Origin of the sequence: Acinetobacter sp. TUM15064 (assembly GCF_008980265.1) — a bacterium.
Taxonomy (GTDB): domain Bacteria; phylum Pseudomonadota; class Gammaproteobacteria; order Pseudomonadales; family Moraxellaceae; genus Acinetobacter.
Map to the genome: position 1 here is coordinate 1 of NZ_BKFU01000015.1, position 57,671 is coordinate 57,671.

Genomic DNA, 57,671 nt, shown 5'->3' on the forward strand with positions numbered 1-57,671 from the left:
CAGTAAAGCTATCAAAAACCACATCATAAAAAAATCCCCATTAAACCCAAAAGTTTAATGAGGATATTATGAATTGAGCAATTAATCTACTAAACACCCCGCCAATTCAGTTTCCCTAATACCGGCATCAGCTCAACATCTAGCTCTAAAGAACTCTCTAATTTTTCTAAAGATTTAGAAAATAGCTCCAATTCTTGAATAATAGTTTTACAGTCTTTCTTTACAACATCCAAGTGCGCTCTACGAATTAACGTGTACTGATCTGCCCGACGCACCACCAAAGTTCCGTCCTTTTGATTTTCTACAAAGTAACGCCCTTCTGTTTTTGGTAGGTACAAATCATTTCCAGTTGGAGCATAGGGTTTAACTTCATTTTTCACTGGTACTTTTTGTTCTTGGTTAAAGTAACAATCTTCCAAACGCTCAAACACATCCCAAGCATGGTCTGTATCCAGCATTTTGGCATGACGAGCAGCACCACGTGCTGTCCATAAAATGATCCTTGCTGCATTCTTTGAAACATTCCCGAAATTTTCGGGGATGTTCTTAAACTCCTTTAACGCCTCGCCTTCAAGTTTAAAAAAGTGTTTCCCTTCTACAAATCGGTCAGCGTTATAACGAAAGTTATCTAAAATATTTTTTTGAGAAACACCATAAAACCCTGCAAGCTGTGCAGTAGTTACAACGGGAACATTTTTAAAACGGATAACTTGATTATTAGATGCAGAAATTTGTGTACTCATAGTGAATACTCCTTGTGTTATCGGAATGTTCACCACCAAACTCAGGCTAATAAATTGGGTGGCGGATTAAGTAGGATTAGCCTTACCAGTCACAAGGGCCTGGCGCGCCGAAGCGCTCCCACCTAACCCGCCATAGCAGGCGCTATCTACAGAGTGCAGAAAGCTATAGACAATAAAAAACCGCGAAAGCGGTCAATATTGACCTTGTGAAATTGACTGGAGGCTAATCCAAGCACTAGATTTTGCTAGTGCCTTTTTAAAGTAGCTTGGATTGAGCATCTTGTCAATTTCATTCGAGGTTTTCGCTAATATACAACAAAAATCTAAGTTTAGTTAATTTTTTGCGTAAAATTTAAGTTTACTTAATTTTATTCTTTTATATGCAGCTTTGGCTTATTTGCAGTATCTGCATAGTGATTGGCTTCGCGCACAGCATCTAACAGGTCACTCTGGGCTTGATTCAAAGCTGTAGACAACTCAATCAGCTTGGCTGTTTCTACAATACGAATCGTATTAGTCGCTGAATAATTTTGCTTGGTTTGAATTAAAATGTTATCCATTTGGGTAACAAGCTGGCTTTGCTTAAGCAATAAAGCAGTGACAGTTTCTTCTGCCGCTACATATCGACCTAAAGCTTCATAATTAATAGTCATACTGCGCTCCAAAATATTTATATAAAGAATGAAAACCCGCCTAAGCGGATTTCTTTCTAATTGCTTTCAAACGCTCTTCTTCAAAAGTTGTCACTGGAGCGTCTTCATGTGGCATGTATGTGAGAGCAGAAACTGATTCAGGATCTTTCACTTTAAACATGGTGTGATGGGCCATTAAATTACCAAAACCTTGCTCAATTCTGCGTCCAAAAAATAAAGAGCCCCTCTTTTTACGAAAGGCTCTCCATATTTGTAGCTCAGCATTATCTAAGTTTCGTTTTGCTTCTCGGATGGTGCTTCCACCGATTCCGCAACTGACAAGCTCGCACCAGAACTCATTTTCTTCAAGTGCTTGATCTGCTGCTTTCCCGAAAAATCATTAACGTCCTCAGAAGCTTTATACATAGCATCAACAATTGCCGACACTGGCCGACCTACAGCAACAATATCGACAAAAAGTGGCTCTTTGGTGTCTGCATTATAAATAGTTTTTAAAATGCGAATTTTATGCAGATCTGCCATAAGCATACTTGTAAGATCTTGACCTCGCGTTAAATCAACCGATTCATCAAAACTTAAACGTTTTACAGCAATATTCACCGTATAGTCCTTACCATCAATGGTAAAAGCTATTTCTTTTGGCACCAATTCCAAAACCGCATTGTCCAATAATCCTAACAGAGCAGCTGAGCTTAATTTTTCCATTATGGTGTCACCTTAAACTGATCAATTACTTCTGATTGGCGTTTCATTGGAATGGTGTGATTCACCATGGCATCTACAGCAAAGACTGGAGAGCCTTTACGTAGAATAGCTTCAAAACTTGACCAAGTACGAGTTTCAGGAAGTTCAACATCACCGCCTGTTAATGTTGGCTCCGCAATACCATCTGACCACCCCACATAGACTTCAACTTTTTCCTTAGCTGCTGCCAATTCAAGTAATTTCATATGTGAGCCATTTTTGGGATCGGTATCAATTTGAATAGAACCTTCACCCGGTGTCACCAAACCATATTCAGAAGTTTTGGTACTAGTTTCCTCCAAACAAGTGGTATCAACTTCTGATGCGCTGTCATCACCAAGCACTAAGGCCTTAATACAGCCCATTTTGGTTAAGGTAGGTACACTTCCGTGGACAATCCATACAGCAGTACCATTCGCTAAAACACCTTTTTTCTGTTGTGCCATGAGTAGCTACTCCTCAAATTTTTGGCATTAAAAAACCACCTTTCGGTGGTATACAAAACAAATTAGTTAATGACTTATACGCCCGACCAGTAACTCATATCCCAGCCACGGCCAAACAGTTTTGTTTCAAAATCTTCATTATCTGGATGCTTGCCTAGATAAAAAAAACCTATTTTTTCCAGAACTTTAACTGCACGCGATCTTATTGCCTCAGCATCTTCGATATCGTCATGCCAAACCACTAGCTGAAATGAGTTATTTTCATTCACAGCTCCACAATCCACAGTATGCTCTGGATTAGAACCAATTCCCTGAAAAACAATATATGGAACAGGTGTACCAAAATCTGCTGTATTCGGAAATATTCTCTCCCCTAGTTTTGGCCCCAAAATATCATCTGCCTTAAGCGCTCGTGAAATTTCAACTGTCATAAAGCCAATTCCTTATCAATTTCAGCACTAAAAACTTCTGAAAACTTATTCGTTATAGCATCAATATTATTACTTAACGCAGGTCTTAAAAATGGAGTAGCAGGCTGTCTAGATGTACCAAACTCTAAGAATCTCCAATAAAAAACCTTACCTTCAACTTGATAAGTCTTACCCACTCTACCTGTACGTCGATTTTCACTGCTATTTACATAAGGCATTTTTGCCCCACCTCTAACACCTACTTTTATTACAATTGAATTGGAGTCACGGCTTTTACCACCGCGAACAACAATTTCTTTATAAATTTTTTCAGATGTTATTGGATCATCTAGGTTTCTAGCGGCACTTCTTGCAACATCTCTTGCAATATTCATCGCCTGACGTGCAGCTTTTCGCGCAATAGATTTTGCTTTTTTAGGATTGGCCAACAGATCAAGCTTAGATTGCACTTGATCTAAACCCTCAAGCTTAAAATTGACAGCCATATCACCCACCTTAAGAGCGCTGAATGCCCTCTGAAAGTAAAAATGTAATGTACTCATTACCGCTGCCCACATCCTCAAGCGCTTGACTATCAATAGCGTAACGCTTGCCTTTGTAGATCACTGACATTTCTGTATTTATGTCTTCGCGATAACGAATTTTTAAACGCGCAACAACTTTGGACTGATTCGCCTGAGCAGCAATCAAATCCTTACCCGATAAATGCGTAACCTTGGCCCACAATTCTTTATAATCTAGCCATGTCCCAGGTACTGGATAGCCATCCGCATTACGTTCAGTCCCTTTCACTTGGACTACCACACGATGTCGCAATTCACTTGCTAAACCCATAATTTAACCATCCAAATATTCGGACGATGAAGACCCATCGTCTTCATCATTTTCTGAAATAAATTCAGCAATCAAATCATTATTTTGATCAATAATTTTCGCCAAAAGAACATTTTGCTCAGCGTGGCTGTTGATCAGTGCTGTCATTTGCAGGCTTTGATTGCTGATTGTCTCCAGCAGTTGAGAAACTAAGCTGCTGCAACAATTTTCGCATTCGCAGCTCTGCCCGCTTGGTTTGTTTTCGAATCCACTCACGTCTTTCCTCACAACTTGAACAAGTCATCTAAATCACCAATGGAACGTAATATCGAGAAAGTAAGTCTTTGACTGGCTGTGGTAAAAAACCTTCATTTGAAACGGTATCTTTACCAACTCCACGGTTATCATCAAAGTAACCACACATCATCAAAATTGCTCGCTGATGAATCTTATTTTCAGCATCGAATTTATTCAAAATATGGTCTTTCACGGCCTGTTCTGCACTATCTAAAATTGACTGCAAGTCTTGGGCAACAATGTCATCTTCGTCATAGCGAAGATGACGTGCCACGTCAGCTGTTGTCAGTGCCATCATCATCTCCTTTAGACTTTGCCGAACTTGTATCAAACGGATTTTCTTTCGCATCCCGCTTTGAGATAGCTTCAAGTGAATAATTTTGTTGCTGCATATATGGTGTATCACCACCAATTACAGGTTCATAGTTAAATACAGCACGTGCCTCATTAGGCGCAAAAATTCCACGCTGTACGCCCAATGAATAGAAATTCATTTGAGAAATGCTATCCATGCGAAGAAGTATCGAGAGATCTAGGAAAACCTCATAACCTTGAGACTTCAGATCAAATGCTTCATCAAAACAATTTTCAATGGCCTCAATTGGGCTTTGTAAACAACTGTTCAGATAGATTCGCTCCATATCCTCAACTTTTTGGCCTTGAGGGATACTCCCAATACCTACTTTCCATGGCGGAACATTGAATACAGAACAACAGACTTCAGCCGCCCATTTGTGTTGCTCAATCATTTGTGCATCCGCTGCGGGCATGGCCATTGCGATATATTTCACATCGCCACCAAGGACTGCAGTCTTACCAATATTTTCACCTGAATAGTTACTTTCCCATGCGTCTTTAATCTTTTTGGCATCCTCCTCAAGAATCTTGCCAGGCATGGTTAAAATTCCGCTAGGACGACCATTATTATTGAAAAACTTGGCACCATATTTTTGAATTGCCACACCTTGAGCTGAACTCAAGCCGCAAGCAACAAGCGGGCTAATTCCGACAAGTGCGTGATATAAGCAGTTCCAACGGTCATGAATGATTTCAGAAGCAGGCAAAATGATAGATTCTTGCTGTTTTGCAAGCTTATCTATTCCAATTCGATAAAAAACATCACCCGCATCACTGACTAAAGGTGTTACGTTGTCAGGATTCAGAACAATAATCTGTTCAACATCACCATAAGCATTTCGCAGTTTTAAAACGTATACATTGCCACGTGTATGCTTTGAGATAATGTAAAACTCAAGAAACTGCTGCATGGTTTGAAAATGATTAGGTTTTTCAAGAAACTTAAGCTTTTTATCTTTAGCTTTAACCCAAACACCATTTTCTTGCTTGCGAAGCTGCAAAGGTAATTTGCCTATGTCTTTCGAAATAATTGAAATACAGGCAAAAACTGCATGAAATGAAAGTTGATCTTCTCGACTTAGCTCAATATTTCGCTGCCATGCTCCCATGAATGGTTCCAAGATTCGCCATCCGCCACCACCATTGACAGGTGACAAGGATTTTTTGCGAAATACATTGCTAAAAAAACCCATTGATTTCACCCCTTATTTAGATGCTTTAGAGCCCTTTTTCCCAGGTTCCTCGACTACAGATAGCGTTTCAGGCTGTTGAATCATATCGCCATAGTCACCAACGACAGGTCTGCCATTCAAATTCAATAAAATGTTTGGCGGTATATCCTCATAAGCCTTTTCTGCTGCTTTACGCTCAGCTTCAGCTTCTTCTACTGCAATTCGTGCAGCTTCAGCCTTTTTAGTGGCTTCCTTTTCATCAAAAATTTCTGCTGCACCCAATTGAATGAGTACATTAGCTTCATAATCCTGAAGGTCTTGCACAGATCCAGCTCGACCAGAGCAAATATCTTTCAAAAATTTAACTTTTGGCATTTTCTCTACTCAACAAAAAGCCCCTAAAAATTAGGGGCTTCAACACCAATTGGATTATTTCAAATTATGGCAATTGCGAGTAATCAATCCATGCGGCCGCAATCGGGCGACGTTTAGCCCACGTAATAAATTTTTCTACACGCACTGCAAATTTATTTTCTTGCCACAAATTAATAATCGTGCCATCCGTATTTTCAAGCGTTGCCTGATCTGAATATGACACATCCACACCGCCATCTTGAGCCAATAGAATTTCAGAAGTTTTAATAAGCTGAATCACATCGCCAACAGTCTGAGATGTCACAACAGGTCGGCCGTTTAGCTCTTTATTGACGCCTTGCATACCTTCAAAGTAATAATTACCCAAAGCATCACGTAAACGGCCCATACGCGATGCGCGTGTTTCGGACATCAAATAATACGATCCATCCAGCGACAAATTCGCTTCCAGAAACTTATCTTCTAATAATTGAAGGTCATTGTCATAAGCTGCTGCAGTAATACCAGTAGCATCAATAGGAGCAACACCATTGAGCATTCCTGCTGGAACTTCATCTGTTTGAGCTTGAGAACCCACAAAAGTCTCATCAATTAGAATTTGAGAAGCTTCAATCAAGTCATCACGGACCAAAACATCTACAGCTGGATCAGAGCGTCGAATTAATTCAACGTTATATGCAGTGATTGCAGCCAATTTATGCTGTGCAATTTTGACATCAGCAAACTCTGGGTTGGTCATCGGTTTTTTCTTGCCTTGCCCCACCCATGCAGCCTTACCACGCTTAGTTTTGGATGGGATTGTGGTATTAAAAGGCACACTTCGCATACCCTTTAACTTGTCAAAAATAGTTGCTGCTTGCAACATGTTTACAAACTCGCCAACCAGACGATTTTCTTGCACTAATGCTGCAGCAAAATTTGGGTCGCTTGTAGAACCAACTGTGGCCTTTTCTACAAGATCTTGGACTTCCTGATTAAAACCCAACTGCTTTGCCATGTCCAAAGGAGAAACATAATTGCCCTTTTTAGCTTCAACCTGTGCAGCAAACTTAGCGCGAGCAAATTGAGCAAAACCGATACCCGCAGGCAAATTACTTTTAACTTCAATAGTTTTTTTACCCTGAGTCGAATCCAAACCTTTTTCAGCTGTGCCGCCATCAACAGGCGTTGTATTTTCATTCCAATCTGCTTGTGATTTTTGCAGATTTTCAAGGCGTTTGAGGTTCAATTTAAGATTTTCAATTTCAGCCTCATGACCCTTGATAGTTTCTTCATCTTCACCTTCAGGGGTCTTGCCCTCTTTCAGCGCCTTTTCCATAATCACAGATACTTTTTTCTCAGTATCTTTGATGGTTTCTTTAATCTTATTAATATGCTCTTGCAAAGTCATACGAGTTTCACTCCAGTAGATTTAAATTTTGGTGCTTCAAACAGCTTTACTCCGCCCACTTTTGGTACTGGAGCTGTTGAATTGGTTGATTGAGGCGGTTTGCACGGCAAAGACTTTTCTTGCTGCTCAATGTTGTGTTTATTTGACTGATCGGGATGGCAGAGTGTCTTAATGCCAGTGATTGTTGCTTCCTGATTCGCAGGAATCGTGACAGCGGATAATTCATACCAATCCCATTTGATGAACTTATATCCCCAAGTACCCTGAATATCAGCTACTTCAAGACCACGAAAACCAATTGAAAGACCACGAACTAGGCCAGTTTTAATACTGTCCCAAGCTTCTTGCAGACGCTTTTTCAGTTCGTCTGATTCAACTTCTTCAGGTTTTACTAACTGGATGACAACCTTAATACCTTCGTCAGTAACTTGAGCTTCAGTGACTTTTCCAATTGGTTGTCGCTTATCGTGCTGCCATAAAAATGGAACTGGCAATGTGAACTGCGCTCCTTTTGGCTCAACAACATCATCAACACGGTCAGGCGTTGGGGTTGTCGCAATACCCTCAAGCTTCCACTCTTCATCATTGACCGACTTAACTTCGAGTAAGCTATAAGCAAGCTTCATCGCTTTTTTACTCCTTGGTTTTACTTAGCTTTAAGCCTGATTGAAGTGCTTCCAACTTTTCACAAGCCAAAAAAAATCGCTCATCAATTTGAGCGATTTCTTTATCTGTTTTGCCTGCTGTTGTGCAGGCCCCATAATGGTTTTGCAGGCTCCATTGTCGCCCAATTTCTTGCTTTATATTTTCATTTCGCGTCATACAAAATACACCCCATAGCTTTCTGTTGGCGTTTCAGGATTTTGAGACATAATTGCACACGCATTCATTGATGCCATCAATGGGTCAATCTTGCCACGTCCAGATTCTTGTTTAGTAATCATCAAAGCATTTCCCTTCAGTACGCCTTTTGCATTACCCACGCACCAGTTCATCATGCGCTGGCCAGCATGTAACAATTCACCTTCTGCAAGTTTCCACTCTAATGTTTGTGCATATCCTGAAAGCATATAACCTTGTGGCACCGCAACCATTTTCTCAAAATCAACACCTTCAGCAATTAAGCCGTCTTGCATTGAAGGCATACCCAATTTATCCATGCCGATGGCATGTTTTTCTGGAAGTTTCCCACTATTATCTAAACGTTTAATAATTTTTCCAGCTTGCGAAATTGCTTCGCCCAAATTTTTGACAATGGTTAAATCACCATCATCCTTAAAATCAAGTAATGCAGGTGCAATTTCCTTACGTCTTTCCAAAACAATTTCATGAGCCCAGGCTTTAGTCCAAAGATACCAACGACCTCGATCATCCATATCCCTCCCCATGACTGCCATACCAAATAAGTCGTCCAAACCACCACCATCAAGGCCTACAACAATGACATCACTCAAAGCAATGATTGTTTCAATAACCAATCTTTCCTTGTAAGCACATGTCATCCAAAAGTCTGCACCTGCCCAACGATCCGCACGCTTATTCAGGCCAATTTCGACATTCAAATACTTTGCTAAAAAGATTTGAATCGAATCAGCACCGTTTTCTTTTGCCTGCTCATACTTGTTCAGCAAAAAGCGGATATGAGTAGAACGACCAAGATTTGGATTTGTCACATAAAAATAATCTGGGTTCAAATAGCTTTCATCATCAATCAAGCTTTGCGGAAATTCATACAGTAGGGGTAAAAAAGATGGATTATTAATTTCACCATCACGCACTTTGCGAGCATAGTCTAATTTCTTTTTGAATATTCCAGCTGGCGGTTCATCTGACTGAGTAGACAACCAAATTAAAAAACCTTCAGGGAAAGAAGCCATACCACCCGTTGCTTCCTCAAGCATCGGCTCGGCATTAGCACGTTTACCAAAAATCCAAAGCTCATCAACAAGAATATATGCACCTTTTTTACCACCCACCGAACCCGTATCCGCTGCCACAACAGATAAAGTTGCCTTTGTTTTTCTATGCGTTACAGTGCGAGTATGCTCAGACACGCTAAACAGCGCCTTCAATTTGAGATCTTCGCGAATCATGTCCCGAATTGGTTTAAATGAATTATCAGCAACCTCTTTCGTTGGTGCCAAAATAATAAATTCAGCCGAATGTCGGTCATTTAAAATAATCGCTGTCAGCATGATGCCTGCAGCAAGTGTAGACTTCGTATTTTTCTTACTGATCAGCAGAAAAAATTCGTTAATTAAGCGCTCATTTTTTTCGTAGTCATAAGCGCCAAAAATCACACCAACAAAATCTAAAACCCACTGCCCTGTTACTTCACCAACTTTCGGCTTGCCAGCAACATCAACTAACGTAAGTTTTTTAAATACGTTTAGAGCCATTTCGGCTTCATCTGGATATAACGGCTTGCAAGCAATCAGTGATTCTTTTGCCAGAATCTTCTTTTCCCAATCTGGGCAAGCTGTAGTCCAAATTGGGGACATTGAAGACATATCAACTCACTCTTTGCTGGCCTCGCGCTGCTCGCTGATTTCCAGCTGTCGCAAAGTCATCATCATTTTCAGAAACATCATCTGCTGCAGCGTCACGGCCTTGCTTGATACCCATTTCTCCAACTTTGCCAAACTCATAAGGCAAAGCAGCTTTAGCCGCTTCAATACGAACTTTCCGTTCTAATCGGGGGTTTTTATAAACTGATCGCAAATACTCAAGCGAATTTGTTACACTCTCCATCTCTTTGATGTCGGCTTGTATTGCAGCTTCACCAAGAGGCATAGATTCAAATACAAAGCCCGCCCCCTGCCCCCCTGATTTTAAAAGCCCGTCCAGATAAGTTAATACCTCGGGATCTTTTGCTAATTGACTGCCTTTTGACCCTGCTGACTTTTCTGAATAGCCCGCTTCAATAGCTGCCTGCTTATTGGACAATTGGCGACCATCTTCACCAGTTTTCAACTTAGCATGTGCGAATTTTTTCATCTGTTCAGTCAAAGCCATTTTTTCACCTTAAAATCTGAATTTTTTGAAAAATTAATCTAAATTTATGATTTTCAATAAATAGTTTATTTACTTTTCCGAAAATCGACGTTTTTTTTACAAATGAGAATAGGGGGCGGTGTCCGCTTGGACCCAAATTTTTAAAATTTCATACCCCCCACGGGTTTTAAGCTGCACCAATATGATGCAAGTTATTCATTTTATTAAGATGTTCCACGAAAACCTTAAGAGAATGAATATCTTTGTATGTTCCACGAATTAAAAATCCCTGCCGTTGCCGACAGGGATTTCATTCATTCGAGTCACATCAAATCTTCGTGCTTAACGTTTCATCACCCAACGGCTTCATCAAGCAGAAGCTAGGCTTATTGATTGGCAAGATGCGAACCTTGCACAGTGTTAGTCGGTCTTAGTGTTCACCCAAAGCTATTCACGAGTACCGAGACACCACCCTACTAGCTCTCCACTTTCAGATTTATGTATCGCCTACAGATTCAATCAATGGCCGTCTATTCCGAGCTGCCAACATAGAACCACGCTAGCGTGTGCAGGTTCTGTATGTTCAATTAATCCTTGATGCGTTGCAGTCCGATCTGCTTCAATTGCTCATCACTCAGGTCATGGATGTTGCCGATATCAATAGAGCGTAGTTCAACATGCAATGGAATCTGGTCTAGAAATTTAGGAGTAACTTTTAAATCTAAAGACCATAGCTGCTAATCCACACCTGCCTTCAATGTAATTTCTTGAATGCCACGGATACGAGAACCATCCTCAAGAACTACATGTGACCCCATGCATGCAGCGCCATCTGGTATTTCAAATCTTACTATCTGCCCCATTATCGACCCTGCCCTTGTTTACTTTCCTGCAATGTTTTCTTGTCATGGCATGGCTTGCATAGTGACTGTAAGTTGTCCATATCATCCGTACCACCTTGAGCCTTGTTGACAATGTGGTCACACTCAAGATTCATAGTTACTCGTTGGCACTTGCAACAAGTCCAGCCATCACGCACATGAACCGCACGCTTTAATCGCTGCCAAGGTCTACCGCCACGGCCTTGTCCATAATTCTTCTGGGTGGTCAATGTTGGTTGATTACTCTTCAACGTTGGCAATGAACCACCAAGCTTTGCTAATCGTGTCATCACTTCACCGTATATAATTTCGCGTCTGTGGGAATAGGTTCATGCACTGTCAGCGTTTTGCCCTCATTGATTCGCTGAAAGCATGGTTCACACAAAGCTTGCCAGTTTTGAATATTCCAAAATTTAACTTGGCTTGTCGGATCTACAAGGTGGGCAACCTGCTCTGCTGGGCTTGTATAACCACGCTTTGCACAATCATGGCAGTAATTATTTGCCAATAAGAAATCAGCACATGCTTTACGCCATGCTTTGGACTTATCATCCATCAATGACTTAGCTTTTGCCTTTTCTGCTTTGGCCACAGCACGTTCATGCTCTTTCCAGTGCTCATCCCGTTCACGCTTACCCATACAATCACCAACGAACTCGGCCATAAAAAAACCCACAAGACTGTCACCGTGGCAATCTTGTGGGCATAAAAAAACTGCATGAACCTCTGAGAGAACATGCAGTCGTTAAATTGAGTCTCACGACTCACTGGAGAACTACAGCGTTTTAATTACAGTTTTCCATTGTGGTAAAAATTAACTTATCTTTGCTTTTGTGTCAATTATAAAGTTTACTTAATTTTACTTACCTGAGTAAAAATTTTATCTTCGCCATTTGACAGCTCCATATTTAGATCTTGAATAACTCGATCAACCCATATCTTCATATGTTTCCGTACAGTGGTATCACTCCAGCCACAAAGTGCAGCCCTAGCTCGTTCAGTTGGTTTATAGCTGGCTGGCACTAAACAAAACTCTGTCACAGCAATCAGCAATATCGATTGATGATAATCATGGCTTACACCTGATTCAGTAAATTTAGACTCATACTTAGCCACCAAAATTTCACTAAAGATTTTTACATTCGATTTAGTGTTCGCTCCAAAGTATTTAAGGCGAAGTAGATTGTCTTCAAATTGAGTTAATTTTGCATAACTCATTGCAAGCACTACATCTTGCGCTGTCAATGGAGGTGAACCACCATCAATGCGGTCTGCCCCGTAGTTGATTGATTTAGGATTGAGCAAACGTAGGAATTTTTCCATTATAAAAGCCCCGCTGCAAAGGTACACAAAAATAAAATACTAAAATCAACATCTTGGAAAGCAATGTTTAGGTTTGTCAATTTTTTGTGTATGTTCACAAAAAAAGGTAAACACAGCAAAGCCTTTACTGAGAAGGCTTTTAATAAAATGTTTACCATGTGTACCATATATACAAATATTCTTACGTGAGAATACTTTTTTAACGGATTGATATTAATCAAGGTGGTGTTGAAAGTGGTTGTTTGAAAATACGCGCGTATGCGCACACGCGCGCAATGGTACACATAGTACACATTGATAATATAAGGCTTATGTAGTGCGGTCTGTGCGTGTGTACCATTGCTTAACAATGGTAACCACGACGGTACACATGGTACACATTTCAGTTGATTTTTAATAGTTTTTTGGAAATGGCGGTTCATTATCATCCCCATGCAATGCATTGTCAAATTTTTCAATTGAAGCACCAAGCCAATCTATTTTAGATGTTTTGACTAAGTCGCCATTTCTGTCTGGAGTATATTCTGGCATCTCACCAACAATAATCACTTTGGTCTGTTTAGCTTGAATTATTGCGGACGGTTTTCGCCAATGCTCCTGTTTTTCAGTGGAGACAACTCCATATTTCTTAGCTTCACCCATGAAGCGTTTTAAACTAACAACGTGCTCATTAGTGATTTTGCACCATTTTTGATAAGCCTCATACAGCTGCATTGTCGTGCAAGTACAGTACGGATAGTCCGTTTCCCCTGCTTTCCAGTGAGTGATGAACGTGTCATAGCCAGGCAAGGTATACGCAATAATCTCTTGCTTTGCTTTGGTCATTGGAGGTTTTGTATGTGCATTAAAACCTGTCAAATCTATCTGTAGAAGCAATGTATAAAATGCATCAATTACGCTTTGATCATCCAGATCCATGACTACCTGATCTAATAAATCTTGCGGAACAATCGATTTCGGATACAAAACCAAGAATCGACGATCATTTTCTTCAATCGGCAAAGGCTGAGTATGGTTTGATAAAAACACTGTATTCATATGGTTCGCCTGCTGCATCGACGACAAGAATTTTTGATGTATTGACAGTTTAGAGCCAGTGATCAAATGCTTAATAAAACCCATCATGCCATGCTTGGTTTTATTATTCGCAATTTCTTCAAACAGCAAAAAAAGCACTTCATCAGCCCAATCGTTATATTGGCTTTCCAAATCTCGCTGATCTAGCGTCTTATGATATTTGGAATAGACCTTTTCCATAACACCGCCAAAAAATAGCGACTTCCCTGCGCCATGTATATTGCCATGCATAAGAATCGAAGAAGCCATTTTGGCGCCTTTGTTCTGCAACGGATAAGCCAGCCATCGAATTAGCCAGCCGTATGCCTTCGGCTCCCCATCGCATAAATGACGCAACAATTGATCAAAACTTCTACATTTTTCATATGCAGACTTCTTACTCATCAATAAATCAGAGTTATCAGGATCGCTTAGTGCAACAACCTCCAAACCTGTAAATCTGTTGATTTGATGAGATTTATGTGAATTAGTCGGATCAAAAATAAGATCCGTATTATGAATCATGCTTCTATGTGGGGATTTAAACCACATATCATACTGGTTTGGAAATGCTTCTTTAATCGCTATGTTTTTAACGCGCTCACGATGCAATCTATCCCAACTTTCTAGCGTACCTTCAAGATGCACATAACGGCCTAATAAATCATTAATTTCTAATGCTTCTAGCTTATCAACCTCGACTTTGAGCGTATCAGCATCAATCATTTTACGCTTTCGGTGTGACTGCCACTTTTCTGCGACTGATTTGCCAACCATTTTAGTAAATGCTGTTGACTTAATAATTTTCTTTCGAAAGGAATCCCAAACATCTGTTTTACCTTCCACCAACTCAAAACGACTCAAACATTTTTCAACAGTAAAATCAGGCCGTTCGTATTCCTGAGATTCCCCTTGCCCCTCAGAATCAGGCCCACCAGATTGATTTTCACGCTCAATCAAGTCCGCTTCCGTATAAGTATCTAGCCCAAATTCATGAGAAACACCCTCATGATAGATTTCTTCAGCCAAAAGCGCCTGATCCGCAGCCGAAAATTGCCCTAAACCTTGGCCTGCAAAATTAAGGGGGTTCGGGGGAACGGCAAAAGCAGAAGATTGAGAAAAAATACCGCTTTCGATCTGCTTGCGCACTTCTGCTAACCCTGACATCACATGCAGGTCATTGAAATCAGATAGGTGAGAATTTGATTGTGGCTGCTCTAAAATTTCCTCTTCACTCATACGTTCACCACTTGACTAAATTCGGGAAGAATCACAATACCGCCTGTTGCAGCCACAGCTTTATTAGCGGCTTTCAAACCTGCATCTGGTGGTTCTGAATGACTGTCATCGTCTGCACAATATACAAGACGTGCGTATGGATGGAGTGATCGGATTTCTTTACCCACTTTGTCTATATTTCCTGAATTGAATGCGACGACAGTGACGTGTCCTGTAGCTTCATGAATGCTTGCAGCTGTGGCATAACCTTCTGCAATACAAATGAGTTGATCTTGCTCAGTGACATGTCCAATCATGAAAAAACATGAACTCACACGACCACCAAACAAAAATGGTTTATGCCCATCAGCATGAATTTCCTGAATATTCCAAATTTTTCCATGTATATCGAATAGCGGAACAATGAGATTTCCCTTTGCATTAATTTTGCATCCGAAATTTTTAATCTGTTTTCGTTCGATATATGGGCAGTCACGGTCATGTGATTTTTCAGCCCATCGACGTTTTGCATTTTTTGCTGCAGCTTCTTTGGCTTTCAATTCATCTGCTTCAGCCTGTTTACGACGCGCTTCAGCTTCATTACGCCACCTAGTACGATCCGCAGCATTGGTTTTACCTTCAGTACTTAGTCCAAGCTCAGTGCCGATTTCATTTAAAACCTCTTTTCGAGTCCATCCACGTGCCTGAGCTACCAAAGAAAAACCATCACCTGCACCACAAACATTGCAGATCCATGATCCATTTCCCTGCTGATCGTCACAACGAAAGCGATCCACATTACTTGCTTTTCCAAGCGTCTTGCCTGAGACGCTAGAAGTTGACGGACTTCTTGCACAAATCGGACATGGCCCGTGTTGATTTTTAGATGCAGGAACTTGAATACCAAAAGACGGGAAAATTTTGGATTTCCATAAACCATTTGCAGCATCCCGAACTTGATCAAACGAAAGTGCCATTATTCAAACTCCGCATCACGTTCAGCTTTAGCACGAGCCAATTTTTTTAACTGTGCAACCGCTGCGATCAGGCACATTGCATCTTTTTCGATAGTTGCCATTTCAACTTCTGCAATTCGCCCATCTTTTAGCGAGTTGCTCACGGTGCTAAAAAGCTCCCCGACCCGATTTGATACTTTGCCAATATTTTCCAGAAAACCAATTTCATGAATATCTAGATTTCCTGAAAGTTCATAAACCACGGCATTACCATGGGTAGCTGACAAACTTTCCAAAATTCGGATGTCTTTTGTATATTTTAAAACTGCTTCAATATGCTCTGGATGTAAGTGGTACTGATCGTTATTAATATCCACGCATTTACTAAAAACCATTGGGTTAAACCCATTAATTTCAGCAATTGCCGCTTTACTACCATGTCGGTCTTTACATGCTCGATAAACTGCAACGTCCAAAGGTAAAACGGAATTTTCAGCAGCAAAATTTGACAAAAATTCTGACATATCCAATTCGCTCCCAAGATTAGACATTACTTTCAGCAAAGTTCTGATTTACAGTTTGTTTATGTACTAAACCAAGCAGTAATTCTTTTTCCAAAACCTCATATTCACGACGCTTTGGAATACATTCAGGGTTCCACTGGCTTACAGCCTCTGGGGAAATTTCCAACAATGCAGCAAGATCTTTGGATTTCTTACAATTCAATTTCTTCTTTGCTTCATCAAGAGTCATCTTTAATCTCGTAAAATTAAGTAAAGTTAATTAATTAAACACAACTAAACTTTACGAGTCAAGAATTAAGATAAGTTAAATTTTTAAGGTTTTAAATGATGGATACAATTGGAGCGCGAATAAGAGACTTAAGAAAAGCTCAAAAACTCACATTGAAAGATCTTTCAGCAAAAATTGGTCCTTCAAGTGTTGCCATTTCTCAATGGGAAAATGATGTAAATGTCCCTAAACATGAACATCTAAGTACTCTAGCAGAAGTTTTAAATACAACTACTGACTACATAATGTATGGAAAATCAGAAACTTCTGATAATGTAAAAGATTACAGACCAGTAACACGGATGCTCCCTGTCTTGACTTATATCCAATGCGGAAACATGACTAATGTAAGATCAATCCAACCTCACGAGATTGATAAATGGCTTCCAGGACCTCCAGAAGCAGGAAAAAATAGTTTTTATTTAATTTGCCAAGGAATCAGCAACGCTCCTGAATTTAATGATGGTGATTTTATTTGTATCGATCCAGATTGGGATCTCGAAAGTGTACAAACTGGCGAAATGATTGTTGTTTTTCAAGATGATGAAGCAACTTTTAAAGCTTTAGTAAGAGAATTTAACAAAATATATTTAAAAGCTTTAAATGAAAATTTCCAACCAAACATCATCCCGCTTAAAGAAAATGCTTTATATCGCGGCAAATATGTTGGTAAGTTCACACCTAGTAAAAAATTTATTTAATCTCATCTAAAAAGCCGACTTGTGTCGGTTTTTTTTCGTCCAATCAAAAATAATTAAGAAAAGTTAATTTAACAGTTGACACTCTTTTTAAGTAAAGTTAATTTAATTAGACAAATTAACTTTACTTATTTAATTGGGTGTCGATATGTTAAAGAAACTTAATAAATCTGATCCGTTCGATCAAATTATTCTTTCCCGCATTACATCTGATGACTTTGGTTTGCCAGAGCCAGAGTCCATCAAAGACAATACCTGGTTCAAAAACCGTGCTGTAAGCCAAATTAGCGGTGCAATTTCCGCTATGCGCAATGCTACCAATCAGCATGATTTCACTACTGCTATAGCCCAAGCTGATGCATTTATCACTGCTGCTTTAGATTATGAATTTATCGATCTTTCTGAAAAAGCAGTTTGGTTGGAAGAAATGGCTGCCGTCGTTCGCATTCAAACGATTGGAGAGTCTGCATGAATTTAATCCAAACCCAAGAAAGCATTGTGCCTGAACAATCAGTGATTGATTCATGGCCAAAGAGGCAAAGCAAAAAAATTAAAGAAATTAATTCTTTAAAAGATCAGGTAAATCAAAAATTACAGGCTTTATTTGCAGATTCATTACGTCTGAATATCGAAAAACACTTTAATGTGCACATTGAGTTTTCTGGTCATACCAATGGCGTTTGGCTTTCATACTGGCTAAAAGAGGAATTTGATCATCCCCACCAAATTCTTTGGCCTCTCTATATGACGCCATTTAGTTCCAATACAGACCACGCGAAAAAATATAAAGAAATCCTTCAAGCACTTGATACAGCTTCAAATGAGCTTCATCAGGCACATGCTGAATTTATGAAGGACTTTCTTAATACAGGGGATGTTGAAGAATGATCATGATCCTTATTCAGACACTGCCCTTTGCTTTAGTTTTTTTACTCGCAACAGCTTTCATTGCTGGATTGGTTTGGTGCTTATGCACTGCTGTTATCCACGCCAAGTACTTAAAACTTGAAGCTAATCACCTTCAAAAAATTATTGAAGATCAGGAGAACGAGCATGCTCAAATTCACTGATAACCAAAAAATTGAACATGTTTTTAATTTAGAAAATTTGGTGCACGTGCATGTGCGCAAGTCTGACGAAAAAAATGTCACGCTCACTATGCACACGCTTGGTCCACATACCATCCCATTAACTGTTGATTCTGAAACAGCTGAGTTTGTTTTGAGCGAATTAGGGGAACATTATGCAATCGAACATTGATCATAGTGCAATCATTAATAAGGGCAAATCCATTGCCCTTGCCATCCAAGTCGACGACTTTTTAAAGGCTCAGGGCAAATCTGAACCGACTCAAATTCCCTTTGGCCAAACTCGAATGAGTATGAAACCAAAGGACACTGAATATAAAACTGGCCAGCAATCTATGCGCGAATCTATGGCTGATTCTGTCAGTAAAAAAAGACCAGTTTTAAGCTCAACTGACCGTCCCTTGACGAAAGAACAAGAACGTCACAAGTTTAATTTTGAAGCTAAAACGAAAGCCCTTGCTAATGGTGAAAGCACCTTTGAAGGCAAATGTGACTTACATGGACTTACTGAGTTCAAAGCCTATCAATCTGGCAAGCATCACTGTGTCAAATGCCGTCAACGTACTAGCCAATTAAGAAAGGAACTTTCAGCATGAAAAATAAATTAATGGTTGATTGTGAAACTTTAGATATTGGCGAACGCCCTGTTTTACTCAGTATTGGTGCCGTGGTTTTTAATGATCAGCAAATTCAAGATTATTTTGAATACTTCATCAATAAAGAGACTGCTATCAGCGAAGGTTTTACTGTTAGTCAAAGCACACTTGATTGGTGGGATCAACAAGATCCAGATGCTCGTGCTTATGCGTTCAACGGTGAGGGAGACATACAAGAAGCCTTGAAGGCCCTGGTTCAATTTTACGAATTAAATGAATGCACTGAAATCTGGTCGAAAGGTTCCTTAGCTGATATTCGCTGGATTAACAATGCCTTGGATTATTTTGGCATCGAACGACCTTGGAAATATTACAAAGAGTTCTGTTTCCGTACCCTTTTAAAATCTGTACCAAAATTTGATATGCCATTTGTGGGAATGCCCCACAATGCCCTTGATGATGCAATTCATCAGGCTAAACAATTTATTGAAATTAAGAAAATGCAAGCGACACAACAGCAGCTGCTGATTGAGCAAGGTCAAGCATTCAATGACCTATCTCAAAAATGTGCAGATTTGGAATTTAAGCTGCTTCAGAAGGAGGCTGTGTGATGAGTAAAGTTTGCTTCATACCAAAAGAATTCCGTAGAAATTCGCTAGAATTAATCGACTTTATGAATGAGCTAATTGGGTCCTATCAATCTCAAGGTTACACCCTTACAGTACGTCAGCTTTATTACCAGTTGGTAGCTAGAGATATAATCTCTAATGATCTTAATTCTTATAAACGTACAGCATCAGTTATTAATGACGCAAAGTTAGCAGGACTCATTGATTGGGATGCAATTGAAGACAGAACTCGCGATTTCATAGTTCGGTCTAGATGGAGTTCTGTATCTAGTATTTTGGATGCCTGTGTTCGCAGCTTTCACATGAATATGTGGGAGGCTCAAGAATATCAAGTTTATGTAATTGTAGAAAAGGAAGCTTTAGTTGGGGTTCTGGAAAGGACTTGTAATGCTTATGACGTACCATTATTAGCAGCACGTGGATATCCGTCAAGTTCGGTTTTATATGATTTTGCCAAAAGCCATATCACGTCTAAACCACATTACAAGCAACACATAATTATTCACTTAGGCGACCATGACCCATCTGGAATAGATATGACAAGAGATTTAACAGAGCGTTTAAATCTCTTGTGCGGTAGACCAGTAAACTTGGCTGTTGAACGTATAGCTTTAAACTATTCGCAAATTGAAGAATTGCGTCCACCAAAAAACCCAGCCAAGGACACAGATTCTCGCTTTGAAAGTTATCGTAAAAAATTTGGTTCTTCAAGTTGGGAGCTTGATGCTTTGAGTCCTGAATATTTGAATAAATTAGTTAAGTCTAAGATTGAAGAATTTATAGACTTCTCAGAATGGGACTTTCGAAAAAAAGAAATTAGTTCTAAAAAAGATCAACTTCAAGTGATCTCGAACGGATTTAGAGAATAGGAGTATGGTCATGACCCATTTTGAAATGCTCCAAAGCCCAAATTTTAAACTTTCCCTTGAACGTAAAATCGTGGCTCATATCACTGAGGAATACTTAAAAGTCGGTATGAGTCCACCGCTACCAAAATATGTAAATGACATGGCTACTTATGCTGAAGCGAATGTCTCGAAATTAGCGAATCGTGTCCGTACTGGAGCTGTGCTTTTTGCACAGCTGCTTGATGAAAAGGAGAAAATAGAAAATGCCTGAATTCGTTGTAACGATTGATGCAGATTCGGCTCCTCAAATCGTACTTGGTCAAAAGTTATTTGGCGGCACTGTAACCGCGCTAAAGCTCGAAAAACGTAAACTGGTATCGGTGGCTGAGCTTGTTGCTAAATACGGCTTCTCTGATGAAACCATACGCAATAAGCTTGCTGTAATTAATCAAGGAACCAACGGCAAGCATATGTACGATCCTGAAGCGGCCGATGCCCTACTGAAAAAGCAACCGCGACGACGAGGACCTAAACGCATCAATTGATAAATGCCCGCTTTATGCGGGCTTATTTCTTTCTATAGACTTGAACGCATCAACCAAATCTTTTGCATCCGGGTTGTAATAGGTATTCACCAGGACATCAATTTTTTTATGGCCAGTAATTTTTGCAAGTACTTCAACTGGCAGCTTTCTAATGCGAACCATACGAGTAATGGCTTCATGACGCGTATCGTGGAAATGAAGATTATTCAACCCTACTTCTGCCTTGCGCTTTTCCCACATTAATCGAAATGCATTCTCTGACTGGGGAATAACACGACGGCCATCATGCTGAATCAACTCCAACAAAGCTAAAGCTTCGTCAGATAATGGGACATTTCTTGGATCACCATTTTTAGTCTTTGGCAGGTGAACGTATTCATCATAAATATCTTTCTTTTCGATACCTAAGATTTCACCACGACGCATAGCTGTTTCCAGCGCGAATAGAAAACCCCACGCAACATAATGCTGTGGAAGTGTCGGAACTGTACCCATTTCATAATTCAAAACTTTCAACATCAGATCTACTTCCGATGGATGTATTCGACGTGTACGTGCTTTGGGCTTTTTGGGCTTAGTCATTTGCATCCATGGATTTTCGTCCAGGAGAAATAATTCCTTTTGAGCAAAGGTAAACATAGCACTGTAATGTGATATTTCTTTCAGTACAGTATTTTCACCAACTTGAGTAAGTCGGTTGTTACGCCAGCCTGTTAGATCCTTTGGTGTGATGTCATAAATAGACTTCTGTGCTAAAGCACCAAATTTCATCTCAAAGTTTTTATACTGGCCCTTAATCCATGCCAAGGAAGACTTTGATTTATTCCATTGGCCAACATCTTCAAAGTACTTATTGTTTAGATCACGAAATAGATATTTTGGCTTCAGCTCACCCGATTCAATTTGGGTTTGAGTTTTTAATTCAACCAATTTAAGGGCTGCCCACTGCTCACACTCTGCTGCGGTATCACGTGTGCAATAATATCTTTGATTCTGATATGAGACAGTTATTGTGTAAGTCTCGCCTCTTTTTCTTGGTTTTGGTATTTTCATCTTGTCGCAGACTTGTCGCAAATTTGACGTAAATATTGCCATTTTCTGCCAGTTTTGCCAAGTTTGCCAACTTCGAATGCACCCAATGCACCAAAAAAAAGGACCTATAAGCGTCTGATTTGCTTATAAGTCCTTGATATATATTGGTAGGTATAAGCAGACTCGAACTGCTGACCTCTACGATGTCAACGTAGCGCTCTAACCAACTGAGCTATACACCTAAAGTTCCTGCATAATATTCACTTTTAAAAAGTATGACAAGCGCTATTTCTTGTTTTTTAACGCAGATGTGCAAGTTTTAAGCATTCGTTTAAATTGTTGAATATTTTTTGCATTCAACGGATTGAAATAACGTATTTGTTGATAATAATCAGCTGCCTGCTTAAATAAAACTTGCTGTTCAGGTTTAACCTCTTGAGCTAAGCGCAACAACCATTGATTTACCGTTTCGGCATTTTGCTTACGCTGCTCTGCGGTTAAGCTTTTAGAAAAATGCAAAATTGCAAGATCATATTCAGAAATCTGAGCACGTTTACGCCAAAATATAGCGAACCAGTACAATAGAACTAATCCACCAATACTGATCATAATCAGCAATACTAATGAATAACTGGATTGAAGTCCCAATTTTTGCAACCACCCCCTTTGAGTTTCTGCATTATAACCAACGACTTTGCTTTGCCATTGATAACTGGCATAGTCACTCCAAATCCGCATTTTATTTAATACGGAATAGCGCTGTACATTCCACCGACTACTCTGCCCCCAAACCCTAGTATCTTGACTCATTAAGTCTTGCATACCCTGTTCAATACGCTGTGGCGCAATCATGGCTGTTGGATCATAGCGTTTCCAGTACCCATCCACAAAAACTTCCGTCCATGCATGTGCATCTAACTGTCGAACTTCCCAACTTTTTGCATCTGGTGAAAGCTGACCACCTTGATAACCGACCACGATACGGGCAGGAATTCCCACATAACGCATCAACATCGCAAAACTAGAGGCATAATGTTCACAAAACCCTTGTTTGGACTGAAACAAAAACTCATCAATACGATGCTGCCCCAACAAGCCTGGCTGCAAGGTATAGCTAAAGCCATTGTTGCGATACCACTGCAAAACATTTTGGATATAACGGTTTGGATTGGCATTACTTTGTTTAAAGAGTTGTTGTGCAAATTGTTGTGCTTTCAGATCTATTTGCTCAGGCGCTTTTAAGTTAATACTTCGTTGCACATTGGATAATTTAGTTTGAGTAAGTTGGACATTTCCCATCCATTGTAGTGAAATCGGCTCTACACGCTGTACTTGACGATAAGCCTGAATACTCCAATCCTGACGTAGCTGATAACGTCGCTCTAAAGGTTGTGAATATTCCAATCCCATGATCCAAGGAATCGCGGCATCAGCGGGTAAATATTGATAGTTCCATTTTTTAGATGCAGATATTTGGCCTAGCGTCTCATTTGCAATACTTTGCTGATTGATAAAACTACTGGTCCACTTTTGACCATCATACTGATCTAAGACCATCGCACGCCAGTAAAGCTCAGAACGCTTTGGGAGCTGACTAACATCGCCAATAATACGAAAAGCCAAATGACTCGACTGAGATAATTGTGCAATATCACCAGGTGACATACTGTCGCTCATGCCTGTCACTGCTTTATTTTCAGGAATTGGAATATGCCAAAGTGGGGGTAAGCGTGGAAAAAACATAAACAACAGCACAAAAAAAGGCAGTGCGAGACCTACAAATTTAATGACGTGTTTTGCATCTTGCTTTAAAGCCAAACTACTCGAATTTTGAGATACGAAAAAACTGGTTTGAACTCGATACAGTCCCAATAAACAACTGAGCAAGCACAGTAAAACCATGGCAGCCATCATAAATGACTGACTATGTAGAAACATACTCGCCGCAACAAATAATGCAAAATTAAACAAAATGATCACATCACGCTGCGTTTTTGTTTCTAAGGCTTTCGCAAAGAGAAAGATGCTTAAAATAGCTACGCCCGCTTCCACCCCTAAAAAGCTTTGATAGCTCCAAAAAGTGACCGCTAGAGCAGCAAGGGTCAAAATGTAAATTGCCCATTTCGGGAAATGGTTGCCCGTAGATTGCATGAAATTCCACAGACAACCGATACAAATGGCGAAAATGACACTCAATAGCACAGGGCTAAAACTTAGTTGTGTGACCCAAATCAAACTCAGTGTCAGTACAATGGCAATACGAATAGAAGAATGCATATTTCTCTCCTATGCCTGTGCCAAAAGTAATTTAGCTTGAAAATATTGTTCTCGACCTATGCCTTTGGCTAGCTCAGCATGTGGTAAATACAGGGCATAGGCGTACTGCAACTGCTCACATTGTTCAACCAAGCCCATCATCAAACTTAACTTTTCTTCATGCGAAGGGCTCGGCATATGTGCATAGTGGATTTCTAAACTGTGCTGATCCTGATGTTGTTCAAAGACTTTAATGAATAAACCTTGTCCTTGCGCCACTTGTTTCCATGAAACGGCCTGTAGAGAGTCACCTTCTTTAAAATTTCGCAATTCGCGGAATTCATCCATATCAGGTTCAAAACTGTGTTGCTGTTGTTTGTTTTCAGCCGCCAAAGACTTAGCTTGAGGTGCTATCCACACAGGTGCTTGGATAAAAAAATAACTCCATGCACGAACGAGGCCAAACGGATATGTTGAGTAAATTTTGATTTGAGGGAAACCAAACTGCCCGCGATCTTTTGGAAAAAAATTTAAATCGACCACCTTATGGATATCTTGAATAAACAACTGTTCTATATGATCTGCATAAGCAATCCAGAGGTATCGAGGCTGTGAATGATGTTGTTTGAAATGCATTTGTAATTGCAATGCACTCTCAACCTGCCCTATTTCAGGTAAAACCAGATCAATACTAAGACCATGCAACTGCTTAAAAGTTAAATAAAAACTCATACACAGCACAGCGCTGATTAAGAAACAAAACGCTAAAATTAAGTTATTGGCATAATTCACCCCTGCAATAAAGGTGATGAAAATCAAAACCAAATACAAATATCCTTGCTGATAAATAAACACCAATACATCTTTTTGGGTCAGTTGTTTTTCAGCCTTAAATTGAAAGCGTTTCGTGATCCAGTTTTGCCACAGCATGCGTCTGCTTCTTATCCTATCAGTAAACTTTGACTTGCTTCAGAAGTTGCTCAGTTTCAGCTTCACCCAGCCCAATACGATGTGCAGTCACTGCGACAAACACAGCCTGTACATCATCTGGGGTTACAAATGAGCGTGATTCTATCAATGCATAAGCTTGCGCTGCTTTTTTTAAAGCCAGTACGCCACGGGTAGATAAACCATGTCGACCTTTACGGGTCTCAGTCGCTAAATCTAAAATATAGTCCAATATTTCTTCAGACAAATAGATCTGCGGCACCATAACTTGTAAGGTAAGGATATCTTGCTCTGAAAATACCGTCATCAATTGTTGGATCAAATCATGACGGGACTGTTGTTGTAATAACGCTTTTTCTGCCTGACGTGATGGATAGCCCAAAGATAACCGCATGAGGAAACGATCAAGTTGTGACTCTGGCAGCGCATAGGTTCCACTTTGAAAAAGAGGATTTTGTGTTGCAATCACCCAAAATGGCTGTGGTAGCACATAACGACTTGCATCAATCGTCACTACACCTTCTTCCATTGCCTCTAGAAGCGCACTTTGCGTTTTTGGGCTACAGCGGTTGATTTCATCTGCCAGTAAAATTTGGGTAAAAATTGGACCTTGTTTAAACTCAAACACATGTTCTTTTTGGTTAAACATATTCACCCCAATCACATCACTCGCCAGCATGTCATTGGTAAATTGAATACGTTTGAATTGAAGACCTGCCAAATGTGCCAAGCTACTGGCCAATGTCGTTTTTCCTAAACCAGGCAAATCCTCAAATAAAATATGTCCACCAGCCAAAAGGCTAGATAAAGCCAGCTTGGTTTGTTGGTTTTTATCAAGAACAATTTGATTCACTTGCTTGAGGAATTCTTGAATTTTGGGATAAAACGCATTGATTTTCGACTGATCCAGTTTATCTACTTGCGTAGGCGTAATCTTCTTTTCTGTTCCCCAAAGCACGTTGTATGCCCCCAATCAAAATATAAACCAAGGTTTAACATACAGGTTTTTAAACCATACTCAAAGATGAACTTTATAAATATTCAATATTTGCGTTAATAGGTGAGATATTGTTATTAGATCTACTCTCTAGCAGCAGCGTTCAACTGATCTTTCAAATCGCTCGCACTTATTGAAAATGATTGAGGAGATTTCTCAGCGAGTTTAACCAGTTCTATTAATCTTGCATTGATCGGAGCTTGTTGACCAAATTGCTCTGCGAGTTTTAAAACCTCACCATTAATCCAATCAATCTCTGTAAGCCGACCTGCTAGTAAATCATCTTGCATGGATGAGCGAGCCAATGGATCAATTTCTAACATCTTTCGACTTAATAATTTAAATATAGGATTGGGCAAACTCAAAATCTTAGGAATGAGATGTGTAGGAACTGCGGTTAACTTTGCAGGTTTAATCTGTGCTTCACTGAGAAGCGCCAAGGCTTCTTGTTGCACCATAGCCAAACATTGGCGATATCCGCGGATCGACAGTTGTTCTTTTAGTGGTTTTTTTGACAAGGCATTGATTGAATTATTTAAATTAAGTAAAAGCTTGGCCCATTGCACAGCAAGCATGTCTTTTTCAAAAACAATATCCAAACTCGATTTTTGAAATAGCTTTTCCAATAGATGTTGATGAGGAAATTGCTTAACGCTTAATGCACCCGATGTGCCTTGATGATAATGTCCTGCTCCTTGACTTGCGACATTAAAAGGAACCATTCCCTCTAAAACCAAATGTTGTTGTAAAATGCTTTTTAAAATAGGGACATTACTCACACCATTTTGAAAACTGATGATCAGTGGAGTTTTAGACCCTAAATATTCTTTGAGTTCAGATGCAACTTGTTCTGTTGCAGCCGATTTGACACAAATAAAAATCACGTCTGCATCCACAACCTGAGTAGGATCAGTCGTCAGTTTGAGTTGATGGGGCGCAAGTTTGATATTATTGCCTAAATAATCAGTGAGCTCCAACCCAAACTGAGACAGTTCTTGATAAATCCGTGGGCGGCTAATAAAGGTGACATCACTCCCAGCAGCAACCAATCTTCCACCTAAATAACACCCAATACTTCCAGCACCATAAATAAATATTTTCACTAAATTGCCCTCTTCCGAATATTCAGACAACTTTAAAACCTCTCTCCCTACAAAGCTGTCAGATATACGACATCTTCACCTTTGTAGTGAATGTGCTATGTAGGATGATACCTCAGCCCATCCAGCTATCGAATTCAAATAATATAACCCAATCCAGCTTGACGCTTTGCTTATTACATCTGGTTTGCAATAAAAAACGACACCTAAGTGTCGTTTTTTAAGTCACGGACTCAATCAACAAGGGCACTTTTTCATACCGTTACTTGCAGACGGATAACGTGCATCCACACAATGGCGATAAAATGTTTTAGCATCCATCGGCTCTAAATCTGGATGATGTTTTTTCATATGTTCCAAATAGTTGGGATAGTCTGGCACTCCCACCATCAAACGGAAACTTTGTTGCAACCGTTGCCACAGCGTCGCAATTCGAGACCAATTTTTAGGATTGAGAATTAAATCTTTCTGCGACATTACGGTCATTTTGATGATTTTATAAATCATCGTCTTTCCACTTTTGGCAAACTTTAGATTCATCTAAATTCCCCTTCTAATGTCCAGATTTTGAAGGTTGAATGTCTTCAGGATCACGATAAATCGCCTCAGCTTCGTGCACTGTTGGGACAGGGCTTGCAAGCGCACGGCGAATGACCTTAATTGCAGCAAACAACATCACAATCGCCACAATCATAAAGAATCCACACAGTGCCGCATTGATCTGATTCGATAATGCAACTGTTTGCATTTCAGCTACTGTTTTTGCTGGTGCTAAAATTTCATTATTTGCAATCGCTTTGTTAAAACGTTCAGCCTGCGCTAAGAAGCCAATTTTTGGATTTTCATGGAAAATCTTTTGCCAGCCCGCAGTCATACAGGTCACAAATAAGAAAATTGTTGGAACAATCGTGACCCAAACATATTTTTCTTTCTTCATTTTAAAGAGGATTACAGTACCTAACATTAGCGCCATAGCAGCAAGCATTTGGTTACCCACACCAAACAGTGGCCATAAGCTATTGATACCACCGAGTGGATCCACCACACCTTGATAAACGAAGAAACCCCAACCTGACACAGCAACCGCTGTACCCAACAAGTTTCCAAAGAAGTTATGTGAGTTTTTCACCGCAGGAACCACAATACCTACAGTATCTTGCACCATGAAACGGCAAGCACGCGTACCCGCATCAACCGCTGTTAAGATGAACAGTGCTTCAAACAAAATAGCGAAGTGATACCAAAATGCCATCATTTCACGACTATTGAAAATCTCTGTGATGATATGTGCCATACCAATGGCAAAAGTTGGTGCTCCACCTGTACGCGACAGAATCGTACTTTCACCCACTTCCTGTGCCAGCAAAGTTAAAGCTTCTGGAGTAACCACAAAACCAAGATTTCGTATTGCTTCAGCGGCAGTATCAGCACTTGTTCCAATCAATGCTGCTGGTGAGTTAATTGCAAAATATACACCTGGTTCTAATACTGCAGCACAGATCAAGGCCATGATTGCAACAAAAGACTCCATAAGCATACCGCCATATCCGATCATACGAATATCGCGCTCATTATTGACCAGTTTAGGAGTCGTTCCTGATGATACTAGAGCATGGAAACCTGAAATTGCACCACAGGCAATGGTAATAAATAAGAATGGGAACAACGAACCTGCAAACACAGGACCTGTACCATCAATAAATTTAGTAATCGCAGGAAGTTTCATCTCCGGCATGGCAAAAATAATACCAACCGCTAAGCCTGCAATCACACCAATTTTTAAGAAGGTTGATAGATAATCACGTGGTGCAAGCAACAGCCAAACAGGCAATGCTGAAGCCACGAAACCATAAATAATCAATGCCCACGTCAATTGAGTGCCCGATAAGGTAAAGAATTCACCCCAATATGGATGTTGTGCAATATCTCCACCATAGACAATGCCCAGCATCATCAACACGAAACCAATCACAGACACTTCTGCAATCTTACCCGGACGGATAAAACGCATATAGATTCCCATAAAGAGCGCAATTGGAATCGTGGCTGCAATACTAAATACGCCCCATGGACTGTGTGCAAGCGCCTTGACCACCACAAGCGCCAAGACCGCTAGGATAATAATCATGACCCCCAATGCACCAAGCATAACCACAATGCCGGCAAAGGTTCCAAGTTCTTGTTTTGCCATTTCCCCGAGTGAACGCCCATCACGACGGGTAGAGATAAACAAGACTAAAAAATCTTGAACCGCACCTGCGAGTACTACACCCACAAGTAACCAGATGGTACCCGGCAAATAACCCATTTGTGCTGCTAAAATAGGGCCAACCAATGGTCCTGCACCTGCAATCGCTGCAAAGTGATGTCCAAACAATACACTCTTGTTGGTCGGAACATAATCCAAACCATCATTCAAACGATGTGCAGGTGTTAAACGGCGTTCATCCAGTTCAAAAACTTTAGTTGCTATAAATAAACTGTAGAAGCGATAAGCGATGCTATAAATACAGCCCGCAGCAAGTACGAGCCAGATGGCATTGACATGCTCACCACGACTTAGTGCCAAGATCCCAAAAGAGACTGCACCGACGATGGCTACCAGTAGCCAAATGATTTTTGAAGTCAGGGTCGACTTCGGCTGAACAGATTCCATTTCAATCCCTCATATTTGTTGCATTCAATCAGCGTATTTAATTATTCGAGGTACTGCTGTTTTCCTTTGCGACTTTACTCTGCATCTCCTTGTTTTGATCTAAGACTTTGGCATAAAAAAAGGGATGATTCACATCATCCCTTCCGATAATAGTCTATTTTTAAACCATTATGCACGTTCTAAATAATCGCCTGTACGCGTATCTACACGAACGCTTTCTTCTTGCTGTACAAATAATGGAACACGCACTACAGCACCTGTTTCCAATTTTGCTGGTTTACCACCACCACCAGACGTATCACCACGTACACCTGGATCAGTTTCAACAATTTTTAAAACAACAAAATTTGGTGGGCTAACCGTTAATGGCACGCCATTGAACAACATAATGGTACATTTTTCATTTGAATCGTCTTTTAACCATTTAGCAGCATCACCCATTGCTGTTTTATCAGCAGCGATCTGTTCAAATGATACAGGGTCCATGAAGTTCCACATTTCACCATCGTTGTACAAGTATTCCATTTCTACTTCTACGATGTCAGCCGCTTCCAGAGAATCACCAGACTTAAATGTTTTTTCTAACACTTTACCAGAACGTAAATTACGTAGTTTTACACGGTTAAATGCTTGACCTTTACCCGGCTTTACATATTCATTTTCCATGATAGAACATGGGTTACCGTCAAGCATAACCTTAAGGCCTGACTTGAAATCATTCGTAGAATAATAGGCCATGACTGGCGCACTCCAAACTAACTAACTTAAATATTTATGTCTTAATCTTAAGCACTAAAACGCTGAAACGCTTAGCTATTAAGATAGGGCATCTTTTTTGATGCTTCGTATTGTAAATGAGCAAGGCGTTATGAAGCAATGAAAATCCACTGCCTATACGCCGTAGATCTTGATAAAATAGCGCTGTTTTGTCTGTTTATGTGTTTTGAAAACATCTTTTTTGAGCTGTAGACACCTCAACAACTCGTTTCAGCATCATTACTTTTGATAGCGTAACTTCCTTTTATCTAGCATTTGATCCCTTTATTTGGCATGACACATTATTTGTACCAAGAGCAAAATTGGCAATCTCAGCTCAGTGACTTAATTACCGATCCTTTAGAATTACTTCACGTTTTAGAGCTTTCTCCTGAGCAACTGCTGTCGGGTGCCCTTCTCGCTTCGACCCAATTTAAGCTCCGTGTTCCGCGTGCTTTTGTGGCCAGAATGCAAAAAGGCAATCCACTTGACCCACTCCTGCTGCAAGTATTGCCCCATCACCTTGAACTTGAAGAACATCCTGACTTTGTGACAGATCCACTCGGTGAAGAAGAAGCCAATCAACAACCCGGTGTTTTACACAAATACAAAACTCGCTTTTTATTGACCTTAACTGGAGCTTGTGCTGTTCATTGCCGTTATTGTTTCCGTCGACATTTTCCCTATCAAGAAAACCTGCCAAAGTTAGAAGATTGGATCAATATTCAAAACTACATTCGGTCACAACCTGACATTAATGAAGTCATTTTGAGTGGCGGAGACCCGTTAACCCTGTCAAATCGCAAATTAAAAGTATGGATTGAGCGTTTAGAAAGTCTACCTCAACTTAAATTTTTGAGAATTCATTCACGAGTTCCTATCGTAATCCCCAACCGTGTCGATGAAGAGCTAATTTCCATCTTAAAAAACAGTAGGCTGCGCATTATTCTAGTGGTACACTCAAATCATGCATCGGAATTGGATGATTTGACCTGCCGACAATTACAGCAATTAGTCGCAGAAAAAATCACCGTTTTCAATCAGGCGGTTTTATTGAAAGGGGTCAATGATCATGTTCAAATTTTGACAGATTTGAGCTACCGTTTATTTGATGCAGGGGTTTTGCCATACTATTTACATGTTTTAGATAAAGTAAAAGGTGCGCACCATTTTGATTTAAACCCGCAGGACATTGATTTTCTTTATCAAGCATTATTGGCGAACCTACCTGGCTATCTGGTTCCCAAATTGGTGAGGGAAATTGCGGGAGAAAAGAATAAGACACCACTTTTCGGGGTTTCAACTTTTTGAGTTAAATAATAACGATGATGACGAGTACTTCAGATATCTTCCAAAAGCCAACTGAGTTAAAGTTGGACAAGCTTAGTTTCTGCCCAAGCACAGTCAAAGGCTTACAAGAATGGTTGGCGAATTTATCCATTTTGCAATTGGGCGACTCTTCTCGTTCTCTATTTCAAGCTCTCCTTGAAGTTTCAGAACTTCAAGTCAGCGAAACACTTCGCTTTGACTTAGTTCAAGTTCTTCATTCAAATTTAGAAAATGTACTGACCAGCTTAGAAAAACACTTTTTTAATCAGGGTTTAATTACCACAGATCGCAATGACCACATTATTGAGCTTGCCTTATTAATGCGTAGTCATTTTGCTAAAGTGTATATCGACATTGCAAAACGTGTTTCTCAGCAAATCACTCAAAATAAATTTTCCCTTTTTGCATTTCATCAAAAAAAGAATCTGCAAACTGCACGCACCGTGTCGAGCTACTATGCGTTACAGCAACTATCTTTGTTGTTATATCAACAGCATTTACTGTACAGCTCTCCTATTCCGGGACAATGGCTCGCTGCACACCAACTATTAGATTCAGCCATTCAAAATAACTTCTACTTGACCAATATCAATCAGGTTCAAGGAACACAGCATCAACTTAGCAATATTAGCCAAGCTTATGCACAATTGATTTTATTAGATATTTTTAATACGCACCAAATTCGCCCAGGTGAAATTCAAGGTTTATTTTTGTGTAGCTTTGATTGGGCAAAACTCGTGCAAATTCTGCCGAAAGAAACGACCTTATCTCGCTATATTGTCGATGCGTCGAAAGACTATCCTCCAACTTATAATTCTCAAAAGAATAGTCACATACAACCCAATATTTTTATTTCTACGCAAGCTTTGCTTGATCATTTGACAGAGATGCAAACCAAACGCGCTGAACCACTGTCACGGGATGAAAAGATTTTCCTTACTCCTGCGTTGCATTTCCATATTCATAATTTATTGACCAATAATATTGAACGTAAACATGAACGTTACGAATATTCAGCTCAGTTACAAATTTGTTTTGGATTATCTGTAGCGCATTTCTATTTATCTAAAGGTAAGAATTTTCACGAAACTTTAGAGCTCGAAGGAAATTATAATTTCCAGAATGAAAGTCACGTGATCAACTCGATGAATAGCAATATTCCTGTTGAAACGAGTACCGTTCGTGTCATTGATCGAGAATCTAAACAAATTTATCCAGCTGAAGTACTTGATATTAGCGTCAATGGTTATCGTATACGCTGGACAGGCCCAACACCTGCACACCTCAAAACAGGTGAATTCATTTTGGTTCAAGAAAATGCACATAGCCAATGGCGTGGCGGTGTAATTCGCTGGATTAAACAATCAAGCGAAAAAAGTTTAGAACTCGGTTTAGAAATCTTGGCACAAGACCTCTTCCCTTGTGCGGTCATGGTTAAAACAGACCGTCATAGCCAGAACTATCAGCCCGCCCTATTAGTTCAAACCTCACAGCTTGATGAAGTCCACACTAGCTTAATCGTTCCTGGTTCTAATATGTACCGTGAAAAGCAGACCATACATTTACGCTTAGGCAATCAAGATCTTAAAATTTATTTAGTCAAAGCTCATCTAATTACACAAAGTTTTATTCGTTTTGACTATGAATTATTAAACGATCAACAAGAACCTCTGGTTCAAAGTTTTATTCAAAAGCAAATGAATGCTATTAAAAATCACGATTTATGGGAAGCATTGAAGTGAGAAATCCATTATTGTCTAAAAAGTTAAAACGTACGGAAACACGTTTACTCATTATTGATGATAATCAGATCCGTTATAACCAAATTCGTGACCTTTTAACTTCTAGTGATCATCAAGTCCAAGCAACTTTGCTCGATGATTTACAAAATTTCGAAAAGCAACTTCACCTATCTTGGGATGTGGTCATTTTTGGTCGTGCATATGACTTAAAATACGAACAAGCCTTGACTCTAATTCACAATTCTAAACAAGTGAATTTACCTTTAATATTACTCAAACCAGATGACTATCAAGACAATCAATACGCAAATTTTATTCGTAAGGGTGTCTATGACATTTTGGACTTAAACCAAGCTGATCCCTTTTATTTAGGTTTATTACGCGCCTTAGCATTAAGTCGTTTATCTCAAAGCCAACAGCAACTCATGAATGAGCTTGAAACTGCACAAAATCAGGCGCAAGCTTTGGTCGAAGAAAGCAATAAAGCTGTCGCATTAATTCAAGAAGGCATTCATGTTTCAGCTAATGCAGAGTATCTCCAACTGTTCGGCTTAAACTCTGAGGACGATATTATCGGTCAACCTTTGCTCGATATTATTCAACCTCAAGATGTAAATGACTTTAAACAGCGATTCAAGAAAATTTCGCAAGGTCAATTTGACCTAGGTGCATTTGAAGTACATACCCTTAATAGCAAAGCCCAATCTAAGAATCCATTAAAAATCGAGTTCTTAGCAGCTCCTGAAGATGATGCCCTTCAACTTACAATTGAAGTTGAATCTGAAATCGCCACCACCCCAACAACACCGAACGAAAAACAGCCTATAAGTCCAAATATTTATCAACAAATTAACCGCAGTCTGACCAAGCAACCCTCAGATCACAATGCTTTGGTTAGCTTTGCTCTCAGCTCGTGTCCAGATGAAATTTTTAATGCCAACTGGGCAACCACGCGCGATTATTTCAATAATATTTACAGCTTTTTAAACGAACAGACTCATGTGCCCCTGTTCAAAGCGGGTGGACAAACGATTGTGGGATTATTCCAAGCAGAGTCCCAAGCCAAACTTGAGTCTAAGCTCATCGCCTTAAATGCACTAACTAAACCACAGCTGATTACTGTTGATCAGAGTAGCTATCCTGTGAATTTGCGTATTGGATACACTTTGTTAAAGGGTGAAGTTTCAAATCAAGACCAATTTGAAAGCTTACTCTGTACTGCATTTACGACTTCCTTGCCAACCAATCAAGACGATTGCGAAATTGACCAAAAAACAAGTATCAGTATGCCCGTAATGGAGTTCATCAATCCGACGGTTAATGAAACTCTCGAAACTGAAAAAACAGCAAACGAACCAACGATACTTAAAGCCTTACATGTAGCATTGGACCGTGGTGAAATTCACCTCAAGTACCAACAGCTCTATGATAAAGAGGATACCAATTTATACACTTACGAAGTGACTTGTGGTTTTATTTATGGCAACACATGGAAAGATCTTTCTTGTCTTAAAGAGTTAAGTGAAGACCCTGAACTGTCTATTAAACTTGATCGTTGGATTTTAGTTGAGTCATGCAAACAGTTACATAATTTTATTACTCAATATCCTGAGGCAAAACTGATTGTAAACTTAAACAAAGCTGTCCTCTTTAATGACCGCTCATTCCCTGAGTTTATTGCCAAACTCATTACGATTGTCCGTAGCAAACTCAGTCATCCAATTATCTTACAATTCTCAGAGGATGACATCAGCCAAAATCTTGCTGAAGCGCAGAAGTATATTGCTCAACTTCGTCAATACGGCGCTGAAATCTCAATTCGTGACTTTGGCAACACCATTTATAGCGAATCTATCCTACGCCAACTGGATATAAACAATTTGACTCTGCATGAAAACTTAACTCGTATGCTCAGTAGTGATGCCAACACAGAAGAATTACAAGAAAAAGTTGCGGTCTATCATCAATTGAAAAACATTCAAATTATGTTGCGTGATCTGAATGATATGACTTCGTTTGCTAATGCGTGGAATGTCGATGCCCGCTTTATTCAAGGCGACTATTTCCAGAAAAAACTGGATCATCTGATTGACGTGCAAGATCAGTAAAGCTTAAAGCTAAGTTCTCTACCTCTAAACTTTAAGACTCCTAGATGGAGTCTTTTTGTTATATGGTTGAACTCTAGGAGCTATAACTTTATAGCAAAAAGTATAGACATAAAAAAACGGGCAAATGCCCGTTTTTTTCTTTTGCTCTTAGTCGCGTTTGATAGAACGTGACATGCCAGCAAAACGTTGTTTGAACTTGTCGATACGACCGCCAGTGTCAACGTTCTTTTGCTTACCAGTGTAGAATGGGTGGCAAGCTGAACATACGTCTAGGTAAACAGTTTCTTTACCAAGTGCAGAACGAGTTTCGATTACGTTACCGCAAGAACAAGTAGCAACTAAAGTTTCGTATTTTGGGTGAATATCGGCGCGCATCGTCGATTACTCCATAAAAGTTAAAGAAGGTTTTGCTGTCATCGCAATTGATCACTCTCAAAATTGAGGAAAGGCCCACTTAATTAAATTAAGTTGCAGATCAACACCATAACAGACCATTCTTTTGGCCCACCGAGACGGATACCGTCAGAGCTAAGCACAACAAGTGGGCGATATTATAACTGAAATAGATCTATTAATAAATAGATCATTGTTGGCTTTGAGCTTTCTTCTGAGCTGCGCTTTTCATATAGTTAATATATTATTTTTCTAGCATACGTTGAAATTCAGCTTCATCAAAATGATTGAGTCGTTCAATCAAAAAAGGACAATATTTTTTAGTATTTACTTTTCGTATGGATGAAGACATCACGCCCAACATGTTTTGTATTTCTTATTTAAACATAGGATCAATTGATTGATCCATTTCAGTCTCTTGAAAGATGCTTACGCCATTATACTTGATATCTTTTCCTGCTTTTGCAGTATTCAGCAGCTTCTGCTTCACAGCTGAATAAGCTTGCTCCAGTTCCAACATTCATCTGTGGTTGATTTTCTCTACAAAAATTTAACATGGGTTGCAACGACATTAATGGTATTTTTTCAACAATATCTCAATTTGTTCTCATGTTTAGGTCTTCATTTTCAAGGCTGATATTAATATAACCCACAGAAAAATATATGTTTTTTATTATCTTTATAACTTTATTCTCTAATACATTTAATATAAAAAAGTGTTCAACTGTGTTTAGACATTTACAAAAGCTAAGTTCAGAACTTAGCTTTTGTAAATTTTATTATTCATCCGTACTTTGTTTCGCCCAATAATTAGCAATAATTCCACACACCATCAGCTGAATTTGATGAAAAATCATAATCGGTAGAACGATCATCCCCAAAGGCTGGCCAATAAAGAGGATCTGTGCCATTGGGACACCGCTAGCTAAGGTCTTTTTAGAGCCGCAGAAAAAAATTGTTTTCTGATCAGCACGGTTAAAGCCTAACCAACGTGGCAGAAATAATCCCAAAAGCATAACAATCGTCAGTAACACTGAACAAACGACAATCAGAATCAGCAGTGTACTCAGGCTGACTTCTTGCCATAAACCCGCCACCACAGCACTACTAAAAGCACCATACACCACCATTAAAATCGAGCCCTGATCAAATGCTTTAACGATGCTCGGCATCTTTTGCATATACGGGAAAACATAAGGTCTGAATATTTGGCCTAGCACAAAAGGCACCAAAAGCAATAAGGTAATTTGAAGAATAGAGGATGTTGGGTCAAAACCATGTTCTGACTTGCCTAAAATAAAAAAGGCCACCATTACAGGAGTAATAAACATCCCGATCAAATTTGAAAATGATGCACTACAAACCGCCCCCGCCACATTCCCTTGCGCAACCGAAGTAAACGCAATAGAAGACTGCACTGTCGACGGCAAAAAGCACATAAACAAAAATCCCCAGTACAATTCTTGCCCAAGTAATGGCACCAATACAGGTTTTGCCAGTAAACCTAAAATAGGAAAAAGAATAAAGGTAAAGGCAAACACCAAAGCATGCAGTTTCCAGTGCATCATACCCTGAATCACTGCTTCACGGGATAACTTAGCACCATGTAAAAAGAATAATATGGCAATCGCAACCGTCGTAAGTACGCTAAATACACCTGCAGCCTGACCAGAAATTGGAGCAAAGCTAGCTAAGAGCACCATAACAAAGAGTAATAGCGTAAACCGATCAAATGCCAATAATTTCAACATACCAACATCCTGTCATTCCTCTAAAAATGAAAAAGCCCAGCGACTCATTTACCTTTGGGTAAATTCATCTTACTGAGCTATATAAATAAAGCTAGCATTTACAGGATATGTTCAATATTTTTTTAATTAATACTGAAAATTTTTCTCTGTTCATTGCCGAGCCACCGCTTAATTATTACGCGCATTGTTATCTTGCTGAATGAGTTCAATTTTATAACCATCTGGATCTTCAACAAATGCAATCACCGTAACTCCACCTTTCATTGGACCTGCTTCACGCACGACATTGCCACCGCGTGCTTTGATTTCCTCACAAGCTTTATAAGCATCGTCTACTGCAATGGCAATATGACCATAAGCATTGCCCAATTCATAACTATCCGTATCCCAGTTATGTGTCAGCTCTAAAACTGTATGATTGTCTTCATCGCCATAACCCACAAATGCCAAAGTAAAACGACCTTCTTCATAATCTCGCTTACGAAGTAAAGTCATACCAAGCACTTCAGTATAGAACGCCAAAGATTGTTCTAAATTGCCTACACGTAGCATGGTATGTAACATGCGCATTGGAATTACCTCTTGATTTTGTTTCAGCCAACCAATATAGGCAATGCTGCTCTATATTTCAAATCTCAGCCATAAAAAAGTAGCCACAATGACTACTTTCTCATTTCGATATAAATAGATGCTTTAACTTTGTTCAGCAGCATGCTCACGTAGAAGTTTCGCCACCCAAACCACCAAAATTAAAATAGGTATGCCAATCAGTGTCGTCATCAAGAAAAAATTTGGATAGCCAATATTCGACACAATCGTCCCTGAGTATCCACCTAAAATTTTAGGTGTTAATGTCATCAAGGAACTAAAAATTGCATATTGAACAGCAGTAAAAGACACACTGGTTAAGCTTGACAAGAATGCAATAAATGCAGCACCTGCTAAACCTGATGCCAAGTTGTCGACAATAATCGCAAAATAGAGCCATTTTGAACTATATTCTTTAATCACCTTTCCTTTAACTTCTAACTGCCCATCAACCGCTTTGTTTAAGTTGATTGGTTGAAGATCAACATCTAAAGTCGAAGAGTTCCCAGAAGCAGTGTCCACGTTGTAGCTTAATGTAGCCTCTTGCAGTACGCGCTTATTTTGCATCAATGTGGCATTCAGCTTTTTAGAGTTTGAATCAAGAAGCTGTTTTGCAGGAATAGCTGCACTAAACACACCGTCTTTGTCTAACTTTGCATCAAAGCTTTGACCATCTAAGTTCAATTGAATACTCTGGTTTTCAGCCAGTGTCGCAAGGTATTGACCTCGCACCACAATGCTTCCTTCAGCCTCTCGTTGATTAATCACATTATCAGCCGTGATCGGAAGCAACAGCAATGCCGTAGATGCAGCTGTTTGGCTGATATATGGCAATGTGACCGAAATAGGCTGTGACGTATCATTTTGAAAACTTGCGGTTGCAGTTAGACTTTCATTTGCCTGAAGCTGCTTAACAGGAACCTTAATTTTCCATGCACCTGTCTCATCCGCTTGGGCTGTGAAACTTTGCTCACCGACATGAATCACCACATCATTTAAAGGCTGGCCTGATTTGACCAAACCAATAAAGATAAGATTGGTCGAACTGGCCAAGATTGCTCCGACAAACATCAATTTCATGATGTTCATGCGCTGCGCCAGTAGTCCTCCTAAAAAGCCACCAACCAAACTAAAAATCACCCCATACACTTTTACAGCTTCAGCAATCTGCTCTTTGGTGAAATTTAAATCTTGATAAAAGACATTCGAGATCACACCTGCAATGATGTCGGAAATACGATAAAAGCCAATCAACAATAGCAATACCAACGCCAATTTCACGCCATAACGCTTGAAAAAGTCAGCAACAGGATTGACCCATGTTTCATAAGCCATTTGTTTGTTCACAGCGCCCATTTTTACTAGGCTTGAACCCACAAAGAAAGCCACAGCACCAGAGCCAATAAAACGTGTAGCTTCAAAACAAAACAGTGCAAAACTATCTTTGATCGACCAAAGCTGAATCAACATTTCTGTAAGCTTGCCAGAGTAAATATAACTCAGTACAAAACTCACCACAGACACAAAGAAAACCGCCACCAAACGGTAATAATCGACCCGTTTATATTCTTTACGTACCCGATCCACTTGTGGCTCACGTATGCATAAAGTGGTTGCAATTCCGACCAACATGACCGCAGCCATCGCCAAATAGGTCCACTTCCACGCCTCATAAATATAGTTGCCTTTGGCTGTACCCAAATAAGCCGCCAAAAATAACGCACCCGCGCCCGCAACGATCATGCCAATGCGGTAGCCTGCATTATAAGTTGAAGCCAACACCGTTTGCATTTGCGTTTCTGCCAACTCAATACGATAGGCATCAATCACAATATCTTGTGTCGCGGCAGAAAAACCTAAAAGCACAGCACCCGCAGCCATTTGGTAAAGGTAGCTCTGACCAAGAGACGGATCTGAAAAGGCCATGATACAAATGGCGCAGATAATTAAGAGTTGCGCGATCAATAACCATGCACGGCGGCGACCCAATACTTTGGTCAGCACTGGTACAGGTAATTCATCTACCAAAGGGGCCCAAACAAATTTGAAGGAATAACCCAACGCTGCCCAACTAAAAAAAGTTACAGCACTTTTATCAATGCCTGCTTCACCTAACCATAATGATAAGCTAGAGAAAATTAACAGGATTGGGATACCTGCTGAGAAACCCAAAAACAGCATGATCAACGCACGGCGATCTAGAAAAGCAGTAAAAGCGGATTTCCATCCTGAAGATTGTGTTGTCATTACATTTTTGTTGTCTTAAAACCAATGTTGCTATTCAAACCCTTAATACAATTTGTTTCAACCTGATTTGTAAAATCAATGTTCTATTTTTGTCGACAAAGACTGCGACTTTGCTTGATCTTTTACCCTAAACCTGTATACCTTTAAGTTTCTAACGCAATCTTTAGTTTCGGATTTCAAAGTGACCCAAAAACACGATCAAATGAACTCTTCTTTATCTGCAAATATCCAATTAAATCCCCCAGAAACTCTAGAAAACAACCTTAGTTCAGCATTTGACCAACCCGAAATTCAAACGACTTTAGCAAAGACTCAACTTCAAGCAGAGCAACTGACGCATAGCCCTGCTCTGGATAAGATTCCAGCCTCAACGCGTCGTATTAAACCGCTCAATAATTTTTTAGGGCAAGACCGCGCACGTGCTTCAGTTGAAGCAGGCATTTCCTTACCTTATTCTGGCTATAACATCTTTGCCGTAGGTACAGCTGGCTTGGGCAAGCGCACCATGGTCAAGCGTTTACTACAGCAACACGCCAAGAATATGCCGACACCGAACGATTGGGTTTACGTCTATAATTTTAAAAGTCCACGTCAACCGATTGCTTTAGAGCTCCCTGCAGGTCAGGCGGTAAAATTTCAAACCATGTTGCATCAAACATGGCAAACCACACTAAAACAACTTGAACGTCGTTTTACTGCTGAAACCTACCACAACCGTATAGAAGCCATTCGCCAACAAACGGGTGATGTTCAGCAACAAGCTTTGATTGAACTAACCAAAGAAGGTGAAGAGCTCGATCTGAAACTGGTGTCTCGCAATGATGAGCACTGCTTTATTCCCGTCCAATATGTAGACGATAAAGTCTTAGAAATGACACAAGCTGACATTAACGCACTCAGCTCTAAAGAACGCTCTGAAATTAATGCCAATATCCGCCATATGGATAAAAAACTTGAACGTTTGGGTATGCATTTAGGTGACTTGGAAGATGATGCCCGCGATAAAGTTCAAGTATTAAACCGTGATATTGCCAAGCAAGTTTTATTGCCTAAAGTCGAACAGTTACTCACTAAGTTTACTGAAGTTGAAGGCTTAAAAGACTATTTAAAACATTATGCCGAAGATATTATTAACAATGTTGAAATAGTCTTAGAACAAGAGGAAGACGATTTTAGCCCAGGTCTATTCAGCCGTATTCCCTCACGTTACCAAGCCAATGTCATTGTGTCGCATAAGCCTAATGCTGGCGCACCGGTTATTTTTGAAGATTTCCCAACCCATTACAATTTACTTGGTCACGTAGAGCAACTGACTCAACATGGCACCATTACTACAGACTTTACCTTAATCCGCCCGGGCACATTACATAAAGCCAATGGTGGTTTCTTAATGCTCGAAGCAGAACAACTGCTTGAACAACCTTATGCATGGCAGGGTTTAAAGCGTGCGTTAAAGTCAGGTCAGTTAAAACTATCCTCCTTGGAACACATGTTAACGCTTACGGGGAGTATTTCGATTGAACCAGAGTCGATTCCACTGAACTTGAAAGTGGTGCTTCTTGCTGAACCTGAAATTTACTATGAAATACTCGAGGTCGAGCCAGAACTAGGCAGCGTTTTTAAGATTCGTGCCGATTTTACCGACACGCTACAGCGTAATGAAACCAATGAACAAGCCTATATGCAGCTCATTGCAGACTATGTACAGGCCGATAAACTGCTTCCTTTTGATCGATCCGCCCTTTCTGCGCTTTTGACCGACTCTAGTCGTCAAGCCGAAGATCAAAGCTCCTTATCTCTACATGCCCTCACATTGGGTGATTTGATCCGTGAAGCCCATCACCATGCATTTCAAGCAGGTGATAAAATCGTTTCGGATCAACACATTAATATGGCATTAGACCATCGCAAATATCGCTTAGGCTATTTACGTGAGCTCTATTGGCAGGATTTGTCACGTGGTACACAGCTCATCGAAACGCGCGGACACCGTCTCGGTCAAATTAATGCACTTTCGGTCATTCACTATGCGGATGTTGAGTTTGGCTTACCATCACGTTTAACAGCCTCCGTGTATCAAGGTGGCGGCGATATTCTAGATATCGAACGTAGTGTCGAGCTCGGTGGCTCTCTGCATGCCAAAGGCGTGTTACTTATGTCATCATTCTTAAAAGCACATTTCGGTCGTGAACAAACTCTGCATTTCTCTGCAGCACTTGCCTTTGAACAAAGTTATGGTCAAGTCGATGGTGACAGTGCTACGGTTGCAGAACTCTCTGCTTTAATCTCAGCGATTAGCCAACTGCCGATTGATCAATCTTGGGCGATTACCGGCTCAATGAACCAATTAGGTCAAGTTCAACCGATTGGTGGTGTTAATGCCAAAATTGAAGGCTTCTTCGATGCATGTAAACTTCAAGGTTTAACTGGTAAACAAGGTGTGATTATTCCGCGTCAAAATATGCAGCATCTCATGTTACGTAAAGATGTGATTGAAGCGGTTTCAAATGGCCAGTTCCACATTCATGCCATAGACACGATTGATCAAGCACTTGAGCTACTTATGGCTCGACCAGTCGGCACTTTAGACAAAAAAGGACGCTACACCAAGAAGTCTATTTATGCGGCGGTGATGGATCAGCTAGATTATTGGCAAGCCATTGAAGATGGTGCTGAGTTTGAAGAAGAGCCGAAGAAAAAGAAAAAAAAGAAGAAAGACAAAAAAAAGACAAAAGCTGAAAAGAAGGCCATTGCAACTGAAAACGCAGTGGAACCATCTCCTGAAAGCGAAAGTACTGTAACTACAGTGGATTAACCCCTTCCCTCAAACAAAAAAAGCGCCTCAACGGCGCTTTTTTACAACTGAAGATTAAGCTTCAGGTGCTGGACTATACTGTTCAACTAAAGGTTGTAATTCACCTTTTTGGAACATGTCTAAAATAATATCACTACCACCGATCAACTCACCGTTGATCCATAACTGCGGGAATGTAGGCCAGTTTGCAATTTGTGGTAACAAAGCACGAATATCTGGATTTTCAAGAATATTCACATAAGCAAATGGACGACCAATTTGACTAAGCGCTTCTACAGCACGTGCAGAGAAACCACATTGTGGAAACTGTGGGGTGCCTTTCATATAAAGAAGTACAGCGTGTTTTGCAATTTGGTCACGAATTAACGCTTCGGTATCGCGTGCTTGTTCAGTCATTGATCAATCCTCAACTAATCTAACCCGCATTATACCCAAAACGTAGAAAAACAGTATGCCTAAAGCAATATTTCGGTTTTTATTTGAATTTAGGCTTTAAAACTACAAGCATAATTGCTTAATATTGACTTTCACTTACCCTCTAACAGATAAGAGTTAGTCATGAATAACATTACCCTTGCTCCTGTACAAACTGATCAACCCACTCATTTGATGCCCGTATTTGGCCGTCAGCCGATCAGCTTTGTCCGAGGCCGAGGGTCTTATCTTTATACAGCGGATGGTACTGAATACTTCGATGCACTAACAGGCATTGCAGTTTGTGGTTTAGGTCACGCACATCCTGTTATTGCAGAAGCAATTGCAGAACAAGCTGCAACGCTCATTCATACCAGTAATTTGTTTGAAGTGCCTTGGCAAACAGCAGCCGCACAGAAACTTGCTGAAGTTGCTGGCATGGAGGAAGTATTCTTTTCAAACAGTGGTGCAGAATCCAATGAGGGTGCAATCAAAATTGCCCGTAAATTTGGCTACATGCAAGGCATTGCCAACCCCAAAATCATTGTCGCAGAACACTCTTTCCATGGTCGTACTATGGCGACCCTATCAGCAACAGGCAATAAAAAAGTCCAAGAAGGCTTTGGCCCATTGGTTGAAGGTTTTATTCGTGTCCCATTCGGCGACATTGAAGCCATTGAAGAAGCCGCAATTCATCATCCAGACATCGTCGCCATCTTTGTCGAGCCAATTCAGGGCGAAGGTGGAGTCAATACTGCTCCACAAGGCTTTAGCTATTTGGAAGAGATTCGTCAGATCTGTAATCAACACAACTGGCTGATGATGCTTGATGAAGTTCAAACAGGGAATGGCCGTACAGGTGAATACTTTGCCTACCAACACACCAACATCATTCCTGATGTACTGACCACAGCTAAAGGTTTAGGCAATGGTTTCCCGATTGGTGCAGTGATGACTCAAGGTCGTGGTGTAGGCGTACTAACTGCAGGTAACCACGGTTCAACATATAGTGGTTCAGCATTGGGTTCTCGTGTGGTGTATACCATCATCGACATTATGCAGAAAGAAAACATTGTACAAAATGCAGCTGAACAAGGCGCTTACATCGTAGAACAACTGCGTAAGCAACTTGCCGATCAAAATGTGATTGTCCGTGGCTTTGGTTTAATGATTGGTATTGAATTACCAAAAGCATGTGGTGACTTGGTCAACATCGCTCGTGATGAATATCACACCATTATTAACGTCACTGCGGGTTCTGTGGTGCGTTTACTACCGACGTTGAACATTAGCAAAGAACAGGCGGATCAATTGATTGAGCGTCTAGTGAAAATGATTAAAGCTTACTTGGCTTAAGACAAAAAAATCTGGTTCTAAAATTGCTTTAGGCACATTTTGGAACCAGACTTTTAAGATGAATTGGCTAACTAAAAATTAAAGTTTTGGATCACGTATTTGAACCAAATTTGCATTGGTTTTAGTTAAGGTTTCCATCACTTTATTCATGACAGCTGGTACTAAGGCATCTGCCATTTGCGCGGCCTGTAAACCTAATTTTTCACCCAAAGTTGGTTTCTTACGTGTTGAGATGATATACGTATCATGATCTGCCAATAAACTTAATAGATAAGCATCTGAAGTTTGTAACTGATCGACCAAATTCAAATCTAAGGCATCTTGACCATACCAATGTTCACCCGTCGCCACTTTTTCAACATTGAGTTGTGGACGGTATTTTTCGACAAAGTGCTTAAACAGCACATGCGTCTGTTGTAACTCTTCTTCAAACTTCGCCTTACCTTCTGCTGTATTTTCACCAAACATCGTCACTGTACGTTTATATTGGCCTGCTGTGTACAGTTCAAAATCAATATTGTGCTCTTTCAATAAACGATTAAAGTTAGGCACTTGCGCAACCACACCAATTGAACCAACAACCGCAAAAGGGGCAGCAATAATCTGATTGGCGATACATGCCATCATATAACCGCCACTCGCTGCAACTTTATCGACACAGATAGTGAGGTTGAAACCCGCATCACGTAACCGCACTAATTGAGCAGCAGCCAAACCATATCCATGCACCATACCGCCTGGGCTCTCTAAGCGCACCACAACACGATCACGCCCTGCTTTGGCTGTCGCTAGAATCAAGGTGATTTCTTCTCGTAATGTCTCTACCGCAGATGCAGCGGTATCCCCCTTAAAGTCCAAAATATAAATTTTCTGATTAGCTTTCTTACGGTGACGAGCCTCTTTTGCTAACTGTTGCGTCAATTGTAATAGTTCAAGCTTAGATGCTGTTGTTTGCGCAATTTTTTTACGTTGTTCATTAATACGCGCGTTTAAATGTGTAATTCGAATTTCAGCGGGAAGTTTCGGTAAATGAAATAACATAGAAATTATATTCTCTAAAATAATACATCGGTATATGACCTAGATTAGGTCAATGGCATTTTTTTTCAATAGCCATTTTTTGTTTTATTCTGTAATGCATTATCTTTCACATTTAATCATTTATAAGATGAGTCAATCTCGTAGACAGCACACCTGCTCACCTATTGTCTACTATGACTCTAATACACAATTCCCATTATCATAGCTTTTTAATCAGCAAACTAAATGCTCGTTCAAAAAAAACAGAGCACTTAGGCTCTGTTTTTTTTAAATATTTCAAATTATTCAAATTAACCAAAACGACCGGTAATATAAGCTTCGGTTAGCTGATGATCTGGCTGAGTAAAGACTTTCTCCGTTGAGTTTACTTCAATCAAGTCACCTAAATGGAAGTAAGCGGTACGGTCTGATACACGTGCCGCCTGCTGCATTGAGTGCGTCACAATAGCAATCGTATACTGCGTTGAAAGCTCAGAAATTAGCTCTTCTACTTTCGCTGTTGCAATCGGGTCAAGCGCTGAACATGGCTCATCCATCAAAATCACTTCAGGACTCACTGCAATCGTACGCGCAATACATAAACGTTGCTGCTGACCACCAGATAAGCCTGTGCCCGGTTGGTTTAGACGATCTTTAACTTCATCCCAAAGACCTGCTTTACGCAAGCTATTTTCTACAATTTCTTCTAAGTCATACTTATCACGTGCTAAACCGTGTAGTTTAGGACCATAAGCCACGTTGTCAAAAATGGACTTTGGGAATGGGTTTGGTTTTTGAAATACCATACCGACTTGAGCGCGAAGCAATACCACATCGAGGTTTGGGTCATAGATATCTTGATTATCCAACATCACTTTGCCCGTCACACGACAGCTATCAATCGTATCATTCATACGGTTCAACGTACGTAAGAAGGTCGATTTACCGCAGCCCGATGGCCCAATAAATGCAATCACTTCATTTTCGTAGATATTCAGATCAATCCCTTTAATCGCCTCAGCTTCACCATAGTAAACATGTACATCTGACGTGCTGAGTTTGATTTGGCCCTGTGCTTGATCTTTCTTAGCAGAAGCAGGTGTTTCGAACTGCGACACAAATGAAGTACCCTGCTGACCATTTGTCGTATTTGGGTTTGTAAATTGAGTGTGTTCTTGATTCACTGTCTGATCCTGATCTAAGGAGTTTTTAACAACGGTATTCATATTTTGCCCTCACTTACCAGCGGACTTCAAATTTCTTACGTAACCAAATTGCAATACTGTTGAGTCCAATCATCATTGCAAGGAGGACAATAATTGCTGCGGCAGTACGACCTTCAAAGAAGTTTCGTAATTCATTCCCCTGCCATAAGAAGATCTGTACAGGTAACGCACTCGATTGGTCAAACGGTGTTGCAGGTACACTTGCAACGAATGCGCTCATCCCAATTAACAATAATGGTGCAGTTTCACCCAAAGCTTGAGCTACGCCAATGATTGCCCCCGTTAAAATACCCGGCAATGCAAGTGGTAACACATGATGGAATACAGTTTGTACACGTGAAGCACCTAGCCCTAAAGCCGCTTGGCGAATTGAAGGTGGTACAGCTTTCAACGATGCCCGTGTCGTAATAATCACCGTTGGTAAAGTCATTAGGCTCAGTACCAAACCACCGACCAAGGGTGCAGAAAGCGGTAAATGCATCCAGCCAATAAAGATCGCAGCACCCAGTAAACCAAAGACAATTGATGGTACAGCCGCAAGGTTGTTAATGTTGACTTCAATGACATCAGTAATCCAGTTCTTTGGCGCAAATTCTTCAAGATAAATCGCAGATGCCACACCAATTGGAATCGAAATAATGATCACGATCAGCATCATGAACAGCGATCCCATGAATGCCCCTGCTAAACCTGAAGTTGCAGGAGAACTACGTGAATCTGGACTAACAAAAATGTTGGTATTAAAGGTATTTTCCATCACACCTGAAGCTTTCATTTGGTCTGCAATTTGACGTACTTCTGGGCTCAGCTGTTGTTGCTCATCTGGTAAAGCACGGTCAATGTTCCCTGCGAGCCACACATCCACATTGGCATCGGCAAGGATTTTAATATCCTCTTTTTTACCAATGAGTGTTGGATCCTTCATCACCATATCTCGTAAGCGATATGCTTCCGAACTGGTATAGATAGATGCTAAATCATCACGCTTGCTTGCAAGTGCTGGATCTTTTGCAATCATCGCATTCACAATGAGTGCATCCCAATCCACCATCCCCACTTCAGTCTGCCAAGCAATAAAACGCTCTTCAAACTGCGCTGGAGATTCACCTGCACGCTGCACTGGTTTTGCCCCAGTGGTAATAATAGCCGGATCAAAGTACACAGGTAGGTTCATACTACTTTGCCAAAAAGCAGGTAGACCTTTAGACAAAATACTACCAAAAAGAAGTGCAACAAAAAGTAGGCCTGCAATAACTGCAGAGAAGCCTAAAATGCGAAATGTCTTTTCTTTACGGTGACGTTTAGCCAAAGAATTACTGATCGTTTGCTTACGCTTTTCTCGTAATTCTGCCGCAAGTTGTGGATCAAAAACTTGATCTGCTGTGCTATTAGAAGTCGTCATTAGTCGTATTGCTCACGATATTTACGCACGATGTACAGTGCTACAATGTTCAAACCAAGGGTAATCACGAATAAAGTCAGACCCAATGCAAAAGCCACCAATGCTTGCGGACTTGCAAAGTCTGTATCGCCTGTTAATTGGTTTACGATGGTAATCGTTACCGTTGAAATCGCTTCAAGTGGGTTCGCATGCAATAAAGGACTGTTTCCTGCCGCTAGCACCACAATCATGGTCTCACCAATTGCACGTGATGCTGCAAGCAAGAACGCACCAATAATACCGGGAAGCGCTGCAGGTAAAACGACCTGACGGATCGTCTCAGACTTTGTCGCACCCAACCCCAATGAACCATCTCGCAGTGCACGCGGAACCTGAGTGATAATGTCATCTGAAAGTGATGAAACAAAAGGAATGATCATGATTCCCATCACGAAGCCTGCAGTAAGTGCACTGGTCGCATTGATCTGCAATCCAACCGATTCACCGACCATTTTAAAGAATGGACCAATAATCATCAGTGCAAAAACACCATAAACAATGGTTGGAATCCCTGCGAGAACTTCAATGGTTGGTTTTGCCCAAGCACGGAAACTTGGCGATGCATATTCGGCCAAGTAGATAGCAATCATCAGCCCTACAGGAACTGCAACCAGAAGAGCAACACCACTCACCATGAGCGTGCCCCAAAGTAATGGCAACAAACCGTAGCTTCCTTCTGCATTACCAGATGTACTAAAACCTGGGTTCCATTCTGTACCGAAGAAGAAGTCAAGTGGACTCACAAAGTGGAAGAATCGCATTGCTTCACTAAACATCGACATGACAATACCGATGGTCGTTAGGATCGCAACACCCGAACACAGTGCAAGTGCAATATTGATGGTCTTTTCAACTTGGTTACGTGCACGGAATTGGGTTCCAATACGTTTTTTTGCAACCACTAGACCTGCTAATGCAGCACAAATCACAACGGCGATTTTTGCAAATGTACCAATACTTTGAAACTTAGCCAGTTGCTCAGCAGCAGCAAGTTCATACGCTGCTGGTGTATCGGTTACACCGAAACCTGATGCAATCGCTTCTACACGATTGATCAACACATCTGTACTTGCTGCATCTAAGGTTGCAGCAACTTGTGCTGGCACATGGTTTAACACCACATGATTCAAAATGTTTGGTTCAACAATATTCCAAACAATCAAAATTAAAAAAGCAGGGATACCACACCACAAAGCCACCAACGCACCGTAATAACCCGGACGCGAGTGTAATTTTGCAGAATTATTTCCCTTACCTGCTAAGTTACGGCTCTTGCTTAAGCCAATTTGGTAGGCTATGGCAATCAGTGCCAATAACACACCTATTAGTAGCAGATTCATGTATTCTCCACGGTTCTTTCAATTTTCATTATTTGAAAAAACTTGATCCTAGTAAAAAAAGCCAAAGGTAGGACTTGCCTACCGTTGACTGTTTCTATGCTAATTACTTAACGGCTTTGCCTGCTTTAAAGTTCGCAAGCACTGCTGCACGTTCTTTGTCTGACATTGGAATCAAACCAGCACGCTCAAGCTTTGAACCTTTTCCTGAAACTTTTTTGCTGATGAAGTATTCAGTATATTCTTTCAAGCCTTTGATTGATTTTAAGTGCTCACCTTTCACGTAGAAGAAGAGTGGGCGAGAAACTGGGTATGAACCGTTCAAGATTGTTTTTTCAGATGGCGCAACATTATTTACTGTCGCTACACGTAACTTGTCGCGGTTTTGGTCATAGAAACCAAGACCAAACACACCTACAGCATTTGGAGATGTTTTTAAACGTGCAAGCGTTTCAGTGTAGTCGCCCGCAATTTCGATCACTTTTCCATCTTTACGGAAAGTTGAACACGCTTTCTTTTGTGCATCTTTATCCATTGCTTTGATTGCTGCGTAAGTTTCGCAACCTGCATCAACCATTTTTTCTTGGAATACTTCACGTGTACCGTGGTTTGAAGCAGGAATCACTAAAGTGATGGCTTCATTTGGAAGGCTTTTGTCAATTTGATTCCAACGTGTATATGGGTTTGCTACCATTTTACCGTTAGATGGCAATTGAGCCGCTAAAGCTGCATATACGTGCTGTGGACGTAATTTATAAGCTGCTTTGTTTGCATTCGATGCAAACACAATACCGTCGTAACCAACTTTGATTTCTAGAATTTGGTTTACGCCTGCTTTCTTACAAGCAGCCAACTCTGTATCTTTAATTTTACGAGATGCGTTTGCAATATCAATTGTATTATCACCCACACCGTTACAGAATTGCTTTAAACCACCTGAAGTACCACCTGAACCTACCACTGGTGCTTTAAATTGTGGGAAAGTATTACCAAACTCTTCAGCAACAATACTTGCATATGGTAAAACTGTTGAAGAACCAGCAATTTGTATTGTGTCACGAGCTGCATTTGCCGTGGTTGCTACAGCTGCCCCAGAAACAACTACTGCAAGTGCGATATGGTTTAAGCGCATATTTGTTATCTCACATATTAAACATTTTGGAGTACGCCACTTTTTTATTCAGTCTTGTACTTTTTTGGATAACTGCATTTTGATTTCAGAATATGACAAGCAAGTTACAGCATTGTGACACTTTCATGATGTTTAGTTTTATTTGTCCATGATTCGTTACACTTTGTTCACCTTTTACTTGCTTTAAACGGCTTGGGAAATACGGATTATTAATGATATTCTGCGTCGAAACATTGCCACAACTATCCATAAAAATATTTAAAATCAATAATTAATAAAAATACAGTACATTTTTAATTTTCTATATTTTAGACTTTACTCCTATTGCTAGAATGATAAACCTACAGCAATTCACCCTCATAGAGCACAGAAATTAACCGCAGATAAATGACAAAAATTTTAGCCATATTGAAAAAATAGACCATCATTTATGTTCTTTTCTCCCTCACATATCTTATTTATGACGGACAAAATGACAGCCCTACCATTAACAGTCACATCGTATTTTATTTCTTCACCGCAGGTCTTTCTATTTTTTAGAAAAACTTGTCCGAATAATTGAAATTTCAGAGAACAGTTCTTTGTCCTATATTTTGTAAAAGACAGCGCAAAGAAATGAATATGAATAGCAAAACAATCCGTACTTTTGACCCAGATCTTCCTATTCACCTGACATTTGAGGAACAGGACTGGCACATTTTGGCTGAATACTGGTATCCCATTGCTTTAGTGAGTGACTTAACAGAACAACCAACTTCAACTCTGCTTTTAGACATGCCATTGGTCATGTATAAAATGGGAGATGAAATCATTGTGGCAAAGGATGCCTGCCCCCATCGTGGCGTCCCTTTGAGTTTGGGCAAGAATGACGACGGACAAGGTGTCGTCTGCCGCTATCATGGCTTACGCTTTGGACATGAGGGCAAATGCAATCGCATCCCTGCCCATCCTGAACACAAGATATCGGAGCGTTTTAACCTCAAAACCTATGCGCATGTAGAGCGTTATGGCTTACTGTGGTGCTCTCTCAAAGCAGAAATAGGCAGCATACCCCATATTCCTGACATGCCTCATTGGGATGAAACGGAGTTTCAACAACTGGTATGTCCACCTGTAGACATCCAATGCTTCGCAGGTCGTCAACTGGAAGGCTTCATTGATGTAGCGCATTTTGCATGGGTACATCCCGATACGTTTGGTGATCCAGACGATGCTGAAGTGCCTGATTATAAAACCACTGAAACAGCGAATGGTTTTAGTGCCGACTATATAAGCAGTGTGGGACGCTATCCAATTGGAGAAGTGCAACGTGGTGAAGCAGGCTTCCAGTGGCTCAGACATTTTGAGGTTCATCTCCCTTTTACAGCGACTTTAACCATTCATTTTCCACACGGGGCACGGCAAGTGATCATGAACGCGGCTTCACCCATGTCCGCACGCCAAACACGCCTTTTCGCACCTATTTGCCGTGATTATGACAAAGACCTCCCTGTGGAGGATGCTTATGCTTTTAACTTAAAAATCTTTGAAGAGGATCGTCTAATTGTTGAAAACCAAAAACCTGAATACTTGCCATTAGACCTGAGTATTGAAGCCCATTTTCCTGCGGATCGCAGTTCCAGCATGTATCGAAAATTACTCAGAAAAAAAGGATTTAGCCCATTATTTGCAGCTTAAAAGTGATCAATACATGCCTCAATCTTAGACTGAGTTAACTTAGCTGACTTGCTGTATACATGCTATTAGGTAGCATTGGGGGATAGGACATTCCTCCAATGCTGCCTACATAGGATGTTGCTACTTTTGATCGTTAGAAACGCAAGCACGACTTTTACAATCTAATTCCTCTTCCCAAAAGCGCATAACTTCAGAAATAGCTTCATGTAGAAATCGACACCCCACATATTCGCCATTTATTTCAATTTCTTGTTCAAACTGGATAAAAACAAAATTCGACTCTGTAAACATGCCATCAAATCCATCAACAAATAGGCCCTCATTTTGCTCTGCTTTTATTTGCTCTGTAGAATGAATACTTTTTGGAATATTTGTATCGCTTTTAGATTCTCTCAGTATTCCATGCTTAGTTGCATTACAAACATTGCGGATCAATGCTACTTCTGAACAAATACTATAAATTTCTTCTTTCAACAATTTTTCTGTAATAGACCATTCCGTATTTTTATTTAGATAAATTGCCCAATAATCTCGCATATGATCTAAAACAATAGCAGCAATTCTACCTTTTCGCAGATCATGCTTATATTCAAAGAAATCTTGCACCATTGGTTACACAATATTTAGCCAATAGTCGAATATATATTCATTTTTATTCATATCTTTTCTTAAAATAGTATTTTCAAAGAAATTATGCCGTAAAAAAGGGAGCTCATGAGAGCTCCCTTTTTTACACAAACAATCGTTTAAGCAATTGCAGGTATATAGGTTCCATCTGCGATTGGACCTTTGATACGATCCGCTTCTGCAAGCACAAGGCCAAGCAGGTTCTTCACGTTATCTAAAGTCGCAACTGGGCTTAAAGTCGTCATTTTCAATGATTGATTTTGACCTACTTTAGTAACGCCAATATTCGCTTCACCACGTGCAAACAATTCATCTGCAACGTTTTGGTTTAAGGTATCAAGCAATTCTACTGGGTAGTCTGCTGGAACCACACGGAACAATACAGATGCAAATTGTGGATCAACCAACATCTCTAAACCCGCAGTTGCATTGATATAATCAGCAACGTCACGGGTCAGTGTTACACCGTGGTCAATCATAGAACCATAAAGCTCTTCACCTAGTGCTTCAACAGTCATCCAAAGTTTCAACGCATCAAAACGACGGGTTGTTTGAAGTGACTTAGACACCAAGTTTGGCACGCCATGCTCTTCGTCATAAGCAGAGTTTAAATACTCAGCTTCGTAGTGCATGAAACGATAGTTCGCTTCATCTTTTAACAAGAACGCACCACAAGAGATGGTTTGGAAGTAATGCTTATGGAAATCCAGCGTAATGGAGTCAGAAAGCTCGATCCCATCCAACATATCACGGTGATTGTTCGATAAGATTAAAGCACCACCCCATGCTGCGTCGATATGCATCCACGCACCATATTTGTTGGTGATTTCACGAATTTTCTTGAGTGGATCAATCGCACCTGCATCGGTTGTACCCGCAGTTGCAACCACACATGCCACGATTTTACCTTCAGCTTGAAGGTGCGCCATGGTTTTTTCAAGTGCATCCACATCCATCTGCGCGTTTTCGTTCACAGGAACGGTCACAACAGATTGGAAACCCATGCCCATCATCGCCATGTTCTTTTGCACAGAAAAGTGTGCATTTTCAGAACAAATAACTTTGACGTTACGCATCGCATCGCCTGGCACACCATCACGCTGTACAGACCACGGATTACCGTTTTCGTCTTTCCAGTTTTTCGCGATACATGCATCACGTGCAAGCAGTACACCCATCAAGTTTGACTGTGTGCCACCAGAAGTGAATACGCCTGCTTGACCTTCGCCATAACCTACTTTTTGACGAAGCCAATCAATCAACTGTACTTCCATCAAAGAACCAGCAGGGCTTTGATCCCATGAGTCCATTGATTGGTTGGTTGCATTAATCAGCACTTCAGCAATTTGACTGGTGACCATGGTCGGACAGTGCAAATGTGCAAGCGAGTGTGGGTGATGGACTTTTAAGCTTTTATTTAAGAAAAGCTCAACCATACGTTCAAGTGACTTTTGTACACCCAAACCCTCTTTAGAAGGATTAAATGCAATCGCACTGCGAAGCTCTTTGATGCTACCGCCTGTGTACATCTTGTCGTTTTGCAACCATGCTGCAACTGCTTTAGTCGCTTGATCCATCGCTGACGAGTAGTCAGCAATAGATGCAGCATCATTGCAGAGTAACGCCTTACGGTGTTCTGCAAAATCAACCATGATTACGCGCCTCGAGTTGCAACAAGTGCTTCAGCAATTGCTTTCTTAAAGCGAACAATTACTTCTTCACATTCAGCTTGAGTGATAATAAGTGGGCAAAGTAAACGAATCACTGTACCGTTACGACCGCCTTTTTCTAACAATAACTTGTTGTTAAAGCATGCCGCTTGAATTGCTGCTGCCAATTGACCATCTGCAGGTAAAGACCCCATATGATCCGCTGGTTTACGCTCATCAACAATTTCAACACCAATCATCAAACCACGGCCACGCACGTTACCGATACATGGGAACTCTTGAGCCAGCTTTTTAAATTCAGCTTGTAAGAAATCACCACGTTCTTGTGCATTCTGCGCAAGGTTTTGTTCTTTGATGGTTTTGATGGTTGCAAGACCAGTACCCATCGCCAATTGGTTACCACGGAAAGTACCCGTGTGACCTGCTGGTTGCCATGCGTCGAACTTACGCTTAATGCCCAGTACAGCAAGCGGTAAGCTACCACCTACAGCTTTAGACATGACAACAACGTCAGGTTCAATACCTGCGTGTTCAAATGCGAACATCTTGCCTGAACGTGCAAAGCCTGCTTGAACTTCGTCAAGAATCAACACGATATTGTGTTTTTCAGTCACTTCGCGGATTTTTTTCAACCATTTAGTTGGCGCTGTTACCACACCACCTTCACCTTGAATTGCTTCAAGAATCACAGCAGCTGGCTTAGTTACACCACTTTCAACGTCTTCGATGAAATTTTCAAAGAAATACGTTAAAGCATCCACACCCGCTTCACCACCTAAACCAAGTGGGCAACGGTATTCATGCGGATACGGCATAAATTGAACGCCTGGCATCAAACCATTTACAGCATTTTTAGCAGACAAATTACCTGTCATAGCAAGCGAACCATGTGTCATACCATGGTAGCCACCAGAGAAACTAATCACTGTACTACGACCCGTATAAGTCTTTGCTAATTTAATTGCTGCTTCCGTGCCATCTGCACCAGATGGACCACAGAACTGTAAACAATACTCTTCTTTACCACCAGGTAATTGCTCAAGTAATGCTTCAGTAAACGCATCTTTTAAAGGTGTCGTTAAATCCAAAGTATGTAATGGTAGACCGCTTGCAAGCGTATCTTGGATACTTTGAATTACCGCAGGATGATTATGGCCCAAAGCCAATGTTCCTGCCCCAGCTAAACAATCGAGGTACTCTGTACCTTCAACATCAGTAACCCAGCAACCTAATGCTTTGGCTATCGCTAACGGTAATTTACGTGGATAGCTACGAACATTGGATTCCATCTGACTTTGGCGAGTCAAATAGTATTCGTTAGTAGAATTAGTGGCAGGGTTTACAGAAGAAACGCTCATATCGAATTACCATCTCTGATATGGGTTGAAAGAAATAAGTCGGGTGACTTTTGGTCCTTTGACTCGGCGCTTTATAAAATCTAGTTAGATAGTGTTCAGATACTTCATAACTAGGAGGCGGATGATACAGAAATTTTCAATAAAATAAACAGCTTTTGGATATTATCTGTCATAAATTTACTAAAAAAATAGATCGTCCTAAACCATAGCTTAAATTATCATCTTACAGTGTGACAACGTAAAGAAAACCCGATGATTTTATTTATTTTTCAACTTTGCCAAAAAATATAATAAAGTTCAGCTTAGATGAAAATTAAGCGATTGAAAAAATTAAATATATCTAGACTTTATTGAAAAATAATGTGTACTCATTTTTACAATCGAACCACAATATTTTCGCAAATTCACCACAAATTGGCTTTAAGCTTTTTATAAATGTTGCAAAACTCCTCGTAAATAAAAAAGGAATAAAAATGCGTCAATTCTTCATCCCAGCCATCGCACTTAGCACTTTATTTAGCTCCGCAGTTTTTGCACAGTCAGATAACCAATTAAACTACAATATTGTCAACGTTCAGGCCGAAGCAACACGCCAAGTTTCCAATGATCTCATGAATGCAACGTTGTACATTGAACGCAGCAATAAGCAA

62 protein-coding genes and 1 tRNA gene (1 of these 63 running past the window's edge) are annotated in these 57,671 nt (G+C 40.3%); 16 read left to right on the forward strand and 47 right to left on the reverse strand.

Annotated elements, in window-relative coordinates; genetic code table 11:
• Positions 1-89: 89 nt before the first annotated feature.
• The 24 genes from GBI16_RS06755 to GBI16_RS18815 form a co-directional block, all read right to left on the reverse strand.
• A complete protein-coding gene (locus GBI16_RS06755; RefSeq protein WP_151706771.1) occupies positions 90-743 on the reverse strand; it encodes an ORF6N domain-containing protein in 654 nt (217 codons plus the stop codon).
• A 368-nt stretch (positions 744-1,111) separates the two neighbouring features.
• The gene (locus tag GBI16_RS06760) at positions 1,112-1,396 is read right to left on the reverse strand and encodes a hypothetical protein (RefSeq protein WP_151706772.1); all 285 of its coding nucleotides are present in this window, start codon (positions 1,394-1,396) and stop codon (positions 1,112-1,114) included.
• Positions 1,397-1,663: 267 nt separating this feature from the next.
• Positions 1,664-2,101 (reverse strand): hypothetical protein, encoded by a 438-nt coding sequence (locus tag GBI16_RS06770; protein WP_151706773.1) that lies wholly within the window; start codon positions 2,099-2,101, stop codon positions 1,664-1,666.
• Positions 2,101-2,586 (reverse strand): phage tail tube protein, encoded by a 486-nt coding sequence (locus GBI16_RS06775; protein ID WP_151706774.1) that lies wholly within the window; start codon positions 2,584-2,586, stop codon positions 2,101-2,103. Before GBI16_RS06775 ends, GBI16_RS06770 begins: the two co-directional genes overlap by 1 nt.
• Positions 2,587-2,660: 74 nt before the next feature.
• Positions 2,661-3,017 (reverse strand): DUF3168 domain-containing protein, encoded by a 357-nt coding sequence (locus GBI16_RS06780; RefSeq protein ID WP_151706775.1) that lies wholly within the window; start codon positions 3,015-3,017, stop codon positions 2,661-2,663.
• Entirely contained in the window at positions 3,014-3,502 is a 489-nt protein-coding gene (locus tag GBI16_RS06785) for an HK97-gp10 family putative phage morphogenesis protein (protein WP_125275044.1), read from the reverse strand. The genes GBI16_RS06780 and GBI16_RS06785 overlap by 4 nt, the downstream gene beginning before the upstream one ends.
• A gap of 10 nt (positions 3,503-3,512) precedes the next feature.
• Positions 3,513-3,851 (reverse strand): phage head closure protein, encoded by a 339-nt coding sequence (locus tag GBI16_RS06790; RefSeq protein ID WP_151706776.1) that lies wholly within the window; start codon positions 3,849-3,851, stop codon positions 3,513-3,515.
• A 3-nt stretch (positions 3,852-3,854) separates the two neighbouring features.
• Positions 3,855-4,106 carry a hypothetical protein gene (locus tag GBI16_RS06795; protein WP_151706777.1) on the reverse strand — a complete coding sequence of 84 codons (252 nt, stop codon included), beginning with the start codon at positions 4,104-4,106 and terminating at the stop codon, positions 3,855-3,857.
• A gap of 28 nt (positions 4,107-4,134) precedes the next feature.
• Positions 4,135-4,422 (reverse strand): head-tail connector protein, encoded by a 288-nt coding sequence (locus tag GBI16_RS06800; RefSeq protein ID WP_151706778.1) that lies wholly within the window; start codon positions 4,420-4,422, stop codon positions 4,135-4,137.
• Positions 4,403-5,677, reverse strand: coding sequence for a phage portal protein (locus GBI16_RS06805; RefSeq protein ID WP_151706779.1), 1,275 nt, complete (start codon positions 5,675-5,677; stop codon positions 4,403-4,405). The genes GBI16_RS06800 and GBI16_RS06805 overlap by 20 nt, the downstream gene beginning before the upstream one ends.
• 12 nt (positions 5,678-5,689) lie before the next feature.
• Positions 5,690-6,031: a hypothetical protein gene (locus tag GBI16_RS06810; RefSeq protein ID WP_151706780.1), complete on the reverse strand. Its 342-nt coding sequence runs from the start codon at positions 6,029-6,031 to the stop codon at positions 5,690-5,692.
• A gap of 64 nt (positions 6,032-6,095) precedes the next feature.
• Complete coding sequence (locus tag GBI16_RS06815) at positions 6,096-7,415, reverse strand: phage major capsid protein (RefSeq protein ID WP_404814585.1); 1,320 nt, start codon at positions 7,413-7,415, stop codon at positions 6,096-6,098.
• A gap of 2 nt (positions 7,416-7,417) precedes the next feature.
• Positions 7,418-8,047, reverse strand: coding sequence for an HK97 family phage prohead protease (locus tag GBI16_RS06820; RefSeq protein ID WP_151706782.1), 630 nt, complete (start codon positions 8,045-8,047; stop codon positions 7,418-7,420).
• A gap of 7 nt (positions 8,048-8,054) precedes the next feature.
• Positions 8,055-8,243 carry an ABC transporter ATP-binding protein gene (locus GBI16_RS06825; protein ID WP_151706783.1) on the reverse strand — a complete coding sequence of 63 codons (189 nt, stop codon included), beginning with the start codon at positions 8,241-8,243 and terminating at the stop codon, positions 8,055-8,057.
• Positions 8,240-9,931 carry a terminase large subunit gene (locus GBI16_RS06830; protein ID WP_151706784.1) on the reverse strand — a complete coding sequence of 564 codons (1,692 nt, stop codon included), beginning with the start codon at positions 9,929-9,931 and terminating at the stop codon, positions 8,240-8,242. The genes GBI16_RS06825 and GBI16_RS06830 overlap by 4 nt, the downstream gene beginning before the upstream one ends.
• A gap of 1 nt (position 9,932) precedes the next feature.
• Positions 9,933-10,436: a terminase small subunit gene (locus GBI16_RS06835; RefSeq protein WP_151706785.1), complete on the reverse strand. Its 504-nt coding sequence runs from the start codon at positions 10,434-10,436 to the stop codon at positions 9,933-9,935.
• Between the two features lie 716 nt (positions 10,437-11,152).
• On the reverse strand, positions 11,153-11,278 hold the full coding sequence (locus tag GBI16_RS19025) for a hypothetical protein (protein ID WP_266095370.1): 126 nt from the start codon (positions 11,276-11,278) through the stop codon (positions 11,153-11,155).
• Entirely contained in the window at positions 11,278-11,586 is a 309-nt protein-coding gene (locus tag GBI16_RS06840) for an HNH endonuclease (RefSeq protein WP_151706786.1), read from the reverse strand. The genes GBI16_RS19025 and GBI16_RS06840 overlap by 1 nt, the downstream gene beginning before the upstream one ends.
• Positions 11,586-11,960 carry a hypothetical protein gene (locus GBI16_RS06845; RefSeq protein WP_151706787.1) on the reverse strand — a complete coding sequence of 125 codons (375 nt, stop codon included), beginning with the start codon at positions 11,958-11,960 and terminating at the stop codon, positions 11,586-11,588. The genes GBI16_RS06840 and GBI16_RS06845 overlap by 1 nt, the downstream gene beginning before the upstream one ends.
• 185 nt (positions 11,961-12,145) lie before the next feature.
• On the reverse strand, positions 12,146-12,619 hold the full coding sequence (locus GBI16_RS06850; protein WP_151706788.1) for a hypothetical protein: 474 nt from the start codon (positions 12,617-12,619) through the stop codon (positions 12,146-12,148).
• Between the two features lie 393 nt (positions 12,620-13,012).
• Positions 13,013-14,914, reverse strand: a complete 1,902-nt coding sequence (locus tag GBI16_RS06855; protein ID WP_151706789.1) for a primase-helicase family protein — start codon at positions 14,912-14,914, stop codon at positions 13,013-13,015.
• Positions 14,911-15,870, reverse strand: a complete 960-nt coding sequence (locus tag GBI16_RS06860) for a primase-helicase zinc-binding domain-containing protein (RefSeq protein WP_151706790.1) — start codon at positions 15,868-15,870, stop codon at positions 14,911-14,913. Before GBI16_RS06860 ends, GBI16_RS06855 begins: the two co-directional genes overlap by 4 nt.
• Positions 15,870-16,373, reverse strand: coding sequence for a phage regulatory CII family protein (locus tag GBI16_RS06865; RefSeq protein ID WP_151706791.1), 504 nt, complete (start codon positions 16,371-16,373; stop codon positions 15,870-15,872). The genes GBI16_RS06860 and GBI16_RS06865 overlap by 1 nt, the downstream gene beginning before the upstream one ends.
• Before the next feature lie 19 nt (positions 16,374-16,392).
• Entirely contained in the window at positions 16,393-16,602 is a 210-nt protein-coding gene (locus tag GBI16_RS18815; protein WP_215900679.1) for a Cro/Cl family transcriptional regulator, read from the reverse strand.
• Positions 16,603-16,697: 95 nt separating this feature from the next.
• On the opposite strand from GBI16_RS18815, the gene GBI16_RS06875 reads away from it, so the two are divergent.
• From GBI16_RS06875 to GBI16_RS06910, 9 genes are all read left to right on the forward strand, one after another.
• Entirely contained in the window at positions 16,698-17,342 is a 645-nt protein-coding gene (locus GBI16_RS06875; RefSeq protein ID WP_228267819.1) for a LexA family transcriptional regulator, read from the forward strand.
• A gap of 145 nt (positions 17,343-17,487) precedes the next feature.
• Positions 17,488-17,811, forward strand: coding sequence for a hypothetical protein (locus GBI16_RS06880; RefSeq protein ID WP_151706792.1), 324 nt, complete (start codon positions 17,488-17,490; stop codon positions 17,809-17,811).
• On the forward strand, positions 17,808-18,227 hold the full coding sequence (locus GBI16_RS06885) for a hypothetical protein (RefSeq protein WP_151706793.1): 420 nt from the start codon (positions 17,808-17,810) through the stop codon (positions 18,225-18,227). The genes GBI16_RS06880 and GBI16_RS06885 overlap by 4 nt, the downstream gene beginning before the upstream one ends.
• A gap of 165 nt (positions 18,228-18,392) precedes the next feature.
• On the forward strand, positions 18,393-18,599 hold the full coding sequence (locus GBI16_RS06890; RefSeq protein WP_151706794.1) for a hypothetical protein: 207 nt from the start codon (positions 18,393-18,395) through the stop codon (positions 18,597-18,599).
• Positions 18,583-19,023: a hypothetical protein gene (locus GBI16_RS18645; protein WP_171494538.1), complete on the forward strand. Its 441-nt coding sequence runs from the start codon at positions 18,583-18,585 to the stop codon at positions 19,021-19,023. The genes GBI16_RS06890 and GBI16_RS18645 overlap by 17 nt, the downstream gene beginning before the upstream one ends.
• Positions 19,020-19,634, forward strand: a complete 615-nt coding sequence (locus GBI16_RS06895; RefSeq protein ID WP_151706795.1) for a 3'-5' exonuclease — start codon at positions 19,020-19,022, stop codon at positions 19,632-19,634. Before GBI16_RS18645 ends, GBI16_RS06895 begins: the two co-directional genes overlap by 4 nt.
• Positions 19,634-20,521 carry a hypothetical protein gene (locus tag GBI16_RS06900; RefSeq protein WP_215900680.1) on the forward strand — a complete coding sequence of 296 codons (888 nt, stop codon included), beginning with the start codon at positions 19,634-19,636 and terminating at the stop codon, positions 20,519-20,521. The genes GBI16_RS06895 and GBI16_RS06900 overlap by 1 nt, the downstream gene beginning before the upstream one ends.
• Positions 20,522-20,531: 10 nt before the next feature.
• Positions 20,532-20,771 (forward strand): hypothetical protein, encoded by a 240-nt coding sequence (locus GBI16_RS06905; protein ID WP_151706796.1) that lies wholly within the window; start codon positions 20,532-20,534, stop codon positions 20,769-20,771.
• Positions 20,764-21,045: a DNA-binding protein gene (locus GBI16_RS06910; RefSeq protein WP_151706797.1), complete on the forward strand. Its 282-nt coding sequence runs from the start codon at positions 20,764-20,766 to the stop codon at positions 21,043-21,045. Before GBI16_RS06905 ends, GBI16_RS06910 begins: the two co-directional genes overlap by 8 nt.
• Before the next feature lie 12 nt (positions 21,046-21,057).
• Here the strand turns inward: GBI16_RS06910 and GBI16_RS06915 are convergent, their stop codons facing one another.
• The 9 genes from GBI16_RS06915 to efp all read right to left on the reverse strand — a co-directional run bounded on the left by GBI16_RS06915 (position 21,058) and on the right by efp (position 30,772).
• The gene (locus tag GBI16_RS06915) at positions 21,058-22,098 is read right to left on the reverse strand and encodes a site-specific integrase (RefSeq protein WP_151706798.1); all 1,041 of its coding nucleotides are present in this window, start codon (positions 22,096-22,098) and stop codon (positions 21,058-21,060) included.
• Between the two features lie 144 nt (positions 22,099-22,242).
• Positions 22,243-22,319, reverse strand: a tRNA-Val gene (locus GBI16_RS06920).
• Positions 22,320-22,362: 43 nt separating this feature from the next.
• On the reverse strand, positions 22,363-24,354 hold the full coding sequence (locus GBI16_RS06925) for a DUF3488 and transglutaminase-like domain-containing protein (protein WP_086209562.1): 1,992 nt from the start codon (positions 24,352-24,354) through the stop codon (positions 22,363-22,365).
• A 9-nt stretch (positions 24,355-24,363) separates the two neighbouring features.
• Positions 24,364-25,263, reverse strand: coding sequence for a DUF58 domain-containing protein (locus GBI16_RS06930; RefSeq protein ID WP_086209563.1), 900 nt, complete (start codon positions 25,261-25,263; stop codon positions 24,364-24,366).
• 19 nt (positions 25,264-25,282) lie between these two features.
• The gene (locus tag GBI16_RS06935) at positions 25,283-26,239 is read right to left on the reverse strand and encodes a MoxR family ATPase (protein ID WP_119063619.1); all 957 of its coding nucleotides are present in this window, start codon (positions 26,237-26,239) and stop codon (positions 25,283-25,285) included.
• 122 nt (positions 26,240-26,361) lie between these two features.
• A complete protein-coding gene (locus GBI16_RS06940) occupies positions 26,362-27,381 on the reverse strand; it encodes a 2-dehydropantoate 2-reductase (protein ID WP_086209609.1) in 1,020 nt (339 codons plus the stop codon).
• 234 nt (positions 27,382-27,615) lie between these two features.
• Positions 27,616-27,918 (reverse strand): YbdD/YjiX family protein, encoded by a 303-nt coding sequence (locus GBI16_RS06945; protein WP_086209564.1) that lies wholly within the window; start codon positions 27,916-27,918, stop codon positions 27,616-27,618.
• A gap of 13 nt (positions 27,919-27,931) precedes the next feature.
• Positions 27,932-30,034 (reverse strand): carbon starvation CstA family protein, encoded by a 2,103-nt coding sequence (locus GBI16_RS06950; protein WP_151706799.1) that lies wholly within the window; start codon positions 30,032-30,034, stop codon positions 27,932-27,934.
• A gap of 168 nt (positions 30,035-30,202) precedes the next feature.
• On the reverse strand, positions 30,203-30,772 hold the full coding sequence (gene efp, locus GBI16_RS06955) for an elongation factor P (protein WP_086209566.1): 570 nt from the start codon (positions 30,770-30,772) through the stop codon (positions 30,203-30,205).
• 312 nt (positions 30,773-31,084) lie between these two features.
• On the opposite strand from efp, the gene epmB reads away from it, so the two are divergent.
• The 3 genes from epmB to GBI16_RS06970 are packed head-to-tail and all read left to right on the forward strand — an operon-like array spanning position 31,085 to position 35,969.
• Positions 31,085-32,101 carry an EF-P beta-lysylation protein EpmB gene (gene epmB / locus GBI16_RS06960; RefSeq protein WP_086209567.1) on the forward strand — a complete coding sequence of 339 codons (1,017 nt, stop codon included), beginning with the start codon at positions 31,085-31,087 and terminating at the stop codon, positions 32,099-32,101.
• A gap of 14 nt (positions 32,102-32,115) precedes the next feature.
• A complete protein-coding gene (locus tag GBI16_RS06965; protein WP_086209568.1) occupies positions 32,116-33,861 on the forward strand; it encodes a GTPase in 1,746 nt (581 codons plus the stop codon).
• Entirely contained in the window at positions 33,843-35,969 is a 2,127-nt protein-coding gene (locus GBI16_RS06970; RefSeq protein WP_086209569.1) for an EAL domain-containing protein, read from the forward strand. Before GBI16_RS06965 ends, GBI16_RS06970 begins: the two co-directional genes overlap by 19 nt.
• Positions 35,970-36,116: 147 nt before the next feature.
• Here the strand turns inward: GBI16_RS06970 and rpmE are convergent, their stop codons facing one another.
• The 5 genes from rpmE to GBI16_RS06990 all read right to left on the reverse strand — a co-directional run bounded on the left by rpmE (position 36,117) and on the right by GBI16_RS06990 (position 40,948).
• A complete protein-coding gene (gene rpmE / locus GBI16_RS06975) occupies positions 36,117-36,344 on the reverse strand; it encodes a 50S ribosomal protein L31 (protein ID WP_086209570.1) in 228 nt (75 codons plus the stop codon).
• Between the two features lie 394 nt (positions 36,345-36,738).
• Positions 36,739-36,882 (reverse strand): hypothetical protein, encoded by a 144-nt coding sequence (locus GBI16_RS18650; RefSeq protein ID WP_171494539.1) that lies wholly within the window; start codon positions 36,880-36,882, stop codon positions 36,739-36,741.
• Between the two features lie 259 nt (positions 36,883-37,141).
• Positions 37,142-38,113 carry a bile acid:sodium symporter family protein gene (locus tag GBI16_RS06980; protein ID WP_086209571.1) on the reverse strand — a complete coding sequence of 324 codons (972 nt, stop codon included), beginning with the start codon at positions 38,111-38,113 and terminating at the stop codon, positions 37,142-37,144.
• Between the two features lie 168 nt (positions 38,114-38,281).
• Entirely contained in the window at positions 38,282-38,683 is a 402-nt protein-coding gene (gene gloA, locus GBI16_RS06985) for a lactoylglutathione lyase (protein WP_086209572.1), read from the reverse strand.
• 123 nt (positions 38,684-38,806) lie between these two features.
• Positions 38,807-40,948, reverse strand: coding sequence for an AmpG family muropeptide MFS transporter (locus GBI16_RS06990; RefSeq protein ID WP_086209573.1), 2,142 nt, complete (start codon positions 40,946-40,948; stop codon positions 38,807-38,809).
• A 181-nt stretch (positions 40,949-41,129) separates the two neighbouring features.
• Between GBI16_RS06990 and GBI16_RS06995 the strand changes: the two genes are divergently transcribed.
• Positions 41,130-43,763, forward strand: a complete 2,634-nt coding sequence (locus GBI16_RS06995) for a Lon protease family protein (protein WP_086209574.1) — start codon at positions 41,130-41,132, stop codon at positions 43,761-43,763.
• Positions 43,764-43,817: 54 nt separating this feature from the next.
• Here GBI16_RS06995 and grxD read toward each other — a convergent pair whose 3' ends face one another.
• Complete coding sequence (gene grxD / locus GBI16_RS07000) at positions 43,818-44,159, reverse strand: Grx4 family monothiol glutaredoxin (protein WP_086209575.1); 342 nt, start codon at positions 44,157-44,159, stop codon at positions 43,818-43,820.
• Positions 44,160-44,321: 162 nt separating this feature from the next.
• Here grxD and GBI16_RS07005 point away from each other — a divergent pair, with 162 nt between their 5' ends.
• A complete protein-coding gene (locus GBI16_RS07005) occupies positions 44,322-45,533 on the forward strand; it encodes an aspartate aminotransferase family protein (protein ID WP_086209576.1) in 1,212 nt (403 codons plus the stop codon).
• A 78-nt stretch (positions 45,534-45,611) separates the two neighbouring features.
• Here the strand turns inward: GBI16_RS07005 and sohB are convergent, their stop codons facing one another.
• The 5 genes from sohB to GBI16_RS07030 form a co-directional block, all read right to left on the reverse strand.
• The gene (gene sohB / locus GBI16_RS07010; protein WP_308463948.1) at positions 45,612-46,595 is read right to left on the reverse strand and encodes a protease SohB; all 984 of its coding nucleotides are present in this window, start codon (positions 46,593-46,595) and stop codon (positions 45,612-45,614) included.
• Between the two features lie 269 nt (positions 46,596-46,864).
• Entirely contained in the window at positions 46,865-47,779 is a 915-nt protein-coding gene (gene pstB / locus GBI16_RS07015) for a phosphate ABC transporter ATP-binding protein PstB (protein WP_086209578.1), read from the reverse strand.
• A 13-nt stretch (positions 47,780-47,792) separates the two neighbouring features.
• Entirely contained in the window at positions 47,793-49,181 is a 1,389-nt protein-coding gene (pstA, locus tag GBI16_RS07020) for a phosphate ABC transporter permease PstA (RefSeq protein ID WP_086209579.1), read from the reverse strand.
• On the reverse strand, positions 49,181-50,560 hold the full coding sequence (gene pstC, locus GBI16_RS07025; RefSeq protein WP_086209580.1) for a phosphate ABC transporter permease subunit PstC: 1,380 nt from the start codon (positions 50,558-50,560) through the stop codon (positions 49,181-49,183). Before pstC ends, pstA begins: the two co-directional genes overlap by 1 nt.
• 103 nt (positions 50,561-50,663) lie before the next feature.
• Positions 50,664-51,689, reverse strand: coding sequence for a substrate-binding domain-containing protein (locus GBI16_RS07030; protein WP_086209581.1), 1,026 nt, complete (start codon positions 51,687-51,689; stop codon positions 50,664-50,666).
• Positions 51,690-52,310: 621 nt separating this feature from the next.
• Here GBI16_RS07030 and GBI16_RS07035 point away from each other — a divergent pair.
• Positions 52,311-53,366 (forward strand): Rieske 2Fe-2S domain-containing protein, encoded by a 1,056-nt coding sequence (locus GBI16_RS07035; RefSeq protein ID WP_151706800.1) that lies wholly within the window; start codon positions 52,311-52,313, stop codon positions 53,364-53,366.
• A 120-nt stretch (positions 53,367-53,486) separates the two neighbouring features.
• On the opposite strand, the gene GBI16_RS07040 is transcribed toward GBI16_RS07035, so the two are convergent.
• The 3 genes from GBI16_RS07040 to GBI16_RS07050 form a co-directional block, all read right to left on the reverse strand.
• A complete protein-coding gene (locus GBI16_RS07040; RefSeq protein WP_151706801.1) occupies positions 53,487-53,975 on the reverse strand; it encodes a hypothetical protein in 489 nt (162 codons plus the stop codon).
• A 137-nt stretch (positions 53,976-54,112) separates the two neighbouring features.
• Entirely contained in the window at positions 54,113-55,645 is a 1,533-nt protein-coding gene (locus tag GBI16_RS07045; RefSeq protein ID WP_151706802.1) for an aspartate aminotransferase family protein, read from the reverse strand.
• Between the two features lie 2 nt (positions 55,646-55,647).
• On the reverse strand, positions 55,648-57,021 hold the full coding sequence (locus GBI16_RS07050; RefSeq protein WP_086209584.1) for a diaminobutyrate--2-oxoglutarate transaminase: 1,374 nt from the start codon (positions 57,019-57,021) through the stop codon (positions 55,648-55,650).
• A 473-nt stretch (positions 57,022-57,494) separates the two neighbouring features.
• On the opposite strand from GBI16_RS07050, the gene GBI16_RS07055 reads away from it, so the two are divergent.
• A protein-coding gene (locus tag GBI16_RS07055) for an SIMPL domain-containing protein (protein ID WP_086209585.1) crosses the window boundary here: on the forward strand, positions 57,495-57,671 show its 5' end (the start). 528 nt of this gene lie beyond the right edge of the window; only the first 177 of its 705 coding nucleotides appear in the window; the start codon lies at positions 57,495-57,497; its stop codon lies beyond the right edge, outside the window.

Coding starts and splice junctions, on each gene's coding strand:
- GBI16_RS07050 (WP_086209584.1), bottom strand. CDS start 57,021: ATGAGCGTTTCTTCTGTAAACCCTGCCACTAATTCTACTAACGAATAC.
- GBI16_RS06840 (WP_151706786.1), bottom strand. CDS start 11,586: ATGACACGATTAGCAAAGCTTGGTGGTTCATTGCCAACGTTGAAGAGT.
- GBI16_RS07045 (WP_151706802.1), bottom strand. CDS start 55,645: ATGGTTGATTTTGCAGAACACCGTAAGGCGTTACTCTGCAATGATGCT.
- GBI16_RS06825 (WP_151706783.1), bottom strand. CDS start 8,243: ATGACGCGAAATGAAAATATAAAGCAAGAAATTGGGCGACAATGGAGC.
- GBI16_RS06770 (WP_151706773.1), bottom strand. CDS start 2,101: ATGGAAAAATTAAGCTCAGCTGCTCTGTTAGGATTATTGGACAATGCG.
- GBI16_RS19025 (WP_266095370.1), bottom strand. CDS start 11,278: ATGGGGCAGATAGTAAGATTTGAAATACCAGATGGCGCTGCATGCATG.
- epmB (WP_086209567.1), top strand. CDS start 31,085: ATGACACATTATTTGTACCAAGAGCAAAATTGGCAATCTCAGCTCAGT.
- GBI16_RS06790 (WP_151706776.1), bottom strand. CDS start 3,851: ATGGGTTTAGCAAGTGAATTGCGACATCGTGTGGTAGTCCAAGTGAAA.
- GBI16_RS06990 (WP_086209573.1), bottom strand. CDS start 40,948: ATGACAACACAATCTTCAGGATGGAAATCCGCTTTTACTGCTTTTCTA.
- GBI16_RS06890 (WP_151706794.1), top strand. CDS start 18,393: ATGCTCAAATTCACTGATAACCAAAAAATTGAACATGTTTTTAATTTA.
- efp (WP_086209566.1), bottom strand. CDS start 30,772: ATGGCCTATTATTCTACGAATGATTTCAAGTCAGGCCTTAAGGTTATG.
- GBI16_RS06780 (WP_151706775.1), bottom strand. CDS start 3,017: ATGACAGTTGAAATTTCACGAGCGCTTAAGGCAGATGATATTTTGGGG.
- GBI16_RS07030 (WP_086209581.1), bottom strand. CDS start 51,689: ATGCGCTTAAACCATATCGCACTTGCAGTAGTTGTTTCTGGGGCAGCT.
- GBI16_RS06980 (WP_086209571.1), bottom strand. CDS start 38,113: ATGTTGAAATTATTGGCATTTGATCGGTTTACGCTATTACTCTTTGTT.
- GBI16_RS06830 (WP_151706784.1), bottom strand. CDS start 9,931: ATGTCTTCAATGTCCCCAATTTGGACTACAGCTTGCCCAGATTGGGAA.
- GBI16_RS18650 (WP_171494539.1), bottom strand. CDS start 36,882: ATGTTGGAACTGGAGCAAGCTTATTCAGCTGTGAAGCAGAAGCTGCTG.
- pstA (WP_086209579.1), bottom strand. CDS start 49,181: ATGACGACTTCTAATAGCACAGCAGATCAAGTTTTTGATCCACAACTT.
- GBI16_RS06865 (WP_151706791.1), bottom strand. CDS start 16,373: ATGTCAGAATTTTTGTCAAATTTTGCTGCTGAAAATTCCGTTTTACCT.
- pstC (WP_086209580.1), bottom strand. CDS start 50,560: ATGAATCTGCTACTAATAGGTGTGTTATTGGCACTGATTGCCATAGCC.
- GBI16_RS07035 (WP_151706800.1), top strand. CDS start 52,311: ATGAATAGCAAAACAATCCGTACTTTTGACCCAGATCTTCCTATTCAC.
- GBI16_RS06850 (WP_151706788.1), bottom strand. CDS start 12,619: ATGGAAAAATTCCTACGTTTGCTCAATCCTAAATCAATCAACTACGGG.
- GBI16_RS06970 (WP_086209569.1), top strand. CDS start 33,843: ATGGGAAGCATTGAAGTGAGAAATCCATTATTGTCTAAAAAGTTAAAA.
- GBI16_RS06875 (WP_228267819.1), top strand. CDS start 16,698: ATGATGGATACAATTGGAGCGCGAATAAGAGACTTAAGAAAAGCTCAA.
- GBI16_RS06945 (WP_086209564.1), bottom strand. CDS start 27,918: ATGAATCTAAAGTTTGCCAAAAGTGGAAAGACGATGATTTATAAAATC.
- GBI16_RS06835 (WP_151706785.1), bottom strand. CDS start 10,436: ATGGCTTTGACTGAACAGATGAAAAAATTCGCACATGCTAAGTTGAAA.
- GBI16_RS06760 (WP_151706772.1), bottom strand. CDS start 1,396: ATGACTATTAATTATGAAGCTTTAGGTCGATATGTAGCGGCAGAAGAA.
- GBI16_RS06895 (WP_151706795.1), top strand. CDS start 19,020: ATGAAAAATAAATTAATGGTTGATTGTGAAACTTTAGATATTGGCGAA.
- GBI16_RS07005 (WP_086209576.1), top strand. CDS start 44,322: ATGAATAACATTACCCTTGCTCCTGTACAAACTGATCAACCCACTCAT.
- GBI16_RS07040 (WP_151706801.1), bottom strand. CDS start 53,975: ATGGTGCAAGATTTCTTTGAATATAAGCATGATCTGCGAAAAGGTAGA.
- GBI16_RS06775 (WP_151706774.1), bottom strand. CDS start 2,586: ATGGCACAACAGAAAAAAGGTGTTTTAGCGAATGGTACTGCTGTATGG.
- pstB (WP_086209578.1), bottom strand. CDS start 47,779: ATGAATACCGTTGTTAAAAACTCCTTAGATCAGGATCAGACAGTGAAT.
- GBI16_RS06800 (WP_151706778.1), bottom strand. CDS start 4,422: ATGGCACTGACAACAGCTGACGTGGCACGTCATCTTCGCTATGACGAA.
- GBI16_RS06805 (WP_151706779.1), bottom strand. CDS start 5,677: ATGGGTTTTTTTAGCAATGTATTTCGCAAAAAATCCTTGTCACCTGTC.
- GBI16_RS18815 (WP_215900679.1), bottom strand. CDS start 16,602: ATGACTCTTGATGAAGCAAAGAAGAAATTGAATTGTAAGAAATCCAAA.
- GBI16_RS06915 (WP_151706798.1), bottom strand. CDS start 22,098: ATGAAAATACCAAAACCAAGAAAAAGAGGCGAGACTTACACAATAACT.
- GBI16_RS06930 (WP_086209563.1), bottom strand. CDS start 25,263: ATGCTGTGGCAAAACTGGATCACGAAACGCTTTCAATTTAAGGCTGAA.
- GBI16_RS06965 (WP_086209568.1), top strand. CDS start 32,116: ATGATGACGAGTACTTCAGATATCTTCCAAAAGCCAACTGAGTTAAAG.
- GBI16_RS06810 (WP_151706780.1), bottom strand. CDS start 6,031: ATGCCAAAAGTTAAATTTTTGAAAGATATTTGCTCTGGTCGAGCTGGA.
- GBI16_RS06900 (WP_215900680.1), top strand. CDS start 19,634: ATGAGTAAAGTTTGCTTCATACCAAAAGAATTCCGTAGAAATTCGCTA.
- rpmE (WP_086209570.1), bottom strand. CDS start 36,344: ATGCGCGCCGATATTCACCCAAAATACGAAACTTTAGTTGCTACTTGT.
- GBI16_RS06950 (WP_151706799.1), bottom strand. CDS start 30,034: ATGGAATCTGTTCAGCCGAAGTCGACCCTGACTTCAAAAATCATTTGG.
- GBI16_RS06785 (WP_125275044.1), bottom strand. CDS start 3,502: ATGGCTGTCAATTTTAAGCTTGAGGGTTTAGATCAAGTGCAATCTAAG.
- GBI16_RS06885 (WP_151706793.1), top strand. CDS start 17,808: ATGAATTTAATCCAAACCCAAGAAAGCATTGTGCCTGAACAATCAGTG.
- GBI16_RS06880 (WP_151706792.1), top strand. CDS start 17,488: ATGTTAAAGAAACTTAATAAATCTGATCCGTTCGATCAAATTATTCTT.
- GBI16_RS06925 (WP_086209562.1), bottom strand. CDS start 24,354: ATGCATTCTTCTATTCGTATTGCCATTGTACTGACACTGAGTTTGATT.
- GBI16_RS18645 (WP_171494538.1), top strand. CDS start 18,583: ATGCAATCGAACATTGATCATAGTGCAATCATTAATAAGGGCAAATCC.
- GBI16_RS06905 (WP_151706796.1), top strand. CDS start 20,532: ATGACCCATTTTGAAATGCTCCAAAGCCCAAATTTTAAACTTTCCCTT.
- GBI16_RS06755 (WP_151706771.1), bottom strand. CDS start 743: ATGAGTACACAAATTTCTGCATCTAATAATCAAGTTATCCGTTTTAAA.
- GBI16_RS06820 (WP_151706782.1), bottom strand. CDS start 8,047: ATGAAGCTTGCTTATAGCTTACTCGAAGTTAAGTCGGTCAATGATGAA.
- GBI16_RS06910 (WP_151706797.1), top strand. CDS start 20,764: ATGCCTGAATTCGTTGTAACGATTGATGCAGATTCGGCTCCTCAAATC.
- GBI16_RS06855 (WP_151706789.1), bottom strand. CDS start 14,914: ATGAGTGAAGAGGAAATTTTAGAGCAGCCACAATCAAATTCTCACCTA.
- GBI16_RS06860 (WP_151706790.1), bottom strand. CDS start 15,870: ATGGCACTTTCGTTTGATCAAGTTCGGGATGCTGCAAATGGTTTATGG.
- GBI16_RS06845 (WP_151706787.1), bottom strand. CDS start 11,960: ATGGCCGAGTTCGTTGGTGATTGTATGGGTAAGCGTGAACGGGATGAG.
- gloA (WP_086209572.1), bottom strand. CDS start 38,683: ATGCGCATGTTACATACCATGCTACGTGTAGGCAATTTAGAACAATCT.
- grxD (WP_086209575.1), bottom strand. CDS start 44,159: ATGACTGAACAAGCACGCGATACCGAAGCGTTAATTCGTGACCAAATT.